The organism is Streptomyces sp. NPDC002309, assembly GCF_053593375.1.
Map to the genome: position 1 here is coordinate 113092 of NZ_JBSFCI010000008.1, position 56224 is coordinate 169315.

Genomic DNA, 56224 nt, shown 5'->3' on the forward strand with positions numbered 1-56224 from the left:
CGACACCGATACCTACGGAGTACCGCAGACGCGATCTCGCGCGGTATTGATCGCTCGGCGCGCAGGGCTCGGCGAACCCGCGCTCCCCTCCCCTACGCACCTTTCCTACGACGCGAAGGAATGGAATCGGAGGAACGGGACGAGCGCTCCTGACCAGGTCCGTCAGCCGACGCTCGACGAGGGCGACACCTCAGGGAAGGACGAGGACAGGCTCCCCTGGAGGTCGATGCGTGATGCCCTCTCGGAGCCCGTGGGCTCGCATCCCGGGCGGGCCACTCCCTTCCTGGTCCGCTCGAACTACGGGAGCTCCGGGGACCCGGGGAGGCGCGGAGTCCGCACGGACAGGCAGCCGGCCGCCACGGTCACCGGCCGCATCTCACGCTTCGTGGTCTTCGAGCACCTCAACGAGCGCGTCGTCCACGAGGGTCCCCGGTTCAGCATGAACGAGGCGGGGATGCTGCAGAGCTTCCCACCGGACTATCCGTGGTCCGGTACGGCTCAAGCCCAGCAAGTGGGCAACGCCGTACCTCCCCTCTTCGGTGCGCACCTGCTGAGCGCGGCTCTCGGACTCCCCAGGCCGACTCCGGAAACGCTGAGTAGGCCGTGGCAGCCGGCCACGGAGGAGCAGCGGGCGAAGCTGCGAAGCAATGGCTGCGGGGCAGCCGACAGATGCACCGACAGGTGCCCGCAGGCCAAGGATCAGGTGCCGCCGCCCTCGTCGATGCGCCCGCGCAAGGGCAGGAAGACATCAGCCGAGTAACCCGAACCCGACGCCAGGTCAATCCTCCGTCTTCCGCCCCCTGACCGGCGCGGTCTCGAAAAGCTCCGCGAAGTAGTTGGTGAGAGCAGCCACTGACTCCTCCGGGACAGGGTCCTCGTCGGGCCCCCTCGGGAGTTCGTACCGCTCGACCGGTGGTGCCGATTCCGCTGCCGCGATCCAGTCCCGCAGATGCGCGGGATCTCTGGGCTCGTCGGGTGCAAGGACGTCGTAGGTAAGGGTCGCTCCGGCCGTACTGATCGCGGCGACGAGACCGAAGGTCTCTCGCCCTGTGGTGACTGCCCCGCTCTGCAGCAGCCGGACCAGAGCCTGGGCGGTGGGACGGTGGTCAATCACATCCATCCGCAGAACGGTGTGGATGACGTCCTGATTCCCGCATGCGATCTCGACCGGCTGATAGTCCGATCCGTTCCGAAAGAGTTCAGCCGCCCACCACAGACGGGAGAAGCACTGTCGGTCCGCAGGGCCACGGAAGCGTTCAGCGGCGACGCGTCTTTCCGGCCTGTTCGCCGTCGGCTCCGACAAATGCCGCCACGCGACGTAGTCCGGGGCCACCGCTAGGGCCAGGTGGTTCCACAGGCGCTTGTCCGCGGCCTCTCGCCGCGTCAGACGCAGAGTGGCATGGAGCCGTGGCGCGAGCCACGCATCCGCTCGGGTGCGGTCCTCCCGGAACTCGAACATGGCGTCCTCCACCAGGCTTCGGATCGGCTCGGTCCACCACCTGGCGTCGTCCTCAGGAAGCGGCTCGACGACCTTGGCCAGATCGATGCCACCGTGGACCTGTTCGCCTTTGAGCAGTTCCTCGGTCAGGAAGGGGTCCACAGCCGAGGTGGCGAGCAGCGCCAGGCGCTCCGGTACATGGTTCGGTTGGGTGATCACGTCTCGCTCTCCCGGTTCATCTGTTCCAGACCACGGATGACATAGGCCAGCGCCTTCGTGGCATCGGCACGACGGATCGCCGCGTAGTGGATGCGGGTCTGGAGCTCGACCCAACCCGACTCGCCGGTACGCCGACGATGGACCTGTCGCAGAGCCTCCTCGACATGGACGCCGGGAACGACGTCCGGAAGCATCTCCCGGAGCACCTCGCCCTGCCAGTCGGTCGGGAAAACAGGGCCTCCGCCGGGTTCCACCTCCAGATCGCCGATGGCACCGTGGAACACCGCGGTCCACACATCGGTGGCCATCTGCGCGACCAGGAGGTCGCGCACCTTGCCGTCGACACCCGAGCTGTTGCTGTCCAACAGACCGACGACACCCTCGACATCGGTGTTGACGAACACGGTGGGCACCCTGGCCGCGGCGTCCACGATCCAGGGCGCGTCGGCGTATGCCTGCAGCCATTCCCGGCTGCTCTTCCGGAACGACGTCGTCTGGACATCCAGTTGGAGACCGCGGACCGGCTCGTCGGAGACTGTGTCGACGACCCAGCTCCGGTCGGTCTCGGCGATCGATCTGCCGCGTACTCCGTCCACGGACCCGACGGCGTACACGGCGAGCGAGGCTCGCCCCACGTGGTCGTCTCGGAGCACCTCCACCGAGCCCGACCAGTCCCGGCCGTCCGGAGTGTCACATGTGAGCGTGGTGGAGGTGCGGACATTCGTCTCACCGTCCGTCACGACAGCAAGGACGCTCAGATCGGACCACGGAGCGTCCGGCGCGTTCGCCCCGGGCGGCAGCGTCGCCGAGACGCCGATCGTCGCGCTTGCCCAGTCCGTGTGGCCCGCGATGCCGAGCGCGACGGCTTGCTGCTGGGTCGAGTAGGCGGTGGTCTCCAACTGATCCCGGGTACCGTCGGAGAGCCTGAGGGAGACCGAGGTCACCCTGAGCGTGATCGGCCGGTTGAGTCTTTTGTACGGGTAGATCTTCACGCGTCACTCCCCCTTGCCGGCACGGAGTTCGAGGACGAGCCGGGTGAGCGTGGTTCTGACCGGGTGACTGGTGACATCGGTGGACCCTCGGAACTTCGCGCGACGTACACCGGGGGTGAAGCGCAGCGTCCCGTCCTCCACCTCACAGCCCTCGACGGCCACGAGTTCCGCCCAGTCCAGCCTCGGGCGGCCTCCCGAGCGCACGTCCAACTGAGCGACCGGCACCATCGGGACGACCTCGTCACCACGCGGGATGCTCACCTCCGCGGTGATCTGCCACTCCCCGCCGTCACCGATCGTCGCTTCGAGTACGTCCAGCACCGGGACCACGCGCCCTGTGGGTGCCTTGGCCTTGGGCTTCGATTTCATCGTCAACGCCTTGCGCACGGCCTCCCCGCCCTCGCGGCTGCTGCGCTTCGGACGGGCGACGAGTTCCCTGACGGCATTGTTGACCTCGGCCGTCAGCGCGCGGATGCGCCGATACGCGGAAGGGGACCACCGCAGGGTCAGCTCCTCCGTCTGGCCCCAGCGGTCGTGCTCAGGCGGTTCCGCCGCTCGCAGGAACTCCTCCGCCTCCTTCGCGAAGGGGGCCGTCTCCCCGGCCGCCTCACCCACCAACAGAACGGCCTGGAAGGGGTTGGTCCCGATCGGCAACCTCTGCACCCCGCTTCTACGAACGGTCATTCGGTTGCCGCGCAGCGAGTGAACCTGGTTCTTCCCGTCGCGTCCGTCCCTGTCCTCCTCGGCCTCGGTGACCAAGAGGACCGCCTGATGCGTGCCGAGCGTTCCATGAGCACCGCCGGACAGCGGCAGTTTCAGTGGCACGCTCCGCGCCGCCACCTGCCCCGCCTCCGTGAGGCGATCCACCGTGGTGCCGTCGTAGTGCGCTTTGAGGGCACGGGTCCGGGACGGCTGCTCCACTGACGGGTCCACCTGCTTCTCCGGCACGACCTCCTTTCCGTTCCGCAGGGCACGGACAGAGACCTCCAGGAGGGGGAGCCTGTTTCCCCCGCCGGTCATCGCCGCCCAGAAGTCGCGCCCGAGCGCCTCGACCAGACGGCCGTGCATCTCGCTGATGTCGCGCGTGTCCTGGTCGTCGTCCTCGACACGGATCGACTCGTCCTCCGCGTCGGACGTGGTCCCCTCCAGACTGGCCACGTCGTGCGCGCCGACGATGAGGAAGGACGTACCGGGTTCGTCACTCTCCCTTGCCAGATGCAGGCTCGCCACAGTCTCCTCGTCCGCCCACCACGAACGCGCGACCATGGCACCAGGTGAATCGGGGTCGGGGCGCCCGAACCACGCGGGACCCGCGTACGGCTCTCCGCCCACCTCACGCCAAGGCAACTCCAGTCTGCCGATGACCCGTCGCTCGGTACGGCCCTCGTGCGGCACGGACAGGGTGGAGTTGATGAGAACGAGCCCGAGCGCGCTGGTGGCCCACAGTGTCGCCTTGCCCAGGCCGTACGAACCACCAGCGCTGGGACCGGACTTGAGACTCTCCAGCTGACGTCTGACCACGGCGGCGAACTTGCCGTCCGCGTAGTCGTCGCCGATGAGCCCGGAGGCGTTGTAGTCGTCGACCCGCAACAGGACCAGACGGCCCTTCTCGTACATGTCGCGCACCCCGGCGTCCACGACCCTGCCGACCTTCTGGTTGCCGGCGGCCTCCGAGACGGCGGAGTAGTGCGGGAAGAGGTCGTTCCAGAGGATCGCCTCACGGAAGGAGTCCAGCGCCTCACCGGTGAGCTCGTGCAGGGTGTAACGGACCCGGACCGGGCGACCGTTCTCCGTGAGGCGCTCGTCCAGACTGTTCTGGCAGGTCTCGCGGGCGAGGACCTGCACGTCGGCGTCAAAAGCGAAAGCCGCGGCGTTGCCCAGGTCACGACCACCGTCGTGGTAGCCCGGACGGTGGTACCAGGTCACCGGGAGGCCGGCCTGGGTGTCGGTGGTGCGGGTGTGAACCGTCCCCACGTCCGTGCCGAGCGCCTTGGCGATGTCCGTCATGACGGTAGGGCGAGGAGTCGACCGGCCCGTGATCCACGCGGACACGGCGGCCCGCGTCAGCTGGAGCTCGTCGGCCAGTTCGGCCTGTGTCTTCCCCGCGAGCTTGAGCTGTCGGGCCAGCCAAGGCCCGAACTCCTCGCCTGTCTCCACGCGTCACCCGCTCTTCCTCGGAGTCCTTGCAGATCGTGTGTTGTGGACCACGAGGCTAATTTGACACATCCGGAAGCGTCAACCAACAGTTGATCGACCCCACCCCGGGATCCCTTGAACTCGGTGTCCAAGTTGCTCCGAATTGTCAAACCTTGCCCCACGTGTGGCACTTCCACTACCGGAGACATCAAGTCCGGTTAATTACAACAGAGTTGGGGTTGCACCTTCGAGTGAACCTCGCTACCTTGATTGACGATGGAGATCCCATCTCGCTCACGAAACCCGAAATCGGGAAGGCTGGGCGGCCGGGGGAGAAGTGCACCCAAATTCAGCCCCGCGCCAGGAGGACGAGGCACACACCAAGTCGCCACTCCACCACCGCAGAAGCGTTTCGGCGAAAAGGCTGGCGACATCGGGCCGGTACCCGCTAGTGTCCTCAGCCAACAAGAATCCCAAAGCGGGATTATCCCATCGATGACATCCATTTTCACGGGGGGACGTGTACCGAATTCACCCCTGTGCAACCTGAATAGGGGTGCGCCATCCATGATTGAACAGGGATACAACGACTTCTTATTCTCATCTCGGGAAATGAGTTCGTTCGAACGGGGAATCGAAGCGGCCAAGACTACGGCCGAGGTGATGAAGATTCTCCAGGACCACGACCTGTCCGAGAAGGACTTCCCCGACGGCGGGATTCCCGGTCCGCCGCCGGACGGGTTCCCCACTACCTGAGAGCGAGGCAGCAAAAGAGCAGTTCACAGGCCCCACCGTTGCTCTTGGCAGGCCCCCCACCGCCTTCCGTCCACGAAGGCACTGCGACGCCGCTACACCGACCAGCACCACGTCAGGCACGCGCCGGCTTTCGACGAAGCCGGCGCGGCCGGCCCCATCGCTGAAAATTTCACTCGGACTTTCACGATTCAGGAGTGCAGAGCAGTGCCGTCTTCGTCATCTTCCGTAGTCCAAACCGTTCTCGAACAGTCCTCACGCGTTTTGCAGACTTACGCGGTGGACCCCGGCCTCGTGGCCGAGCACGCCAATGGCGAGCGTCGCATCACCCAGGGCGGATATGGCGACCGCCAGCTCTTCGAACTCGTCCAGAACGCGGCGGACGAAATGACCGACGAGTCGGGCGGGCGGATTTGTATCGTCCTCACGAACACCCATCTGTACTGCGCGAACGAGGGAAATCCTGTCACCCCGGAGGGTGCTGAGACGATTCTCCGTATGAGCATGTCGAAGAAGCGTGGAGGTCAGATCGGACGCTTCGGAGTAGGCGTTAAATCTGTCCTCGTAGTGACCGACGCACCTGAATTCTTCAGCAGCACCGGAAGTTTCGGGTTCGATCGCGCCTGGTCGTACGAGCAGATCAAGGCCATACCTGGGGTGACGGCGCGCTACGCCCCGGACTTCGACGCCCCCGTGCTGAGGATGGCCCGACCTCTCGACGCGCAGGCCGAGCGCGCCGCCGATCATGTGCTCCACGAGCTGCTGGACTGGGCAACCACCGTCGTTCGTCTTCCTCTGCTGCCCAGGGCCGGCGACCGGCTGGGCAGGGACATGCACGGCGGTCGCGCCAAGGAGCACGGCGAACCGCGTGAGGAATTCCCGGTGGGTTTCCAGCTGTTCTCCCCGCACGTCGCGAAGGTCGTGCTGGAGGACCGCCGGCCCCGACCCATGGCCCGTCGTACGCTGACCACCCGGCAGACCGGTGACCTGCGCACCGTGGTGGAGGAGCGGACCGGAAAGGCCGTCACCACCGACCGGTGGCGCGTGTTCAGCACCACCCACGAGCCCGGCCCGAATGCCCGGGCGGACGCCGGAGAGCTGCACGACCGGCTTCTGCTCGACCTCGCCTGGGGTGTCCCGGCACTGGACAAGGATCCGGAGAGCGGCCTGTACGTCAGCCCGCGGTCGCGCGGACGCGGTAGGTTCTGGTCCTTCTTCCCGACCAAGTACGAAATGTCGTTGAGCGGCATTCTCAACGGGGCCTGGAAGACCAACGAAGATCGGCAGAACCTGCTGGACTCCTCCCCCTTCAACCAAGAGATGATCAGGGTGTCGGCGAAGCTGGTGGTCGACTCCCTCCCGGCCCTGGCACCGACAGAGGACCCGGCCGCCTACCTGCCCCTGCTGCCCGGCCGCGTCAAGGAGGCGATCAGCTGGGCCGACGAGTACCTGACCAGAGAGGTCTGGGCCCGTACCGCGGACCGCCCTTCCCTGCCCGACCAGGACGGCGTACTGCGCGTCCCCACGCACCTGCGGATCCACCCGCGTCTCGACAGGGATCCCAGGAAACTGTCCGGTTGGCTGCGGATGTGGAACGAGTGTCCCGGACGCCCCTCGAACTGGCTGCACCCGAGCGCGGAGGCGGACGCCCTGCGTTCCGGCAAGGTCGAGCACATCATCGTCGCGGCCGGACACGAACGGACAGGTGTCCGTGAGTGGCTGGAAGCCCTGGTCGAAAGCGAGTCCCCCGAGGCATCCGCGGTCGCCGTGCGGATCCTCGCGGACATGATCGAGGCCCGTTCCCCCTATGCCGCGGAGGCCCGCAAGGCCCACATCGTGCTCACCGAGGAACACGGCCTGGTCGCCCCCGTGCACGGCAAGGTGTTCCGCCGGGCCGACCAGGGAGGACTGCGCGAGGCCCTGGTGTACGTGGTCGACGAGCTTGCCCAGGATCCGTCGCTCGCTCATGCCCTCAACACCCTGGGCATCCGGGAGGCCGACGTCGAAGGCAGGTTCGTCAGCGTCCTCGACCAGGGCTTCGGCCACTACAGTGACTCGGACTGGGAGCGATTCTGGGAACTGTTCCGCCAGGCGGGAGTCCGTCGGCTGGCCCACAAAGTCCTGGAGCGGGTGCCCACTCCGCGCTCGACGATCCGGGTACGGACCGCCGACGGCCGGTTCAGGGCGGTCGAGGACTGCATGCTGCCGGGCGTCGTCGTCGACGCGAAGCGCGACCCGAGCATCGCCGTCGACATGGCGTTCCACTCCGACGACACCTCGTTCTTCTTCCAAGTCGGCCTGCAGGAGCGCCCGTCCGGCGGGATTCAGCCCCAGGTGGGCGAGGCATGGTTCGAGGAGTACCGCGAGGCCGTCCACGCCGCCTACCTGCGGGGCCTCGACAGTCGTGCTCCCCGCCCCGGTCTCAACCGGATGAAGGTCGAGGGCGCCGCCATCGGTGGCCCGCTCCACCTCTTCCGAGCCCTCTCCGAGGAATCACGCGCCGCCTTCCTGAAGGTGTTGCCCGATGACGCCGTAGTGGACAACTGGACGCTTCAGATCGGCGCGCAGACCAGCACCCGTCAGGCGGCGGTCTCGCCGATCCGGTGGATGCTGACGAGGTTCGGCACGGTAGCTACCTCTCAGGGGATCAAGCCGTTGACGGAGGCCGTCGGCCCTCAGCTCGCCGGGTACCGGGACGTGCTGCCGGTCGCTGACATCTCTCCCGAGAAGGCTCGCAGGCTACGGCTTCCGACCACCGTCGACGAGGTTCCCGCGGACCGCTGGGACGCGCTTCTCGACGAGATCACTCGCAGCGAGGACGACTCCTTCGTCGGCGCCACCTACGTGATGCTGACCCGCTTCGGCGCGGACTTCCCCGAGGACTCCCTGACTCGTTGCCGGGTCGGCGGCGTCTGGAGCACCCGTCCCGACGACGAGATCACGATCGCGGTCGGACCCGCTCAGTACAAGGCGCTCCGGGCGGAGCAGCTCCCGGCGCTCCTCGTGCCGACCGCCGAGGACGCCGAGCTGATGATCGAGAGGTGGGGGATGCTCCGCTTCGCCGACGTGATCAGTCGAGAGACCCGTGAAGTGACGCAGGGTGACCCCGTCCCTCTGGTCGAGCTGTTCCCTGCCCTGCGCCAGCGCCTGAACAGCGGGCACCGGAACCACATGGTGCAACGGTGCAGCGAACTGGAGGAGGTCACTCGTACGCCCAACGGCACGCACGCCTCACCCCTGGACGCCGTGCGCCAGGACGGCACAGTCAAGGTTCGCGTGCCACTGGAGCCCGAGCCGATGCTGCGTCTCATCGACCGCGAACTCGGTCTCGGTCTCGGCGCCGCCGGTTGCCGCGCCGTCCTGGAGCATCAGGATCGTATGGCTCGCGACATCGAGCTGAAGGCGGCCCAGAAGGCGGTGCGAGAGGCCACGGACGTGGTGGCCAAGATCGAACTGCTGATCGGTGCCGACGCGCTCCGGGCCGGCCTTCCCGAGGGTTTGATGGAGGCCGAGTTGCAGGCGGCCGAGGGCGCGGAACCGTCCGGGCGCCGAATCGCCCAGATGGCCTTCAACGCGCACGGCGACGGAGTGCTCCAACAGCACGCCCGGGACATCCAGGCCCGATTCCCCAACGCGCCGGTCGGCTACGGAGGTTCGTCGGCAGCCATCGCGTTCGTATCGGAGCTGAAGCTGCCTGTGTCGTTCGCCGGATCGAGGACTCCGTCCCCGCCTCCGTTCGAAACCGTGGAGGGCCCTCGGGACTTCCCTCGCCTCCACGATTACCAGGAGGACCTGGTACGGAACATCTCCACGATGCTCGACCGGCTGGCACCGCAGCGCGGGATGCTGTCCCTGCCGACCGGCGCCGGCAAGACCCGGGTCACCGCCGAGGCCGTGATCCGATGGGTGAAGCGCGTGGGCGACCTCAGGGGTCCCCTGCTGTGGATAGCGCAGACCGAAGAGCTGTGCGAGCAGGCCGTCCAAAGCTGGAAGTTCGTCTGGAACAAGGTGGGCGCCGAGCGCCCGCTCACCATCAGTCGGCTCTGGAGCACCAACGAGGTCGGCGATGTAACCGACCACCCGCACCTGGTCGTCGCCACCGACGCCAAGCTGGAACGGTGCCTGGGCACGGATCAGTACGCCTGGCTGCGTCAGGCCGCACTGGTGATCGTGGACGAGGCGCACACCGCCATCTCCAAGAGGTACACCGAGATCCTGGGCCAGTTGGGACTCACCCAGTACGAGACCGGCCGGCATCTGCTCGGTCTGACCGCCACCCCGTTCCGGAACAAGAACGAGGAGGAGACCCGCCGCTTGGTCAGCCGCTTCGGCAACCGGCGACTCGACGAAGGAGTCTTCCCGTCGGGCGACCCGTACCGCGACCTCCAGGACTGGGGCATGCTCGCCCAAGTCGAGCACCGAACACTCGAGGGCGGCCGGATCGAACTCACCCGGGACGAGAAGACGCACGCCGACCGCATGGCCGTGCTCTCCCGCTCCGCCGAGCAGCGGCTCGCCGACGACCACGCCCGCAGTCGCCGCATCGTGGACTCAGTGGCCGAGCTGCCGGACGGCTGGCCGACGCTGCTCTTCGCCACCTCCGTCGATCACGCCAAGTACCTGGCGGCCTTGCTCAACGACCGGGGTGTCCTGTCCGCCGCGGTGGACTCGACGACCAGTACACAGGACCGGCGTGCTCGCATCGAGAACTTTCGAAGCGGACGTATCCGAGTCCTCACCAACTACGGTGTGCTCACCCAGGGCTTCGACGCGCCGGCGACGCGTGTCGTGGTCGTGGCCCGGCCGGTCTACAGCACCAACGTCTACCAGCAGATGATCGGTCGCGGACTGCGCGGACCGCTGAACGGCGGCAAGGACAGCTGCCTGATCCTCAACGTCAGCGACAACATCGCCAACTTCGACACCGACCTCGCCTTCACCGAGTTCGAGCACCTCTGGAGCCGGAAGTGACCGACGCCTACCTGGACAGCCCTCCGCTCACCGACGAGCAACGGACCGTGGTCGAGCAGCCCTGGGACGCCCGCGTCCTGGTCACCGCGGGCGCCGGAGCGGGAAAGACCCACACCCTGGTGCGCCGGCTCGACGCGTTGTGCGGTCACGAGGACCCGGACCAGGCCCTGGAAGCGGCCGAGATCCTGATGCTGACCTTCTCCCGGGCAGCCGCCCGGGAACTGCGCGAACGGATCTCCCGGCACGGGGAACAAGCCCACCGGGTTCGTGCCCGCACCTTCGACGCGTGGGCCTACGAGGTTCTCCTCCAGGCGCAACCGGACGGCGAATGGGGAACGGTCGGCTTCGACGAGCGGATCGCCGCCGCGACCCGCGCGATCGAGAAGGGCGCGCTGGAGGTCGGCGACGCGGTCCCGCCGACGCACGTCGTGATCGACGAGGTGCAGGACTTGTTGGGAAGCCGCCGCGAACTGGTCGAGACGCTTCTCGACCGGTACCAGGACAGTTGCGGCTTCACCGTCGTCGGAGACGCGGCCCAGTCCGTGTACGGCTTTCAGATCCACGACCTGAACGAGCGTGCCGACGAGACCGGCCGCTTCTTCGACTGGCTGCGCGGCTCCTACCCCGACGACCTGATGGAGCTACGCCTCACCCGGAACTTCCGCGCCACCACTGCCGAGGCCCGGGTCGCGCTGACGCACGGACCCCTTCTCCAGCAGGTCACCGATGCGGACGAGGCAGGCAGGCTCTACGACGAACTGCGCGACCTCCTGCTGGATCCGGCAAACGGCATGGGGGGCCTCGACGACGAGTTCACCCTGGAGGGCCTGCGGGACCTCTCGGACACCTGCGCCGTCCTCACCCGTGACAACCAGCAGGCCCTCGTCGTCTCCGGCCTGCTGCACGCGCACGGCATCGACCACCTGCTGCGGCGCCCGCTGGAGGAACGTCCGGTGCCGTACTGGGTGGCCGAGCTGCTGCGCCGCACGGAGGCGACCGGCCTCACCGAGGACCGGTTCCGCACCCTCCTCTCGGAGATCCCACTCCCGTACGAACCGAACGCGGCCGCCTTGTGGACGGTGCTGCGTCGGGTCGCGCGCGGAGCGGGCCGCGGGGTGCTCGATCTGGACCGACTACGTCGCGCGATCGCCGACGGCAGGTTTCCCGACGAGGCGGCTGACCCCGAGGCCAGCCGTGTCGTCCTCTCGACGGTGCACCGGGCCAAAGGCCTGGAGTTCGACCGGGTGATCGTCCTGGCGCCGCCGACCGTCGCCGAGCTCCACAAGCGGTACCGGGACGAGTTGGACCTTCCCGCCGAAGCTCGCGCCCTGTACGTGGCGATGACGCGTGCCCGCCAGGACCTGTACCACGTGGCGCCTCCCGAACTGCCGCACTTCAGACGGGCGGGGGGACGACGGAACGGACGTCGCTACCTCGGGTCGTGGCGGTCGTACGACAGGTACGGGATCGTCGCGGAGTCCGGCGACGTGTGCCGGGACAACCCGCCCAGTCATGAGACCGACGCCGTCACCACCCAGGCGTATCTGCTGGAACAGGTGCGTCCCGGTCAGGCGGTACTGCTGCGCAAGCGCCACGACGTGCCGATGAGCGAGGTCGAGAGCCCGCCGTACGCACTGATGCACGACGGCAGGGAGATCGGGGAGGCTTCGCGGCGTTTCCGCGAGGATCTCTTCCAGGTGCAGAAGGTGAACCGCACCTGGGTCCCTTGGTGGCCCGACGAGATCCATGACCTGCGGATCGACACCCTGGAGACCGTGACCGGCAGCACCGCCGCCGGCGCGAACGCCGGACTCGGTGAACGAGGCGTGTGGATCGCGCCGCGGATAACCGGCATCGGCCGGTTCAGGAGAGCCGACGATCACGAGGAGCAGCACGCATGACACAGGTGGCAGGCCCGCACGCCGAGCACTACCGGGTCCGGGACGAGGAACTCCTGGTGGGGCTCCGCCGTGAACTCCTGGGCCCCGCCGAGAACGCCGAGCCGGACGATCGAGGCGAGGTCCTCTCCCAGGACGCGCCCATCGACCGCTACCTGACGGGCGTCCTGTATCCCCGCGCCGCGGACAGCACGGCGCGGGAACGGAAGGACGAGGACGCCGCCGAGCAGGAAGGCCTCGACGCCGCCCCTGTGCTCGCCCGCGAGGACGTCGAGGAGTCCGGCACCGCGCAGGAGGTCGGCGCCGCGGGTGACAGACGACCTTCGTCGATGGGTCTGACCTTCGCGGTCCGCCCGACCATAAGCAGTTCGATCGTGGTCTCCGCCCGCGCGGCCGTCTACGAGCCCACCGACGCCGAGGGCAGGCCTGTCCCGGCCCGCCGCGCCGAGGCCCGTACCACCGCCGACCAGCGGGAGCAGTGGCGCCGCAAGGAACTCGCCCTCCCCGAGCAGCACATCGACATCACCCTTCCGGATCCGAGGAAGACGATCACGCTCACGCCGGAAGCCGCGTTGCACGTCAATGTCCGACGCCACGATCGGACCACCGACACGGTCACGGTCACGGTCACCCTGATCAATACCCAGAAGGTCGGTGAGCGGGATCTCCAGGACGCCTTCTCCCTGTTCCAGTGCGGTCTGACGGTCCGGGCCGTCGACGGCTCCACCGCGTTCGTCGAGCGTCCGGCCCCCGCCGCCGCTCACGACGGGGAGATCGCCACAAGTCGGTTGCTGCACCGCCATGCCCCGACCTTCGCGGTCGGCCACGGCTGCGCCGCCGAGTGGGACTGGACTCCGCAGCCGATCGGTATGACCGAAGCCGAGCAACCCGCCGTCCCCGAGGTGCGAAGCCAGTGCGTGCCCACGGTGGAGGTGCTGCTGACCGACTCCAACCCGGAGATCGACAGTTCGGCACTGTCGATGCTGGGCCTGGCCGAGCGGTCCGACCGCGAGGTCCTGGCCGCTCTGGAAGGGCTGGCCGCAGGGTACGAACAATGGATCGACCGCAAGTCGACCGAGGCGGACGCTCTGGCGGGTACCGTCCACGAGAAGCCCGCACGACAGCAGGTGAGCGCCTGCCGCGAGGCACTCGACCGTGTCCGTGAGGGCATCGAGCTGCTGCGGACCAAGCCCGATGTCATGCGTGCCTTCCGCCTGGCGAACCGGGCGATGGCGGACCAGCGCGCCCGCAGCAAGTGGGTCAAGGACGGACGCGTCGGCGCTCCCGCCCCGGCAGCCGGACGCTGGCGTCCCTTCCAGATCGCGTTCCTGCTGCTCTGTCTGGCCGGCATCGACGACCGAGCGCACCAGGATCGGCAGGTGTCCGACCTGCTGTGGTTCCCCACCGGTGGTGGCAAGACCGAGGCCTACCTCGGGCTGATCGCCTTGACGTCGTTCCTGCGTCGCATCCGCAGGGGTGCGGACGGTGGTGGGGTCACCGTCCTCATGCGTTACACGCTGAGGCTGCTCACCCTGCAGCAGTTCGAGCGGGCGGCGATCCTGCTCTGTGCCATGGAGAACATTCGACGCCGGACGCCCGATCTGGGCCAGGAGGAGTTCTCCGTGGGCATGTGGGTGGGGCGTTCTGCCACTCCCAACACGCTGGCCTCGGCCGGCCAGAGGCTCGAGGAACTGCGGAGGAACCTCGACAAGCGTCTCGCCACCGAGAATCCCGTCCAGTTGCACGCCTGCCCCTGGTGCGGAACACGTCTTGACGCCCGGAACTACGAGGTCGACGAGGACGTCAAGCGGATGCACGTCCGATGCACCGGCGCGGACTGCGACTTCACCGACGGTCTGCCCGTTCACCTGATCGACGAGGCGGTGTACGACGCCCGACCGACGCTCGTGATCGCCACCGTCGACAAGTTCGCCTCGATGCCATGGCGTCCCGCCACCTCCGCGCTCTTCAACCGCGACGACGATCCGGACGGCGGCACCCCACCCCCGGAGCTGATCGTCCAGGACGAGCTTCACCTCATCTCCGGCCCGTTGGGCACCCTCACCGGCCTGTACGAGACCGCCGTCGACGCCCTCTCCGACCGGCCGAAGGTGATCGCCTCGACTGCGACCATCCGTCGCGCCGCTGACCAGGGACTCCACCTTTTCGCCCGAGAGGTACGGCAGTTCCCGCCCGCCGGCCTGGACGCCCGCGACTCGTGGTTCGCCGTGGAGACTCCACGCGAGGAGAAGGCGAGCCGGCGCTACGTCGGCCTGCTGGCCCCCGGCACCAGCCAGTCCACCCTGCTGATCCGTACGTACGCCACTTTGCTGCACCGGGCCCAGCAGGCGAAGACCGACGACGACGTGCGTGACGCGTACTGGAGTCTCGTCGGCTACTTCAACAGCCTCAGGCTGCTGTCCGCGGCCGAACTCCAGGTCCATGACGACGTGGTGGCCTATCTGGAGCTGCTCGCCGAGCGCGAGGGGGTGAACGTCCGTTCCGTCGCCAACTACTCGGAGCTGACCAGCCGTATCGACGCCAGCGAGATCCCCACCCGCCTCAAGGGCATCGAGAAGCGACTGCCCGACGAGGACACCGTGGACGTCCTCCTGGCCACCAACATGATCGCCGTCGGTGTGGACGTGGACCGCCTCGGTCTCATGGCCGTGATGGGCCAGCCCCAGACAACCGCCGAGTACATCCAGGCGACCAGCCGCGTCGGTCGCGCGCACCCAGGTCTGGTCACGGTCCTGCTCAACTCGACCCGGTCCCGGGACCGCTCTCATTACGAGAGCTTCCAGCATTTCCACTCGGCCTTGTATCGCGAGGTCGAGTCCACCTCCGTCACCCCGTTCTCCGCCCGTGCCCGTGACCGGGGCCTCCACGCGGTGATCGTCGCCCTCGCCCGGATCATGATCCCAGCCGCCCGCCCCAACGAGGGCGCCGGCCAGGTCGAGTCCTATGAGGACGTGCTCCGGGGTCGTATCAAGTCGATCCTCCTCAAACGCGTGGAGGCGGTCACCCCTGAGGAGTCCGGCGCGGTTTCCCGGGCCTTCGACGAGTTCGTCGAGTGGTGGTGCGAGGAGGCGGACATCCACAGCGGACTGCTGTTCGAACCTCAGCGGGGCCGTCGTACCCCTTCGCTCCTGAAGGCGTACGACGACGAGTCGGAGGACGCGGACGCATGGTCCACGTTGTGGAGCCTGCGCGACGTCGACGCCGAATCCGCCCTGTTCCTGGAGGGAACCCGATGACCCCGCCTCCCGCTCGCCGTCGCCGGACCGGCGCGAACGGCGCCGCACCCGTCCACAACTTTCCGCGGCGTGGCGCGGTCCGTCGTGCCCAGGCGATCACCACGTACGGCGTCGGTTCCCTCATCGCCGTGGATCACGAGTCGTTCATCGTCTCGGGGCTCGACGAGGCCGAGCAGAGCTGGAGCGGTGACGAGTCCCCGCGGATCCACGAACGGCGCTTGGCCCGGCTGCTCGGCGTCGACTGCTTCCAGCTCCCTCCCGCGTCCGACGACTCCAGCAAGGACGGTCTCCGGGTCCGACGGTTCCCCTTGATGCACTCCTGCCCGGAGTGCAACGACCTGCAGCGGCACCGCGACTTCAACCCGCCGGCCGGCAGAAGCGTCTGTGGCACGTGTGAGGTCGACCTGGTCCCCTCGCGTTTCGTCGTCGCGTGCGAGGCCGGACACCTCGGCGAGTTTCCGTACTGGCAGTGGGTGCACCGCTCCAAGGAGCGTGGCGCCTCGCCGACCGCGCAGTGCGGGGGAAAGCTCAGGCTGCGCACGTCCGGGCGCACTTCCTCGCTCCGCTCCATCCTGGTCTCCTGTACCTGCGGGCAGGCTCCCGAGGTCTCGATGGAGGGCTCCTTCCGCAGGAACGCGCTCAAGGACCTGGGCCTCAAGTGCCGGGGCACCCGTCCATGGCTGGGTGCGTCCGCCCCCGCTCAGGAGTGCGGACTCCCTCTGCGCACGTTGCAACGCGGTTCCTCGGCGGTATGGCAGCCGGTACTGAAGTCGGCGCTCTCCATTCCGCCGTGGAGCGACGGCCGCTCGGATCCACTCGCCGAACACTGGGACGCGCTGCGTGAGTACGACGAGCGCGATCATGTCGAGATCTACCTCAAAGGTGTCTTCAAGGGAAAGTGTCCCGTACCTGTGGACGAGGTGATGGCACTGCTCGACGCGGAGCGCGAAGAAGATCCCGACGGCGAGTCGGCCCCCACCTTCGACCACCGCTACCGTGCCCTGCGCAACAAGGAGTACGAGCGTCTCCGCGCGGGCAACGACGAGAGCGAACACACGCGCGACGAGCAGTTCGTCTGCGAGACCCCGCTGGGCGACCAGGGTGTGCTCGATCCGCTCGGCGTCACCGGCCCGATGCTGGTCAAGAAGCTCCGCGAGGTTCGCGCCCTGAAGGCGTTCACCCGGCTCGTCGATGCCGAATCGACGACCGACTCCAAGGAGATGCCGCTGTCCGAGCACCCCCTGCGCTGGCTCCCGGCCATGGAGGTGCGGGGCGAGGGAGTCTTCCTGCGCCTGGACGAGAGCCGGCTGGACGCCTGGGAGAAGGCACCGGCGGTGACGGCCCGGATCGAACGGATGCGCAGCGCCCACCAGCGGCTGCTGGAGCAGCGAGCCGACGACCCGAACCACGTCGTCGCCTCCCCCGCCACGCCACGCATGGTGCTGCTGCACACCCTGGCCCATGTCCTGATCAACGAATGGAGCCTGGAAGCGGGCTACCCGGCTGCATCCCTGCGCGAGCGCCTCTACGCGGCCGACGACATGGCCGGGGTGCTCGTCTACACGGCGACGAGCGATTCCGCGGGCAGTCTGGGTGGTCTGGTCACTCAGGGTGAGCCGCAGACTCTTGCCCGTACGGCGCGTTCGGCCGTCCGCCGTGCCGAGTGGTGCTCCTCGGACCCGCTCTGCATGGAGACCGAGGCGTCCGGAGCCGGCGGAATCAACCTGGCGGCCTGCCACGCCTGCGTGATGCTCCCGGAGACGAGCTGCGAGCACAACAACATCCTGTTGGACCGCGCACTCCTCGTCGGGACCCCGGACGAACCCCACGTGGGTTTCTTCGCGAACATACTGAGTCGCTAGCGACTCGCCGTGTGTGTCGGACCGCCTCGCAGAGCGCGTCTCTGCGAAGCGGCCCGACTCGAACCCGGCGCGGCTAGGTGCCGATCTCCGCCTCGAAACGCGTCTGCGCCCGGTCCAGAAGCTCATCCGCGTCGTGGCCCTGTGCCCGGAGCCAGTGGAGCACGCCGGCGATGACGTCGACCGCTGCGTCCTCGACCAAGGCCGTACCGAGCGGACGCGAAGCACCGCTCACCGGACCGGCCGGCGCCTGCATGCCGTGGGACAGAGTGCGATCGGTCGGTTGGGTCGCCAACTCGCACCACGTCACTTTCCGATCAAAGTGAAGATCGACACCCCAACGATCGGCGGTCGCTGCGACCAGCGCCATACCGCGTCCATTTTCACAGTCGGTCCCGGCCTGCATCAGCGTCGGCAGGGCCCGGCAGCCGGGATCGTGGACCTCGATGCGCAAGTACGTGTCGTTCATCGAGACCGCCAGCGTGGCGGGAGTGCCACGGCCGACGTGGGTGATGACGTTCGCCACGAGCTCGCTGACGCAGAGTTGCGCTTCGTCCGCGACCTCGTGAAGCCCCCAGATCCCCATGTGCAGCTTCATGATGCGCCGCAGTGCCGCCACCTCCTCGGGCTCGGCCGTGAACGCCAGATCCCACGGCTTCCGCCGCAGACACGCAGTGTTGAGCACGAAAGGTCGACCCCTCTCATCACTTGCTTGCCACGCCGGTGACACGACGTAGCGTCACGGATGCCCACCGTGAGCGGCATCGACGGCCAGCATGCGGCCTGCCCATCCCGTCGTGCAATGTGCACGACGGGATTCCCGCGTACGAGTGATTGGCAAGCCCAGCCCTTGGCGCGAGACTGAACGTCCGCTACCAGAAGGGTGCTTGTGATGGCAGGCTCTCCGACGGCACGCCGTCGCCGTCTTTCGATCGAGCTGAAGAAGCTCCGCGAGACGAGTGCCCTCACCTGCGCTCAGGTCGGCCAGGCCCTGGACTGGAGCGGCTCCAAGGTCAATCGCATGGAGACGGGGAGCGGTCGCGTCCAACCATCGGACATCGATGCTCTGTGTCGGTTCTACGGAACCACCGACGAACTGCGCGACTTCCTCAAGTCACTCGCGCGTCAGGCCAAGACACGCGGCTGGTGGCAGGTGCACGGTGCCGGCGTTCCCGAGTGGTTCAACATCTACATCGGTCTGGAGCAGGACGCATCCACGATCCGCCAGTACCAGTGCGAGGTGGTTCCCGGTCTGATGCAGGTCGGACCGTACGCTCGCGAACTCCACGCGACCGGGGCGCACATGTCCTCTCAGGACATCGACAAGGCAGTACGTGTGCGCCTGGAACGCCAGGTCATGCTCACGCGACCGGACGCTCCCGAGGCGTGGTTCATCGTGAACGAGGCCGTCGTACGCAACGTCATCGGAGATCGTTCCCTGATGCGTGACCAGCTTGAACGGGTCCTGGACGCGGCGGAATTGCCGAAGGTCACTCTGCAGGTGCTTCCCTTCGATTCGGGCACCTACCCCACCACCGGTTCCTTCACCATGCTCGGCTTTCCGGCCCAGGAGGACCTCGACCTGGTGTATCGCGACGGAATCACCGACGCGGTCTACCTGGAGGGCGAGCATCATGTTCGGGAGTACGCCAGGGCGTTCGACGGCTTGCGTGCCGCAGCTCTGAGTCCTCAGCGTTCCGCCCGGCTGATCAAGTCCGTTCTGAAGGAATACGCCGAATGAGCAGGGAAGAGTCGCTCGACGAAGGCCGTCCGGTGTGGTTCCGGTCGTCGTACAGCAACGGCGCGGGCGGCGAGTGCGTGGAGTGCGCGCTGACCGATGAAGACACCCTTGTGCGCGATTCCAAGAAGGTTCAGGGTCCCGCCGTAAGGATGACAAGAGCAACCTGGATCGGGTTCGTGCAGGCGCTGAAGAGCGGGAGCATCCTGCCGGGGTGAACACCGCCGCCGGCGTTCACGATTGCCCTCGGCGGGGACAGGCAACCGGGTGTCAGGACGGACCGCCGCAGTTCGCGTCAGAGCCCCGGTGCGAGCACCGTCAGCCGCAGTAGCGCGGCGATGGCCAGCGTCACGGGGACGGCGTACCACCACTTACGCAGCCACTTGGCCTGGACGAAAGCCCACGTCAACAGGGCCAGGAATGCGGAGAAGGCGACGCCGACACCAGCCGCGACGCCGGAGTTGGTGACCGCCTGCCTGTCCCAAGGGCCGTCGGGTTCGACCATGTAGGCCGTGAGCACGACATAGCCTGTTACCAGGGTGCCCAGGGCGAGAACGCCTGCGCATACGGCGGCCCCGACCGGTCCGGAGGACTTCGGCTGCTGGTTCTCACGCACATCGGTCACGGACCTGGAGCTCACCTCAGCGCCTCCCTCGCGTCGTCCATGCGCCGGTCAAAGCCCCTTCCGTACGCCTGGGCATCGTCACCTTCGTAGTAGGGGCCGCCGTTGTAGCGGGCTGCCAGTTCATCTGCGCTCGCGTCATCCGCTCCGGCGGTACGTCGGCGAAGCCGCTCTCGGCCTTCGGCTGGGCGGCCTCGGACGGGGATGGGAAGCAGCGGTCTACGCCGTGATCACCGGTACGGTCAGGGCTACATCGAGGGCCGAGCCCAGGCCGTGCCGCCCGGCCCGCGCTGTCGGCGCCCGGCTCCTGTCCCGGCGCGGTCAGCGCCGGAGTGCCTCCGACGCGTGACCGACCTCGCGTGTGGCGGTTACTCCGGACATGCAGGCATCCCCTTCGCGTAGACCGGCTGCCGTAGGCGCCGTCATGTCGCTCCTCCTTCTCCTCGTCACGGTCCTCAACGGACCCCCAGCCACCGCCGGCGGTCACACGCCGCCCGCGGCGGACCCGGACGCGATCCGTGAATGGAACACGATCGCCACCGACACCATCAGCGCCCACCTCGGCGCCACCCGCCCCTCGGGCCAGGTGGTCATCTGGCACGGGTTCGTCTCGGCCGCCGTCTACAACGCGGTGGTGGGCATCCAGGGTGACTACGCCCCGTACAAGTGGCGGGTGCGCGGTCCCTCCACCGCTTCGCCCGAGGCGGCCGCCGTGGCCGCCGCCCACCGCGTGCTGGTCACCTACTTCCCCGCCTCCCAGGCGCCGCTCGACGCCGCCTACGCCGGATCCCTCGCCAGGATCCCCGAGGGCAGCGCGAAGACGCGGGGCGTGGCCTTCGGGGAGCGGGCTGCCGAGCACCTCATCGACCTGCGTGAAGGGGACGGCCGGGACGCACCGGTGCAGTTCACCGCCCCGCCCGCGCCCGGCGTCTGGCGACCCACCCCACCCGGTCACCAGCCCTTCATCGACCCCTGGCTGGGCGGAATGCGCCCGATGCTGCTCGACTCCCCGGCCCAGTTCCGTCCTGGAGGCCCGCCCGCGCTGTCCTCGGCCCGCTATGCCCGGGACGTGAACGAGGTGAAGGTCATGGGGGCGAGGACCGGGTCGTCCCGCACCGCCCTGCAGACCGAGACGGCCCTGTTCTTCGGGGGCAACCTGGCGGTGCAGGTCCAGGCGGCGCTCCGGGACCACACGGCCCGGCACCGTCTGGGCATCGCCGAGACGGCACGGCTGTTCGCCGCGGCGAACACCTCGGCCACCGACGCCGTCGTCGCCGCGTGGGACGCGAAACTCCACTACGGACTCTGGCGCCCGATCACCGCGATCCACCTGGCCGACACCGACGGCAACCCCGCGACCACGGCCGATCCGCAGTGGCAGCCGCTGCTGGTCACTCCACCTCACCCCGACTACGTCAGCGGCCATGCGGCGGTCGCCGGCGCCGTGACCCAGACCCTGAGCGGACTGCTCGGCACCACGCGCCTCGACCTCACCTTCTTCTCCGAGGCCACCGGCACCACACGGCACTACGCATACGCCGACCGGATCAACGAGGACATGATCGACGCCCGCGTCTGGGCCGGGATCCACTTCCGCTCCGCGGATGTGGCCGGGTGCCGGGCCGGCAGCCGCATCGGCGTCTGGGCGGTCACCCACTACTTCCGACCGTTGGGTTCTTCGGACGCCCAGGGGGCGCCGACGGCACGCTCCACCTGCCCGCAGGGCGATTCGCGCTGATGCACTGACACCTTCCGAGCCGAATCCGGCCCGGAACCGGGTCGGAACCGGGCCGGATCCCAGCCGGTTCCCGGCCCGGACCGTCGGCGGGTACGCGCCGAGGTGCGCACCCGCCGACGGGAGGTCGTCGACCGACGGCCGCACCGGTCGGGTACCGGTCCCGGACCCCCTGGGCGTCAGTCGAACCCCTCACGACGCCGATCTGAACGCCCGCCGGTACCCCTGCGGGCTGGTCCCGACGACCTTCCGGAAGCGTTCCCGGAACGCCGTGGGCGAGCCGAAGCCGGCCTGTGCCGCGATGCGTTCGACCGGGTAGGACGTCGTCTCCAGCAGGTACTGCGCCCGCCGTACCCGCGCCCGGTGCAGCCACTGCAACGGCGTCGTCCCCGACTGCTCCCGGAACCGCCGGTTGAGGGTGCGTGTGCTCATCCCGGCCCGCGCGGCGATGTCGTCCAGCGTCAGGTCGCGGTCGCAGTTGTCCTCCAGCCAGGCGAGCAGGGGTTCCAGCGTCGCGCCCGCCGGGGCGGGCGGCACGTCGTGCACGATGAACTGGGCCTGTCCGCCCTCCCGTTCCAGCGGCATCACCGACATCCGGGCGGTGTGCGCGGCGACGGCCGAGCCGTGGTCCTTGCGGACCATGTGCAGGCACATGTCCATCGCCGCGGCAGCGCCCGCCGACGTCAGGAACTGACCGTTGTCGACGTAGAGGACGTTCGGGTCGACCGTCACCTTCGGGTGGCGCCGCGCGAGTTCCTGGGCCGCGAACCAGTGCGTCGTGGCGCGCATGCCGTCCAGCAGGCCCGTCGCCGCGAAGAGGAACGCCCCGACGCACACCGAGGCGATCCGCGTGCCGTTCGCCGCCGCCGCGCACAGTGCCTCGGTGACCGCGGGCGGCAGCGTCTCCGGCGGGTCCTCGACCCCGGGCAGGATGATCGTGTCGGCCTCCGCCAGCGCCTCCAGGCCGTACGGCGCCCGCACGGTGAAGGCCCCCGCGTTCACCTCCTCCCGCTCGGCGCAGACCCGCACCCGGTAGGCCTCGCGGCCGTCCGGCAGCCGGGCCCAGCCGAAGGCGTCGATCGGGGCGGAGAGGTCGAAGGGGATGACGCCGTCCAGCGCCAGTACGGCCACGGTGTGCATGGCGGGATCGTAGGTGTACGACGGGCTTTCGCCAACCCGCACAAGCGCGGAGGAAGGACCGTCCCCCCTTATTAGAACGCTGGCGAGAATCCGTCGAAGCCTGGCACTCTCGCCACTTCTCCGTGATCCATCGGCCCCCTAGCGTCGACGCCCGTGACCAAGTTCCTTCTCGCCGTCCACGTCCTCGCCGCGATCGTCGCCATCGGGCCCGTCACGGTCGCCGCGAGCATGTTCCCGCCCGCCGCGCGCCTGGCCATGGCCGCGTCCGACGACCCGAAGGCCACCGAGACCGTTCACCTGCTGCACCGCATCTGCCGGGTGTACGCCGGCGTCGGTGTCGTCGTACCCGTGTTCGGGCTCGCCACGGCGAGTGCCATGGGGGTGCTCGGCGACGCCTGGCTGATCGTGTCGATCGTGCTGACCACCGTGGCCGCGGTCGTGCTCGTCGGCCTGGTGCTGCCCCGGCAGGGCGCGCTCGTGGAGGGCGGTGGGACGCGGCAGGCGACCGTACGACTGGCCATGTTCACCGGGATCTTCAACCTGCTGTGGGCGGTGGTGACGGTGCTGATGATCGTCCGGCCGGGGTCGACGACCGGCGCCTGAGCCCCGTCCCGGCCGGATGCGTGTCACATCGCGGCCTCGGACGCGGATCCGGCCGTCAGGCCGTCGCGCCGGGCGCCTTGGTCCCCGAGGGGCCCGGGGCGTCGGTCACCGACAGCGGCGTGGCGATGTCCTCCAGGGACCGCCGCTCCGCCCGTACCGCGAGGAAGACCGCCACCAGTCCCGCCGCGCACATCAGGCCCGCGCCGATCCGGAAGGCGAGCGCGGTGTCGGCGACGACGCCGGACTCGGTCAGGTCGGCGAAGATCAGCGGGCCGCTGATGCCGCCCGCCGCGGTGCCGAGGGCGTAGAAGAAGGCGATGGCCATGGCCCGGGTCTCCATGGGGAAGATCTCCGAGACGGTGAGGTAGGCGCTGGAAGCGCCCGCCGAGGCGAAGAACAGCACCACGCACCAGCAGGCCGTCATCGTCGTCGCCGTCAGGGAGCCCCGGTCGAAGAGCCAGGCCGTGACGAACAGCAGCAGGCCGGAGAGGATGTACGTCGAGGAGATCATCACCCGGCGGCCGACGGTGTCGAAGAGCTTGCCGAGCAGCAGCGGGCCGAGGAAGTTGCCCGCCGCGATGACGGCGAAGTAGTAGCCGGTGCTGCCGGTCGGCACGTCGAAGAACGTGCTGAGGATGGTGCCGAAGCCGAAGGTGATGGCGTTGTAGAGGAACGCCTGGCCGATGAAGAGGGAGAGTCCGAGCGTCGCGCGGCGCGGGTAGCGGCCGAAGACCGTCCTGGCGATCAGGCCGAAGCCGATGCTCTTGCGCACCTGGATGGTGATCGCGCCGGCGGGGGGCGGCAGCGGCTCGCCCTTCTCCCGCTCGATCTCCCGTTCGACGGACGCGACGAGTTCCTCCGCCGTCTCGCCCTGGCCGTGGATGTACTGCCATCGGGGCGACTCCGGGACATGGCGTCGTACCAGCAGGATGACGAGCCCCAGGACGACGCCCAGCGCGAAGCTCAGCCGCCAGCCCAGGTCCTTCGGGAAGATCGCGGTGTCGAGCATGACGATGGACAGCAGGGCGCCGCCGATCGCGCCGAGCCAGTAGCTGCCGTTGATGATCAGGTCGACCCGGCCCCGGTAGAGGGACGGGATCAGCTCGTCGATCGCGGAGTTGATGGCCGCGTACTCGCCGCCGATGCCGAAGCCGGTGAGGAAGCGGAAGAGGAAGAACCACCAGGACTCGAAGGACAGCGCCGTCATGGCCGTGGCCGCCAGGTACACCGCCAGCGTCACGATGAACAGCTTCTTGCGGCCGTAGCGGTCGGTCAGCCAGCCGAAGAACAGGGCGCCGGTACAGGCGCCCGCCACGTACAGCGCCGCCGCGACGCCGGTGACCTGGGCCACGCTGATGTCCAGGCCGCTGCCGTCCTCGGCCAGCCGGCCGGCGACGTTGCCGACGATGGTGACTTCGAGGCCGTCCAGGATCCAGACGGTGCCGAGGCCGATCACGATCATCCAGTGCCACCGGGACCACGGCAGCCGGTCCAGCCGGGCCGGGACGGACGTGGTGACGGTTCCCGTGGACGCGGGCACAGGGCCGGGCGACGACGCCGCTGCTGTCATGGCTCCCTCTCCGTCGGGCGAACCCCTGCCGTGTGCCCGGAAGGCGGGAGGTCACGCCCGCGCGGACCGGGGTCACGCCCCCAGCATGCGGGAGACCGTGTAGATCAGCAGCCCGGCGAGCGCGCCGACCACCGTGCCGTTGATCCGGATGAACTGCAGGTCACGGCCGATATGGGCCTCGATCTTCCGCGTGGTGTGCTCGGCGTCCCAGCCGGCCACGGTGTCGGTGATCAGCAGCGTGATCTCGCTGCGGTACGTCGTCACGACGTGCACCGCCGCGCCCTCGACCCAGCTGTCCACCTTGTCCTGGAGCTTGGGTTCGGTGGCCATCCGGGCGCCCAGGGAGAGCAGGGAGGCCCGCACGCGCAGCCGCAGCTCGCTGCGCTCGTCCTCCGCCGCGGAGACGATCATGGAGCGTACGGCCGTCCAGGCGGAGGCGATCAGGTCCTGGACCTCGCCCCGGCCCAGCACCTCGCCCTTGAGGCGCTCGACCTTCGCCCGCGTCTCGGTGTCGGACTGGAGGTCGGAGGCGAAGTCGGACAGGAAGCGGTCCAGGGCGCCGCGCGCCGGGTGGGACGGCATGTCCCGCATCTCGGCGCAGAAGCGCAGCAGCTCCTTGTAGACCCGCTCGCCGACCTTGCGGTCCACGAAACGGGGGGTCCAGCCGGGCGCGCCGCCCTGCACGGCGCCCATCACGGAGTCGCCGTGCAGCACCAGCCAGTCGTGCGCGCGGGAGACGACGAGGTCGACGACCCGCTTGTGGCCGCCGTCGGCGACGACCTTCTCCAGCATCTTGCCGAGGCCGGGCGCGACCTCCTGGACGCCCGCCCGCCGGGTGATCGCCTCGCCGACCACCGCCTGCACGTCGGAGTCGCGCAGCACGGTGAGCGCGCCGCGCAGGGCCGTCGCCAGCTCGGCGGTCACCCGGTCGGCGTTCTGCGGTTCGGCGAGCCAGGCGCCGAGGCGGCCGCCGATGCCGACGGCGCGCAGCCGCTGCCGTACGACGTCCTCGGAGAGGAAGTTCTCGCCGACGAACTCGCCCAGGGAGACGCCCAGCTGGTCCTTCTTGGTCGGGATGATCGCGGTGTGCGGGATGGGGATGCCGAGCGGGTGACGGAACAGGGCCGTGACGGCGAACCAGTCGGCCAGCGCGCCGACCATGCCCGCCTCGGCGGCGGCGGCCACATAGCCGGCCCAGGGGCCCGCGCCCGAGTTCTGCGCCCATTTGGCCAGCACGTACACCACGGCGACGAGGAGCAGCAGGCCGGTCGCGGTGAGTTTCATCCGGCGCACGCCGCGCCGCTTCTCCTCGTCGGCGGGGGTGAACGTCGTCATCGCCCGGACGGCGGAGCCGGGCCTGCGACGTTTACCGGCGGCGCGCTCGCCGGCGGACGTCGCGGGCCCGGCGTGCCGCTCCGGGGCAGCCTCACCCGATTCACGTACTTGATCCGATGTCGTGCGATCCATCCGCTCCACCCGTTCCCGAGCCTCCACTCCTCATTGTCCCTTCCTGACCGACTCCTGGAACGCGACAGGAGTTCCCGGCGTCTGTCGGTAGGGGCGGCGAGCGAGTGGACCGGCAGCGGGGCGCTCACGGCCGAACGGGTCTCCTTCCGAGGGCCCGGTCACCTTCCCCCGCCTCATGACGCATCATGAGGTGATCACAACGGAGCCTCGGGCTCCACTTCTGCCCGAGGAGATACGCACCGCATGGCCAGGCGTCATCACGGTTATGCCTTGCTCGCCGCCGTCGTCTCGCTGATCGTGGCCCTGTCGGTCGCCATATACGCCGGAGCCGCCTCCGACGACGGCACGGCACCCGGCGCGCTCGCGGGTCCCCGCTCCCCGCACGATCCCGCCGCCCCGGCGTCCACCGGCGCCTGGGTCGGTTCCTGGTCGACCTCCCCTGCGGCCGCCGAGCCCGGCACCGAGACCGCAGGCCTGCACGACCGGACGATCCGCAACGTCGTCCACACCAGCGTCGGCGGCACGGGTGCCCGGATCACGCTGTCCAATCTCTACGGCCGGCTGCCGCTGACCCTCACCCGGGCCACGATCGCCCTCGCCGCGGGCGACGACGGCGCGGCCGCGGCTCCGGGGACCATGCGGCGGCTGACGTTCGACGGCCTGCCCACAGTCGTGATCCCACCGGGCGAGCAGGTGACGAGCGACGGCGTGCGCCTCCCCGTCCCGCCCGACAGCGACGTCCTGGTCACGACGTACGCCCCGGCCGAGCCGGGCCCCGTCACGGTGCACACGCACGTGCGGCAGATCTCGTACGCCGCACGGGGCGACCGCACCGAGGACGTGACCGGCACGCCGTACACCGAACAGGTGGAGGCCTGGCGCTATCTGACCGCCCTGGACGTGCTCAGCGGGGAGGCCGACGGCACCCTCGTCGCCTTCGGCGACTCCCTCACCGAGGGCCACTCCTCGACCATGGGCGCCGACCGGCGCTGGCCCGACGTCCTGTCCGACCGGCTGCGCGAGGCGGCCGCCGCGGGCCGGGACGTGCCCCGGTACGGCGTCGTCAACCAGGGGATCGGCGGCAACCGCGTCCTGACCGGCGGTCTGGGCCGCCCCGCCGACAACCCCAGCGGCCTCAGCCGCTTCCCCCGGGACGTGCTCGGCCGGACGAACGTCAAGGTCGTCGTCATCGACCTCGGCGTCAACGACATCCTGCGCTCCCCCACCGTCATCGACCCCGACGCCGTCCTCGACGGCCTGCGCACGCTGGTCGGCCAGGCCCACGCCCGCGGCGTCCGGGTCGTCGGCGCGACGCTGATGCCCTTCGGCGGGCACCGCGGGTACAGCGCCGAGCGTGAGGCCGTACGGCAGGAGATCAACGCCGAGATCCGCTCGGGGCGCGTCTTCGACGCGGTCGTCGACTTCGACCGGGCGGTGCGCGATCCGTACGACCCGCGCAGGTTCCGCCCGGACCACGACTCCGGCGACCATCTGCACCCCAACGACCGGGGCTACGAGCGGATGGCGCGCGAGGTCGACCTGACGGCGCTGAAGGGATCGGCTCCGGCGCGGCTGTGAGCGTGGGCGGCGGGCGCGGGGCCCGGGACTCGGCTGCGCGGACCTGGATCCGGCGCGGCCGAGCTCGACACGGTTCCGCGGAACCGTGTCGAGCGCCGACGGATCGGGCTTTACTGCTTGATGCCGAAGGGGCCGAGCTCGCCGGCGTCTATGCGCAGCGACTCGTACATCGTGAAGGCGTTGTCGTACGTGAAGACGTCCGCGCCGCCGAGCAGGCCGAGGTACTTCTCGATGACGGGGCGGGCCGCCTCCTCGGTGACGGCGTCGAAGTAGGTCTTGGTAATGGCCCAGCCGTTGCCGGTCGGACCGTACTTCTCGAAGAAGGGCGTCGGGTCGACCGACGCCGAGGCGGCACGCGTGCTGGCCATGAGGTCGTTGACGTACTGCTTCTGCAGCTCGCCGTCGGCCCGGACGCCGAGACGGCCGAGGTGACCGCCGACGAGGGTCGTCCAGGGGTACTTCATGGCGATGTCGTGGGCCTTGATCCACGCGGGGATGTCGACCGAGACGGCGAGGTTCCTGAACGGCACCCAGCCGGGGTAGATGACGTCCACGACCATCAGGGTGGCGTAGGCGGGGGCGTAGACGAAGATGTTGTCGGGCGAGTGGTTCGGGCCGTGGTGCGCGAGCTCCAGGGTCTCTCCGCCGACACGCAGGGTGTAGCGGTCGGTGAAGGTGACCGACGGGGCCGGGCGGTTGACGTCGCCGTCGCGGCGCAGCAGGCGGCGGGTCTCCGCGTGTCCGACGATCGTCACCTTCTTGCCGAAGATGGAGGCGGCGCCGATGTGGTCGGCGTGGGAGTGCGAGTAGACCAGGTGCGTCACCTTGCTGGGGCGGCCGTTGGCCGCGGTGACCTTGTCGATCGCGCGCTTCAGGTTGTGCCCGATGGTGGGCGGCGCGTCGACGAGCACGACGCCGTCCCGCGTGGTCAGGAACATGGCCTGGTAGCTGCCGTCCGTGACCCAGTGGAGGTTGCCCTTGATCTGGCCGACGTAGTAGCCGTCCTCGTTGAGCTTGGGGCCGAAGGAGCCCGAGGGGACGGGTGCGAAGTCGGGCAGTTTGGTGTCCGGCTCGGCCGCGAAAGCGTTCCCGGGGAGCGTGCCGCCGAGCACGGCCGCGGCGGTGGGAACCGCGGCGGCGATGGACGCGCGCCTGAGGAACGTCCGGCGGTTGGTTCCGCTCATCTGTGCGGGCTCATCAGACATGGTGGGTCCTTGCAAGGAGGGGGCATAAGTCAGTGCACATTTGTGCGCGGCAGACGCCGCCTCCGAATGACCGACGGCACTGGCGGAATGTGACAACGCGCCGCCGACGTCGGCGGACGACTCGGGGACGGCCCGGTTTCCTGCCGTCCTTTTCCCTGCTCACCCCATACTCAGCCCATACTCAGCCTGTGCTCAACCTCTGCTCAGCCCCGTCCGACGGCCTGGGCACGCGGGGCGGTATGTCGGCGGACGCACCGACACGAGGGGCGTTATGTCGGCGGACGCACCGACACGAGGGGCGTTATGTCGGCGGACGCACCGACGTATCTTCCGCAGGGCGGTGCATGGCCCCGCCCGCCCCGCCGCTGCCGATCTCCCGCGAGCGGCGGCGCGACGACCGCGAAGGACCCGCGACGCGCTGCCCTAGTCCCTGTTCCGGCGCTCGTCGTGGCCCCAGCCGTGCGTCTGGTCCCCGTGGCCCAGCATCCGCCGGTCGCCGCCCTCGACGTCCCGGTCCTCACGGCCGCCGCGCACCCGCACCTGCTTGCGCTCGATGCCGACCCCGCCCCAGAAGGCGAACCCGGAGACGATCACCCGCGGGGCGCCCGGGTCGCCCTGCACCCCGTCCTCGCGGCTGTCGAAGCCGCCCATGATCCCGATGCCGCGGACGACGACCTCGACGCCCGGCGGCACGACGATGCTCACCCCGCCCATGATCGCCACGCAGTTGATCACGACCTCGCGCTCCGCGAAGAGCGCGTCGCGCAGATCGATCTCGCCGCCGCCCCAGAACGTGAAGCAGGTGAACCGCTTCGGCACGGTCCAGCGGCCCTTGCGCTGGAACCCGGACATCACCGCGATGCCCGCCGAGGAGGAACCCCCGCCCCCGGTGATCCGAGAGGCCCAACTCCCGCGTGCGGCCGGTTCCTTGACCATCGAGACCGCCGGTCCCGGCGTCCCGGCCCCGGCGGGCAGGTCCCGTGTGATGGGGGCGAGTTCCCCGTAGGTGCGCGCCTGGTACGTCGCGTCGAGGCGCTCCTCGAACTCCGTCATGTCCAGCCGCCCCTCCGCGACGGCGTCCCGCAGGACCTCGGCGACTCGCTCGCGATCGGCGTCGGAGGCTCGCAGCTCCGGGGCATCGTCGGTCATGGGCAGCAGCCTACGGTTTCCCACGGTCCCGGCACTACGCGGTCGCCCGCTCCGTCGGAGGTGGGGTGGTGTCGCCCAGGGAATGCAGCATGCGCGCGATCACAGCCTCGATGTCCGGCTCCCGCACCGAGAGGTCCACCAGCGGGTACTCCGCCGCGATCCGCGCCACCAGCGGCGCCGCCGACTGCGCCGCCGGGAAGGCCAGCCACTGCCGGGGCCCCTCCACCCGGACGACCCGCGCCGGTGCCGGCGCGTCGATCGGCGGCAGTTCCCGCTCCAGGTCGACGACGAGGGTGCGCTCGCTCTCCCCCGCCTCGTGCAGCCCGTCGAGCGGGCCGTCGTACATGAGGCGGCCGTGGTCGATGACCATCACGCGGGAGCAGAGCTGCTCGATGTCCTGGAGGTCGTGCGTGGTGAGCAGCACCGTCGTGCCGCGCTCGGCGTTGAGGTCGCGCAGGAACCGCCGTACCCGGGCCTTGGAGACGACGTCCAGGCCGATGGTCGGCTCGTCGAGATAGAGCACCTCGGGGTCGTGCAGCAGTGCCGCCGCGATGTCCCCGCGCATCCGCTGGCCCAGCGAGAGCTGCCGTACCGGCACGTCCAGCAGGTCGGACAGTTCCAGGAGTTCGACGCAGCGTTCGAGGTTGGCGTGGTAACGGGCGTCGGGGATGCGGTACATGCGGCGCATCAGCCGGTACGAGTCGATCAGCGGCAGGTCCCACCACAGCGTCGTGCGCTGCCCGAACACCACCCCTATGCGGTGCGCGAGCCGGGTGCGCTCCCGGGACGGGTCGATGCCCGCGACCCGCACGCGCCCGCCGCTCGGGGTGAGGATGCCGGTCAGCATCTTGATCGTGGTCGACTTCCCGGCGCCGTTCGGCCCGATGTAGCCGACCATCTCGCCGCGCGCCACCCGGAACGAGATCGAGTCGACCGCCCGCACCTGCCGCCGCTCCCGTTTCAGGAAGCCGGTCTTCCTGCGCACGTCGAAGACCTTCTCGACCCGGTCGACCTCGATGAAGCCCTCCACCCCGTCGACACCCTCGGCGCCCTTGCCGTCCGCCTCTGCCACCGCCATCCTCCTAACTCCCTGTGCTCCGGTACGACTTGAGTCCCGCCCGCCAGGCCAGCCCCGCGAGCGCGCAGCACGCCACCGCCACCAGGGGCGGGGCGAACGCCACCCACCCGGGCAGGTCCAGCGGGTACGGCCGCCCCAGGATGTGGCTCGCGGGCAGCCAGTTGACGAAGGCCAGCGGCAGCACGAAGGTCACGCCGCGCACCAGTTCCTTGCCGAACACGGTCGGCGGGTACTGAAGGAGCGTCGTACCGCCGTAGGTGAACGCGTTCTGCACCTCGGAGGCGTCCTGCGCCACGAACTGGAAGGCGGCACCCGCGACGAACACCGCGCAGAAGATCGCCGCCCCGCTGAGCAGCGCCATCGGCAGCAGCAGCACCTTGAGCGGCGTCCAGTCGACGTCGACGGTGGCCACCGCGTAGCCGAGGACCAGCGCGCCCTGCACGACCCGGCCGAGGCGGCGCAGCCCGAAGCGGTCGGCGCACACCTGCGCGAGCACCGGCACCGGGCGCACCAGAAGGGTGTCCAGCGTGCCGTCGCGCACCCGCGTCCCCAGACGGTCCATCGAGCCGATCGCCAGGTCCGCGAGACCGAAGGAGACGCTCGTCATGCCGTAGAGGAAGGCGATCTCGGGCAGTGTGTACCCGCCGAGCGCGTCCACCTGGGAGAACATCAGCAGGATCGCCGCGAAGTCCAGGAAGGTCAGCACGAAGTTGCCGAGTACGGTCAGCGCGAAGGAGGTGCGGTAGGCCAGCGTGGAACGGATCCACATCCCGGCGATCAGACCGTAGGCCCGCACCCCCGCGGTGACCCTGCCGGGCTCAGCCACCCTGCACCACCACCCTCCGTGTGGCCGCCGACTGCACCAGCCGCCCCACCGCGAGCAGCGCCACCGCCCACGCCGCCTGGAAGAGGAAGGTGCCCAGCGGATCGGCCCGGCCCAGCAGCACGTCCGCCGGGGCCTGGAGCAGCGACGACCACGGCAGCGCCCGTACGACGTCGCCCAGCACGCCCGGGAACAGGTTCAGCGGCAACAGCAGCCCCGAGCAGAAGGTGCCGGTGACCATCAGCATCTGCGTCATGCCCGTGCCGTCCAGCAGCCAGAACGCGCTCAGCGCCACCAGATACCGGATCCCGAAGCTGACCACCATCCCGAGCAGCACCGCGACCAGACAGGCACCCCAGGTCACCGGGTCGGAGGGCAGCGCGACGTCGAAGACCAGCGCCCCGAACGCGAAGGGCAGCACACCACGCCCCAGCAGCTGGAAGAAGGCCCTGCCCAAGTCTGCCGCGAGCCACCACAGTTGAAGGTCGGCCGGGCGGTAGAGATCGATGGCCACATCACCCGTACGGATGCGTTCCATCAGCTCGTTCTCGAAGCCGCCGCCCCCGATCGCCAGGGTCGACAGCAGCGCCTGCCCGAGCCACACGTAGGTGACGGCCTGCGCCTGGTCGTACCCGCCGAGCTGCGGTCTCTCGTCCCACAGGGCTAGGTAGGTGTAGACGAGGACGATCCCGAAGACCGTGTTGGTGAACACCCCGGCGGCCGTGGCCGCCCGATACGTCGCGTACCGTCGGAAATTCCCCACCGCGACGGCCGCGTACAACCGTCCCGCTCCCACACCGAACCACCGTCCCCGACCGTCCCGACACCGAAGCGCAGGAGCCTAGTACGCGGCCGGGAACGCCTGCCAGGCATTTTCCGGGCGGGACACGTGCCCGGATCCGGGAACGGAACGGCCGGTACGAGAGTCTTCAGATGGGGGCGCAGATGACGTACGAGGAAACACACAGGAGTCCGTGCACCACATGAGTGACGAGCCGCAGCCTCAGCAGCCGAACCCGGACGGGCCCGGGGAGGGGAGCAGCGGGCGGCCGAAGCGCACCGGCCTGCGCCGGCTCCTTCCCACCTGGCGCATGCTGCTGGGCACCTTCGTCATCGGCGTCCTGCTGCTGATCGGCCTGTTCTACGTCGGCTACTCGATGGTCAAGATCCCCTCCGCGAACGCGCTGGCGACCAAGCAGAGCAACGTCTACCTCTACGCGGACGGCTCCCAGCTCGCCCGGGACGGCGAGGTCAACCGCGAGAACGTCGACCTCGCCCAGATCTCCAAGGACGCGCAGCACGCCGTACTGGCCGCCGAGGACCGCGACTTCCACACCGAGTCCGCGATCGACCCCAAGGCGATGGTGCGCGCCGGCTGGAACACGGTGACGGGCAAGGGCAAGCAGTCGGGCTCCACGATCACCCAGCAGTACGTGAAGAACTACTACCTGGCGCAGGAGCAGACGGTCACCCGGAAGGCCAAGGAGTTCTTCATCTCGATCAAGCTCGACCAGGAGAAGAGCAAGAACGACATCCTGGAGGGCTACCTCAACACCAGCTACTTCGGCCGCAACGCCTACGGCATCCAGGCCGCCGCCCAGGCCTACTACGGCATCGACGCCACCGAGCTGGACGCGGCCCGCGGCGCCTACCTCGCCGCGCTGCTGAACGCGCCCAGCGAGTACGACGTCGTCGCACACCCCGAGAGCAGGCCCGCGGCCGAGGCCCGCTGGAGGTACGTCCTGGACGGCATGGTCAAGGAGGGCTGGCTCACCCGCTCCGAACGGGCCGGCCTGAGGTTCCCGATGCCGAAGCAGGCGACCGTCTCGACCGGGATGTCCGGGCAGCGCGGCTATGTCGTCGACGCGATCAAGCAGTACCTGGTCGAGCACGACGTCATCGACGCAGGGTCCCTGGAGGCGGGCGGCCACCGCATCACCACCACCCTGCAGAAGCCGCGGCAGGACGCCTTCGTGAAGGCCGTGAACGACAAGCTGATGTCCAAGCTGGACAAGGAGAACCGCGAGGTCGACAGCTATGTCCGCGCGGGCGGCGCCGCCGTCGACCCCAGGACGGGCAAGGTCGTCGCGATGTACGGCGGCATCGACTACGTGAAGCAGTACACCAACGGGGCCACCCGCCGGGACTTCCAGGTCGGCTCGATCTTCAAGCCGCTGGTGTTCGCCTCGGCCGTCGAGAACGGCTCGACCACCCAGCAGGGCGTGCGCATCACGCCCAACACGTACTACGACGGCACCAACAAGCGTCCGGTGCAGGGCTGGAACGGCGCCTACGCCCCGGAGAACGAGGACCAGGTGTCCTACGGCGCCCTCACGGTCCGCGAGGCCACCGACAAGTCCGTGAACGCGGTGTACGCGCAGATGGCCGTCGACGTCGGCCCCGACAAGGTCATGCGGACCGCCGTCGACCTCGGCCTGCCCTCCAGCACGCCGGAGCTGGGCCCGTACCCGTCGATCGCGCTCGGTGTCGCCCAGGCGAGCGTCCTCGACATGGCCGAGGCGTACGCGACCCTCGCCAACCACGGCGAGCACGGCACGTACACCCTGATCGAGAAGATCACCAAGGACGGCTCCGAGGTCGAGCTGCCCGAGCGGCGGACCACCCAGGCCGTCAGCCGCGAGGCCGCGGACACCACGACGTCGGTCCTGCGGAGCGTGGTCGACAACGGCACCGCCACCGCCGCGCAGGCCGCCGGACGCCCGGTGGCGGGCAAGACGGGCACCGCCGAGGAGGACCAGGCGGCCTGGTTCGCGGGCTACACCCCCGACCTGGCCACCGTCGTCGCCGTGATGGGCCAGGACCCGGAGACGGCCGCCCACAAGTCGCTGTACGGCGCGATGGGCCTGGAGCGCGTCAACGGGGGCGGAGCGCCCGCCGAGATCTGGGCCCAGTTCACCAAGGACGCCTTGGAAGGCACCCCCGTCAGCGACTTCGACCTGCGGCTCCAGGAGGGCGCCGACGTCGTGTTCGCGCCCCCGGCCCCGCCCACCCGCGACGAGGACACCGCCGACCCCGGCCAGGAGGCCACGCCCGGCGCCGGCGATCCGCAGGTCCCCGGCGCGGCGCAGGGCGGCGTGACCGACGGCACAACGGGCGACGGCGGTACGACGACCGGGGGCACGCCCACGGACGGCGGGACCACCGGCGGGGAGACCGACGGCGGTGCCACCACGGACGGAGGCACGACCGGCGACGGCGGCACGGCGGACGGCGGCGCCACCACCGGTGGCGACCCCACCACGAGCGGCCCGACCACGAGCGGCACCCAGGGGGGCACCCCCGGCGGCGGAACGACCACGGGCACGACGGTCTCGGGGACGCAGGGCCCGCGCAGGGACGCGAGCGATCAATGAACGGTCCTTGACCGGTCAGTGACCGGAGGTCGCCTTCAGGCCCACGACGGCGACCAGCAGCAGACACACGAAGAAGATCCGGGCGGCGGTGGCGGGCTCACCCAGCACCACCATGCCGAACACCGCCGCGCCGGCCGCCCCGATCCCGACCCACACGCCGTAGGCGGTACCGATGGGCAGGGACTTCGCGGCCTGCGACAGCAGCAGCATGCTGGCGACGATGCCGGCGCCGGTGAGCAGACTGGGGACGAGCCGGGTGAAGCCGTCGGTGTACTTCATCCCGACCGACCAGCCGACTTCGAGCAGGCCGGCGACGATCAGCAGAACCCAGGCCATGACAGGCACCTCCGGGAGACGGACTGACGGGGGTGCGTCGTCTTTGCCTTCTCCCCGGTACGGCGCGTCTCGTCGGGGTGGGTGCCTGTCCAAGGTAGCAAAGGGGCACCCGCCTCGGGGCAGAGGAAAAGGGCCGGTGACCACCGTCACCGGCCCTTTCGTACCCTCGTCCGAGGGTCTCGCCTACAGGTACCTACAGGTACAGGCCCGTGGAGTCCTCGGACCCCTCGAACCGGTCTGCGGCCACCGCGTGCAGGTCGCGCTCGCGCATCAGCACGTACGCCACACCGCGCACCTCCACCTCGGCCCGGTCCTCCGGGTCGTACAGGACCCGGTCGCCGGGCTCGACGGCCCGTACGTTCTGCCCGACCGCCACGACCTCCGCCCACGCCAGCCGACGGCCCACGGCCGCCGTGGCCGGGATCAGGATGCCGCCGCCGGATCGCCGCTCGCCCTCGCCGGCGTCCTGCCGCACGAGCACGCGGTCGTGCAGCATCCGGATGGGCAGCTTGTCGGGATGGGTGCTGTCGTTTCTGTTGCCGCTCACACCCTTGAACCTACCTGCATCCGCGGGATTCGTACGCTCGAGGGGTCAGCGCCTGCGGCGCCGGGTGCCGAGCGCCAGCAGCCCGACGACACCGACGGCGACGAGCGCGACGGGCAGCACACGGGCGATCCGGGGCGAGCCGTCCTCGTCCACGAACTGCCGTCTGATGTCGCTCACCGCCCGGTTGACCTGCACGTAGGCACGCCCGAGGGTGTGATCGACGTTCGACACGACCTTCGCCTTGGCGTCCCCGACGATCGTCTTCGGGTGCACCCGCACCCCGATCTCGTCGAGGGTCTCGGCCAGGACTTCGCGGCGGCGCCTGATGTCCGCCTCGATCTGCGCCGGGGTTCTGGTGTCCGACGATTCCGCCACCGTACGGCCTCCGAAGTCTGCTGATGCTGTTCCGGACAGTCTGTCAGCTCGCCGGGCGACCGCACGGTCAGGACCCCCGGTTACGCTGGATCGATGAGCGAACGACTCCAGCCCGGCGACGTGGCCCCCGCCTTCACCCTGCCCGACGCCGACGGCCACGAGGTGTCCCTCGCGGACCACAAGGGCCGCAAGGTCATCGTCTACTTCTACCCCGCGGCACTGACGCCCGGCTGCACCAAGCAGGCCTGCGACTTCACGGACAACCTCGACGTGCTGGCCGGCGCCGGCTACGACGTCATCGGCATCTCGCCGGACAAGCCGGAGAAGCTGGCGAAGTTCCGCGAGAAGGAGTCCCTGAAGGTCACCCTGCTCGCCGACCCCGACAAGCAGGTCCTGGAGTCCTACGGCGCCTTCGGCGAGAAGAAGCTCTACGGCAAGACGGTCGTCGGCGTCATCCGCTCCACGGTGATCGTCGACGAGGAGGGCAAGGTCGAGCGCGCCCTCTACAACGTCAAGGCCACGGGCCACGTAGCCAAGATCATCAAGGACCTGGGCGTCTGACCCCACCGTCCCGTCACTCGGCGGCCCGCACCGGGCACCCCGGTGCGGGCCGCTACGATGGCGGACAACCAGCGGCGGTGGTGCAATGGTTGACACAGCAGACTTAGGATCTGTGGCCCTTGATCGGGCTTGAGGGTTCGAATCCCTTCCGCCGCACGCGACGGCCTGCGAATCGAGGATCGATGCGCGGGCCGTTGGCATAGGGAGACTCAGCCCAGCAGTTCCCGCACCACCGGTACCAATCCCCGGAACGCCTTGCCGCGGTGGCTGATCGCGTTCTTCTCGTCGGGGGTCAGTTCCGCGCAGGTCCGTGTGTCGCCGGCGGGCTGGAGGATCGGGTCGTAGCCGAAGCCATGGGTGCCTGCCGGCTCCAGGCGCAGTACGCCCGTCAGCCTGCCCTCGACGACTCGTTCCGTGCCGTCCGGCAGGGCGAGCGCCGCCGCGCAGGCGAAGTGGGCGCCGCGGTGCTCCTCGGCGATGTCCGACAGCTGGGCCAGGAGCAGTTCGAGGTTGGCGCGGTCGTCGCCGTGCCGGCCGGACCAGCGGGCCGAGAAGATACCCGGCGCGCCGCCCAGGACGTCGACGCACAGGCCCGAGTCGTCGGCGACCGCGGGCAGACCGGTGGCCCGGGCGAGGGCGTGGGCCTTGAGCAGGGCGTTCTCGGCGAAGGTCACGCCCGTCTCGCGGACGTCGGGGATGTCGGGGTAGGCCTCCGCGCCGACGAGGTCGTGCGTCAGACCTGCGTCGGCGAGGATCGCCTTCAGCTCGGTGATCTTTCCGGAGTTGCGGGTGGCGAGGATCAAGCGGGTCATGCGCCCAGTATCCCGGCCACCCGGAGCGGGTTACGGCGTGCAGACCTTGGTCAGTTCGCCGGCCGCGTCCGTGATCGGGCCTATGTCGGGGGTCTGGTCGCCGTTCTCCACCGACGTGCGGACGTTGTCGACGGCGAGCTGGAGGTCGTCGACCGCCTTGTTGACGTCGGCGTTGTCGGTCTTGTCGCCGATCTCGCCGAGGTTCTGCTCGATGGAGTCGAGGGACTCGGCGAGCTGCGTCGGGTCGTTGGCGGCGCTCGCGACCGCCTGCTGGAGCTCCGTGACGCTGCCGGCGACGGCGTCGGCGGTCTGGACGCAGTCGAGTGCCTTGCTCACGGCGTCGCAGCCGGTGGTCAGCCCTGCGGTCAGCGCGACGGCCGCCACAGTGGCGGCGACGGCTGCGGTACGGCTTCGGCGGCGGCTCGCGGCCATGGAACGGTCCCTCCCTCTTGCCGGGCCCCCATCGGGCCCGGTTGCCGGCTGGACGCACGGGATGAGCCGTGTCGTCCGTACCTCATGAGACGCGGCGAAGGTCGGTACGGTTGCCCGCACCGACCACCGCTTTTTGTGCGCCCTTTACCTTACGGGGTGCCCGGCGCGGCTTCCGCGCCCGGTTCGCGGGGAGGTCTTCCGCCCCCTACTTCCCGGCCGTCGCCTCCAGCGCGGCCCGCTGCAGCGCGGAGAGTTCCGCGCAGCCGGCGACGGCCAGGTCGAGCAACGCGTTCAGTTCCTCGCGCGCGAACGGCTCGGCCTCCGCGGTGCCCTGGACCTCGACGAAACGTCCGTCGCCGGTGCAGACGACGTTCATGTCGGTCTCGGCGCGCACGTCCTCCTCGTAGCAGAGGTCGAGCAGCGGGACGCCGCCGACGATGCCGACGGAGACCGCGCTGACGGTGCCGGTGAGGGGCTGGCGGCCGGCGCGGATCAGCTTCTTGCCCTGGGCCCAGGTGACGGCGTCGGCCAGGGCGACATACGCGCCGGTGATGGCGGCGGTGCGGGTGCCGCCGTCGGCCTGGAGGACGTCGCAGTCGAGGACGATGGTGTTCTCGCCGAGCGCCTTGTAGTCGATGACGGCGCGCAGTGAGCGGCCGATGAGGCGGGAGATCTCGTGCGTGCGGCCGCCGATCCTGCCCTTGACCGACTCGCGGTCGCCCCGGGTGTTGGTGGAGCGGGGCAGCATGGCGTACTCGGCGGTGACCCAGCCCTCGCCGCTGCCCTTGCGCCAGCGCGGCACGCCCTCGGTGACGGAGGCGGTGCAGAAGACCTTGGTGTCGCCGAAGGAGACGAGGACGGAGCCCTCGGCGTGCTTGCTCCAGCCGCGTTCGATGGTGACCGGGCGGAGCTGTTCGGGAGTGCGGCCGTCGATTCGAGACATGGGTCGAGCCTAGTCCCCGGTCGCCCCTGCCCGGACCCGCACACGGAAGGGGCCCTTCCCGTCGCGGGAAGGGCCCCTTCCGGAGCTGGGCCGAGGCTCACATCATGTCTTCGATGTCCGCGGCGAGCGGGTCGGCGTCGGTGCCGACGACGACCTGGATGGCGCTGCCCATCTTCACGACGCCGTGGGCGCCGGCGCCCTTGAGGACGCTGTCGTCGACCAGGGCGGGGTCCGACACCTCGACCCGCAGCCGGGTGATGCAGCCCTCGATCTCTTCGATGTTGTCGATGCCGCCCAGCCCGGCGACGATCTTCTCAGCCTTGTTGGCCATGTCCTTCTCCCTGATCCGGCCTGGTCCGAAGCGTTTGCACGCAGTAATCCACAGTTGGCCCAGCTTCGCGAGCGGTCATGGCCTGCGTGCCGAATGATGGCGTCACGACAGCGGAACCTTCCGCGACTGGTCTACACCACCTGGCGGACGCTCGCCAAACCCAGTCCCCCCGGGAGGAGTCCGATGAGTGCCGACGGCGGTGCGCTCCCCGCTCGCGCCCGCTGGAACACCCTCTTCCAGGGCATGCAGAAGATGGGCCGCAGTCTGCAGCTCCCGATCGCCGTCCTCCCGGCCGCCGGCATCCTCAACCGGCTGGGCCAGCCGGATCTGTTCGGCGACGAGGGGCTCGGCTGGACCAATGTCTCCAAGGTGATGGCGGGGGCGGGCGGGGCACTGCTCGACAGCGCCCTGGGTCTTCCCCTTCTCTTCTGTGTCGGTGTCGCGATCGGCATGGCGAAGAAGTCGGACGGTTCGACGGCCCTCGCCGCGGTGGCGGGGTTCCTCGTCTACTTCGCCGTGCTGCGGCAGTTCCCGCTGGAGTGCCCGGCGGGGGCGCGGGTGGTCGTCGCGGGCTGCCGGGCCGAGGACGGGACGGTGTCGGTCTTCACGTACCAGAACCCCGGGGTCTTCGGCGGCATCGTGATGGGGCTGCTGTCCGCCTTCTTCTGGCAGCGCTACCACCGCACGAGACTGGTGGACTGGCTCGGCTTCTTCAACGGCCGCCGCCTCGTGCCGATCGTCATGGCGTTCGTGGCGATCGCGTTCGCCGTGCTGTGCCTGTGGGTCTGGCCGCCGATCGGCGCGGCGCTGGAGGGTTTCAGCGACTGGATGAGCGACCTCGGCGCGTGGGGCGCGGGCGTCTTCGGGATCGCGAACCGGGCGCTGCTCGTGGTCGGCCTGCACCAGTTCCTGAACGTGCCCATCTGGTTCCAGTTCGGGACGTACGTGGAACCGGACGGCACGGTGGTGCACGGCGACATCAACATGTTCCTGGCGGGCGACCCGGACGCGGGCCAGTTCACCACGGGGTTCTTCCCGATCATGATGTTCGCGCTGCCCGCCGCGGCCCTCGCGATCACGCACTGCGCGAGGCCGGAGCGCCGCAAGGAGGTCGGCGGCCTGATGCTGTCGGTGGCCCTGACGTCGTTCGTCACCGGGATCACCGAGCCGCTGGAGTACTCGTTCCTGTTCGTCGCCCCCGCGCTGTACGTCGTGCACGCCTTGCTGACCGGGGTGTCGATGGCGGTGTCCTGGGGCCTGGGCGCGAGGGACGGTTTCACCTTCTCGGCGGGCCTGATCGACTACGTCATCAACTGGAACCTGGCGACGAGACCGTGGCTGCTGGTACCGATCGGACTGGCCTTCGCGGCCGTCTACTACGCGGTCTTCCGGTTCGCCATCACCAGGTTCGACCTGAGGACTCCGGGCCGGGAACCGGACGACGAAGTGGAGGATGTAACGAAGGTTTAAGGCCTGCGGAGCGAGGGTTCCTTATGCGGCCTTCATCGTGCTACAAAAGGTCTACACCACTGAGTGGTGTAGACCACCACCCGATGGAGGACGTATGAGTACCGCCACCGCATCGGCGGCCCCCACAAAGAAGTGGGGATCGGGCCTGTTCCTGGGCCTGCAGAAGATCGGCCGCAGCCTTCAGCTTCCGATCGCCGTGTTGCCGGCGGCCGGCATCCTGCTCCGCCTGGGCCAGGCGGACGTCCAGGAGAAGCTGAACCTGCCCGACAAGGTCACGGCGGTCTTCGCCACGGCCGGTGGCGCGCTCTTCGACAACCTGCCGATGCTGTTCTGCATCGGTGTCGCGATCGGCTTCGCCAAGAAGGCCGACGGCTCCACCGCCCTTGCCGCCCTGGTCGGCTTCCTGGTCTACGCCAACGTCCTCAAGGCCTTCCCCGTCACCGAGGCCAAGGTCCAGGACGGCGCGGACATCGCGGCGACGTACAACAACCCCGGTGTCCTCGGCGGCATCCTGATGGGTCTGCTGGCCGCCGTGCTGTGGCAGCGCTACCACCGCACGAAGCTGGTGGACTGGCTCGGCTTCTTCAACGGCCGCCGGCTCGTGCCGATCATCATGGCCTTCGTCGGCACCCTCATGGGCGTCTTCTTCGGTCTGGTCTGGGAGCCGATCGGTAACGGCATCTCGAGCTTCGGCGAGTGGATCACCGGCCTCGGTGCCCTCGGTGCCGGTCTGTTCGGCCTGATCAACCGCGCGCTGATCCCGATCGGCATGCACCAGTTCGTGAACACCGTCTCCTGGTTCCAGATCGGTGACTTCACCAACGCCGCGGGCGAGGTCGTGCACGGTGACCTGAACCGCTTCTTCGCCGGTGACCCGGACGCCGGCCAGTTCATGTCGGGCTTCTTCCCGATCATGATGTTCGGTCTCCCCGCCGCCGCGATCGCCATAGCGCACGCCGCCCGTCCCGAGCGCCGCAAGGCCGTGATGGGCATGATGATCTCGCTGGCGCTGACCTCCTTCGTCACCGGTGTGACCGAGCCGATCGAGTTCGCCTTCATGTTCATCGCCCCGGCGCTGTACGTGATCCACGCGCTCCTGACCGCCCTGTCCATGGCGATCACCTGGGCGCTCGGAGTCCACGCGGGCTTCACCTTCTCCGCGGGCTTCATCGACTACGCGCTGAACTGGAACCTCTCCACCAAGCCCTGGTTGATCATCCCGATCGGTCTGGTGTTCGCGGTGATCTACTACGTGCTCTTCCGCTTCGCCATCACCAAGTGGAACCTCCCGACCCCGGGCCGCGAGCCCGAGGAGGAGGTCGAGGACCTCACCAAGGCGTGAGACCACGGCACCGACGCGAGGCCCCCGGAGCGATGGAGCTCCGGGGGCCTTCGTCATGTCGCGGGCGGGAGGGGCGTGGTGCGCCGTACGGATCAGACGTCGTACGACTTCCTGGGCAGCGCCAGTTCCACGGGACCGTCGTACATCGCGCGGGCGTCGGCGAGGTTGACCTGGGGGTCGGTCCACGGGGGGATGTGGGTGAGGAGCAGCCGGCGGGCGCCTGCCCGGGCCGCCGTCTCGCCCGCCTCGCGGCCGTTGAGGTGCAGGTCGGGGATGTGCTCCTTGCCGTGCGTGAAGGCGGCCTCGCACAGGAAGAGGTCGGCGTCCCGGGCCAGTTCGTCGAGCGCGCCGCTGACACCGCTGTCGCCGGAGTACGTCAGCGTCCGTCCGGCGTGCTCGATCCGGATGCCGTACGCCTCCACCGGGTGGGCCACCCGCTCGGTGTGCACCGTGAAGGGGCCGATCTCGAAGGTGGACGGCTTGACGGTGTGGAAGTCGAAGACCTCGCTCATCGAGGAGGCCGACGGGGTGTCGGCGTAGGCGGTGGTCAGACGGTGCTCGGTGCCCTCGGGTCCGTAGACCGGGAGGGGGGCGCAGCGGCCGCCGTCATGGCGGTAGTAGCGCGCGACGAAGTAGCCGAGCATGTCGATGCAGTGGTCGGCGTGCAGATGGCTGAGGAAGATCGCGTCGAGGTCGTAGAGACCGCAGTGACGCTGCAACTCGCCCAGGGCGCCGTTGCCCATGTCGAGGAGCAGCCGGAAGCCGTCGGCCTCGACGAGGTAGCTCGAGCAGGCCGATTCCGCGGACGGGAACGACCCGGAGCAGCCGACGACGGTGAGCTTCATGAAGCAGAAACCTCCGCGGGCGGATGGGAGACGGGGGGTCGTGCGGTCCGTCGAGCGTAAGGCGCAAAACCTCGGGTCGCTCCTCCGCCAGGGGCCGTTGTGGGGGAACTCACCTGTGCTGTCACCGGTTCGGCTGGACCGGTGGGGCGTACGGCGCGGCGGAGGGCGCGCGTGGGGGTGCGTACGCCGGTAACGTCATCGTATGGACACGTCCTGGTGGTTGGCACTCGCAGCGGTGGTGCTGCTCGCGCTGGTCGCCGCGCTCGTGGACGGCTGGGGACGGCGCCGGCCCGCGGGCCGGCGGACGCGGCCACCGGGTCGCGCGGAGGGACCGGCCACCCGGCCGCGCGCCGCGGAGATCTGGTGGGCCAACGTGCCCTACGAGGACGGGCCCGGGGCCAAGGACCGGCCCTGCCTGGTGCTGGCGGTGCACGGGCGGCGGGCGACGGTCGCGAAGATCACCAGTAAGTACCACGACGAGCGGGCCGGGGTGATCCCGCTGCCACCGGGTTCGGTCGGGGACACCCAGGGCCGGGCGAGTTTCCTGGAGACGGACGAGCTGCGCGAGCTCGCGCTGTGGGATTTCCGGCGCCGGGTCGGGGTGGTGGACCCGGTCCTGTGGGACCAGGTCCGCCACCTGGCGACCTAGGGGGCGTCTCCCGCGAAGGCGGGGCTCACGCCCAGAGCTGTCCCTGCAGGGTCTCGATCGCTTCCTCCGTGGTCGCCGCCGTGTAGACGCCCGTGGAGAGGTACTTCCAGCCGCCGTCGGCCACGACGAACACGATGTCCGCGCTCTCGCCGGCCTTCAGCGCCCTGTTGCCGACGCCGATCGCCGCGTGCAGGGCCGCGCCGGTGGAGACACCCGCGAAGATGCCCTCCTGCTGGAGCAGTTCACGCGTGCGGGTGACCGCGTCGGCCGAGCCCACCGAGAAGCGGGTGGTCAGCACGGAGGCGTCGTACAGCTCCGGTACGAAGCCCTCGTCGAGGTTGCGCAGTCCGTAGACCAGGTCGTCGTAGCGCGGCTCGGCGGCGACGATCTTCACGTCCGGCCGCTGCTCGCGCAGGAAGCGGCCGACTCCCATGAGCGTCCCCGTGGTGCCGAGGCCCGCGACGAAGTGGGTGATGGACGGCAGGTCGGCGAGGATCTCCGGGCCGGTGGTGGCGTAGTGCGCGCCGGCGTTGTCCGGGTTTCCGTACTGGTAGAGCATCACCCAGTCGGGGTGCTCGGCGGACAGCTCCTTGGCGACGCGTACGGCGGTGTTGGAGCCGCCCGCGGCCGGGGAGGAGATGATCTCCGCGCCCCACATGCCGAGCAGGTCCCGGCGTTCCTGCGAGGTGTTCTCCGGCATCACGCACACCATGCGGTAGCCCTTGAGCTTGGCCGCCATGGCGAGGGAGATGCCGGTGTTGCCCGAGGTGGGCTCCAGGACGGTGCAGCCCGGGGTGAGCCGGCCGTCCTTCTCGGCCTGCTCGATCATGTGCAGCGCGGGGCGGTCCTTGATCGAGCCGGTCGGGTTGCGGTCCTCCAGCTTGGCCCAGATCCGGACCTCGGGGGACGGCGAGAGACGCGGCAGGCGCACCAAGGGGGTGTTGCCCACCGCGGCCAGCGGGGAGTCGTAACGCATCGGGGGTCGGGGCCTCAGGCCATGCCGCCGGCCACGGCCGGCAGGATCGTGACGTTGTCGCCGTCGGTCAGCTTGGTGTTGATGCCCTCGAGGAAGCGGACGTCCTCGTCGTTGAGATAGACGTTGACGAAGCGGCGCAGCTGGTCGCCGTCCACGATGCGGGCCTGGATGCCCGCGTGCCGGGTGTCGAGGTCGGCGAACAGGTCGGCGAGGGTGGCCCCGGTGCCGTCGACGGCCTTCTGACCGTCGGTGTACTGGCGGAGGATGGTGGGGATGCGGACCTCGATGGCCATGGCTCAGGGCTCCTGTCGGGAGAAGTCAGGTTCGGTGGGCGCGCGGCGGCGCGGTGACGGCAGATCGTGCGTACGTCGCGCCGCGGCTCACGGCCGTGCGGCGGCAGGCGTCGGCGTCAACAGATGGCGCTGGCGAGCCTGCACAGGTCGACGTGCAGCCGCGCGACGAGCAGGGCGCCCGGCGTCTTGTCGCTCACGTCGAGGGAAACCATGGGCTCATCGTATCGATTCCTGGTCCGGGTCCTGGAAGGTGATCTCGGATGGTGGATGGATCCTGACCGAATCCCGGGATCAGTAGGACTCCACGACCCTGACCTCCTCCTCCGTGACCTCGCCCTCGACGATCCGGAAGGACCGGAACTGGAAGTCGCCGAGGCTGTCGGTGTCGGCGGTGGAGACGAGGACGTAGTGGGCGCCGGGTTCGCCCGCGTAGGAGATGTCCGTGCGGGAGGGGTACGCCTCGGTCGCCGTGTGCGAGTGGTAGATGATCACCGGCTCCTCGTCGCGGTCGTCCATCTCGCGGTAGAGCTTGAGGAGATCGCCGGAGTCGAACTCGTAGAACGTGGGCGAGCGGGCGGCGTTCAGCATCGGGATGAAGCGCTCGGGGCGGCCCTCGCCCACCGGGCCCGCGACCACGCCGCACGCCTCGTCGGGGTGGTCCTCACGGGCATGGGCGACGATCCGGTCGTGCAGGGCCTGGGTGATGGTCAGCATGCCCGTCAGGATAAGCAGCTAAGCGCAGGGGGCCGCGCGGAGCGCGTCAGGCAGGGCGGTGGCGGGCGACAGAAGGGCCGTCCCGTACCGAGGGGTGGTACGGGACGGCCCATATGCCGGACGCCCGGAGCGGCGGCGGCAGGGAGCACCAGGAGCGCTCGCTGCCGCCGGGCGTCCTCGGTGGGTCAGCCGACCTTCTCGAACTCCGGCGTGCGGCGCTCGGCGATCTGCGGGTTGCGCGCCTTGAGGACCCTCCAGCCGACCCAGAGGGCGGCGGCCCAGCCGGCCATCACATAGAGGCAGACGCGGGCGTCGGCGTCGTAGGCGATGATGCCGGTCACGAAGAGCAGGAACGCGATCGCGATGTACGAGCAGGTCGCACCGCCCGGTGCCGGGAACGAGGAGGCGGGAAGCCGCCCCGCGACGACCGCCCGGCGGTACAGGACGTGGCTGATCAGGATCATCAGCCAGGTCCAGATGCCGGCGGCGGTGGCGATGGAGGTGACGTAGCCGAAGGCCTTCTCGGGGACGACGTAGTTCAGCACCACGCCGATGCCCATGAAACAGACGGAGACCAGGATGCCCACGGCGGGGGTCTTGGTCGACGACAGCTTGGTGAAGACCCGCGGGGCCTCGCCGCTCTCGGCCAGGTTCCGCAGCATGCGGCCCGTCGAGTACATGCCGGAGTTGCAGGACGACAGCGCCGCGGTGAGCACCACGAAGTTGACGATGGCCGCGCCCGCCGGGATGCCGATCTGGGCGAACGCCTCGACGAACGGGCTCACGCCTGGCGCGAACTCGGTCCACTTCACGACGCAGAGGATGACCGTGAGGGCACCGACGTAGAACAGCGCGATGCGCCAGGGCAGGGTGTTGATCGCCTTGGGGAGGGTCTTCTCCGGGTTCTCGGACTCGCCGGCCGTGACACCGACCAGCTCGACGGCGAGGTAGGCGAACATGACGCCCTGGAGGGTCATCAGGGACGAGCCGACACCCGTGGGGAAGAAGCCGTCGAAGGCCCACAGGTTGGAGACGGCCGCCGTGTCACCGGCGCTGCTGAAGCCGAAGGTCAGCACGCCGAGGCCGATCACGATCATGCCGATCAGGGCGGTGACCTTGACCATCGAGAACCAGAACTCCAGCTCACCGAAGACCTTGACGGAGATCAGGTTGACCCCGAAGAGGACCACCAGGAAGACCAGGGCCGTGACCCACCGCGGGATGTCCGGGAACCAGTAGTGGACGTAGATCGCGGCGGCCGTCAGCTCGGCCATGCCGGTGACCACCCACATCAGCCAGTACGTCCAGCCGGTGAAGTAGCCGAAGAACGGGCCGAGGAACTCACGGGAGTACTCCGCGAAGGAACCCGACACCGGCCGGTACAGCAGGAGCTCGCCGAGCGCCCGCATGATGAAGAAGACGATCACGCCGGCAAGGGCGTACATCAGGATCAGGCTGGGGCCGGCCTTGGCGATGTTCGCCCCGGCACCCAGGAACAGGCCGACGCCGATGGCGCCGCCGATCGCGATCATCTGGACCTGACGGCTGCCGAGCCCGCGCTCGTATCCCTCTTCGGGAGTGTCCGCGACCTTCTCAGAGGCCATGTGCTGTGCGCCTTTCTCCATGCCGATCCGGACCTCTCGTCGGCCTCGGACCGGGTTTCTATCCCCCCGGATTGATGGAGCTGAGCAGCCCTCCCAAGGCCGCTCGTGCCTGGCCGACGGTCGCCGGCTCGGTGGCGCACCCGGCGCGACATAAGGGTGGTGTTCGCCAGGCGGTCGTGAAGATTTATCACGACGGCAACACTGATCGCCTGGGCACGTTGTGACGCACGACACAGGAAAAACCGGACATAAGGGGATGAAAATGGGCGAATGCGGCCACATTGGTAACAGGATCGTTATCCGGATTTGAGCGTCCGCTGAGCGAACACACCATCTCCACAATCAGGGCAAAAGGGTGGAGATCAATGTCTCCTGGAGCCCGCCCAGCCACAGATAGGCCATCACCATCGGCTTGCGCGGGTCCTCGTCCGGCAGCCCGTACAGCAGATCGGTGTCGTCCTCGTCGGAGATCTCCAGCCGGGAGCCGATCGCGAGGCGCAGGTCGTTGAGGGCGCCGAGCCACCGCTGGGACCGCTCGGGCGTCAGCTGCAGCACCGCCCCGCCGTCCCCGGCGGAGGCCAGCTCGTCCAGCGAACGGATCACCGCGAGGGCGTTCTCCCGCTTGCCGGCCCGCAGGTCGTTCTCGGTGTAGCGGCGGAACTCCGCGGAGTGCTCCCGCTGCTCCTCGTCCTCCTGCGCACGTCCGGGGTCGCCGTACGCGTCCGGGAACAGCCGGCGGAGCACCGGGTCGGTGGGCGGTTCGCTCGGACCCTCGGCGAACAGCTCGGCCAGCGGGTCGGCGGAGGCGTCCTCGCCGGGGCCGGGGCCGATCAGCTCCAGCAGCTGGACGGCCAGCGACCGGATGATGGAGATCTCGACGTCGTCGAGGGCGACGGCCGCGCCGCCGCCGGGGAGCGGTTCGAAGGTTCCTGGCATGGCGGCGATCGCTACTTCCGGTCCTGCTGGAGGGTGGCCCACAGACCGTAGCCGTGCATGGCCTGCACGTCGCGTTCCATCTCCTCGCGGCTACCGCTGGAGACGACCGCCCGGCCCTTGTGGTGGACGTCGAGCATGAGCTTGGTGGCCTTGTCCTTGGAGTACCCGAAGTACGACTGGAAGACGTACGTCACATAGCTCATGAGGTTGACCGGGTCGTTGTGCACGATCGTGACCCAGGGGACGTCCGGCTCTGGTACGGCAGAGACCTCCTGTGCCGACTCGGTGCGTTCGATCTCGATGGGAGCGGCTGACGTCACAGGTCCCATGCTGCCATGGGCGCCACAAATCGTCACACTGACGAAATGGGGTGTAGCATCGGTTGCCACGCCGCACATCAGGGGGCCGACCCCCAAAGCCCCGGCCGGACGGGGACACACGGCGCCGCATCGCGAGGAGAGCTTTGGTGAGCACAGCGGACCTTGGGCTGCCGGTGGACGTCCCCTCGACCGCCCTCTTCACGGACCAGTACGAGCTGACGATGCTCCAGGCCGCGCTGCGGGCCGGCACCGCCGGACGGCGCAGTGTCTTCGAGGTCTTCACCCGGCGCCTCCCGGAGGGGCGCCGCTACGGCGTGGTCGCTGGGACGGGCCGCGTCCTGGACGCCGTCGAGAACTTCCGCTTCGACGCGGACGTCCTGCGCTTCCTGCGGGAGCGCGGGATCCTCGGCGAGGAGACCCTGGACTGGCTCGCCGGCTACCGCTTCTCCGGGGACATCTGGGGCTACCCCGAGGGCGAGGTCTACTTCCCGGGCTCGCCGATCATGCGGGTCGAGGGCAGCTTCGCCGAGTGCGTGCTGCTGGAGACGGTGATCCTGTCCATCCTCAACCACGACTCGGCGATCGCCGCGGCGGCCTCCCGGATGTCCTCGGCCGCCGGAGGCCGCCCGCTGATCGAGATGGGCGCCCGGCGCACCCACGAGCTCGCCGCGGTCGCCGCCGCGCGCGCCGCGTACGTCGGCGGCTTCGCCTCCACGTCCGACCTGGCCGCCGGCTTCCGCTACGGGATTCCGACGGTGGGCACCTCGGCCCACGCCTTCACCCTGCTCCACGACCGCGAGCGCGACGCCTTCCAGGCCCAGGTGGAGTCCATGGGCCGGGGGACGACCCTGCTGGTGGACACGTACGACGTCGCGGAGGCCGTCCGTACGGCGGTGGAGGTCGCCGGGCCCGAGCTGGGCGCCGTGCGGATCGACTCGGGCGACCTGCTGCTCGTCGCGCACCGTGTGCGGCAGCAGCTGGACGAGCTGGGTGCCACCGGCACGAGGATCATCGTGACCTCGGACCTCGACGAGTACGCGATCGCCTCGCTGGCGGCGGCGCCCGTGGACGCCTACGGCGTGGGCACCCAGCTGGTCACCGGTTCCGGGCACCCGACGGCCTCGATGGTCTACAAGCTGGTCGCCCGCGCCGTGTCGGACGACCCGAAGGGGCCGCTGGTACCGGTGGCGAAGAAGTCGTCCAGCGGCAAGATCTCCATCGGGGGCCGCAAATGGGCCGCTCGGCGGCTGGACGGACAGGGCGTGGCGGAGGCCGAGGTCGTCGGCACCGGAGCGGTCCCCGCGGCGCTGGCCGACCGCGGGCTGCTGGTCGAGCTGGTCAAGGGCGGTGAGGTGGTCGCCCGCGAGCCGCTCGACGCCGCCCGCGAACGGCACATGGCCGCCCGCGCCAACCTGCCGCTGTCGGCCACCCAGCTGTCCCGGGGGGAGCCGGTCCTTCCCACGGAGTACGCCACCGAGGGCTAGACCTGTCGCCGCGACGGAGGGGCGCGGGCGCACGCGCCCCGTAGCGCCCCCTCCCGCCGCGTGCCCGGAGTCTCTAGGCTCGGAGGTTGAGCTCCACCCGCCGGACCGGGCTCCCGCCCCCTCGACACCAGTCTCCGCACCGCCTCGCACCGAACCGCCGGGACCACGGTCACCAGACCCCATAGCCGAAGGACACCGACCATGCGCCGCGCCTTGATCGTCGTAGACGTGCAGAACGATTTCTGCGAAGGGGGAAGTCTCGCGGTGGCCGGGGGCGCCGATGTGGCCGCCGCGATCACCGAGCTGATCGGGCAGGCTCCCGCCGGGTACCGCCACGTGGTGGCGACCCGTGACCATCACATCGCGCCCGGTGGCCATTTCGCGGACAATCCCGACTTCACGCGTACCTGGCCCGCGCACTGCGTGGCCGGTACGGAGGGGGTCGGCTTCCATCCGAACTTCGCACCGGCCGTCGCCTCGGGCTCGGTCGACGCGGTCTTCGACAAGGGCGCGTACGCCGCCGCGTACAGCGGGTTCGAGGGCGTGGACGAGAACGGGACCTCGCTGGCGCAGTGGCTGCGCGAGCGGCGGATCGACGAGGTGGACGTGGTCGGCATCGCGACCGACCACTGCGTGCGCGCCACGGCCCTCGACGCGGCCCGCGAGGGCTTCCGCACCCATGTCCTCCTGGACCTCACGGCCGGCGTCGCGGAGGCGACCACGGAGAAGGCCCTGGAGGAGCTGCGCGAGGCGGGCGTGGAACTCTCGGGGAAGCCGGTGGTCGCCTGAGCCCTCCCGGGCCACCCGGGCCACCCGGGCCGGGGCAGGGCGCCGGGCGACGTCCGCGGTGCCGGAAGGACGGCGAGCGGCGCCCGCCCTCCCCGTCCCGGTCACCTCTGGGCCTGTGGGTCCCGCCCCGTCCCGGTCACATCTGGGCCGTCGGACGGCGCAGAAGGGCCCGGATGGGGCGCCAGAGCTCCTGGGTGAGGTCGGGGCCGCCGGGGCTCGTGTCGGGGGCCGTGCGCCATATCAGGCCGTCCGGGTGGTGCAGGACCGCCGTGATCTCGTCCGGGCTGGGCGGCGCGGCGTTGCCGCGCAGGTAGACCGCCCGCAACCCCAGGTTGCGCAGCCTGGTCAGCGCGCGCGCCCGGTTCTGGGCATGGACGAGGACCCGTACCGCGGCGGAGCCGTCGGCGGCGGGGCTGGGCAGGTTCAGCGCCACCACCACCGTGCCGTTCGGCAGCTTGCAGAAACCTCCTGCGGCCATGTCGTCACACCCCCGTATCAGCCGGTGTCAATAAGAGAACCACAGGACGCACCTAAACACGGATCGGCGGTGACCCGCCAGAGGGTCACCGCCGATCACGTTCTGACCTGCGCAGATACCGACTACCTACCCGCGGGTCCGACCTCCAGCTCGATCGTCGAGCCGTTCCAGGCCTCCTTCAGGATCTTGATCTTCGTGTTGGTGTCAGTGATCTTGACGCCGCCGGTCGGGTTCGACTCGTCGTAGTAGTCACCGGTGCGGTCGTTGAAGAGCGGGACACCCTTCGACCCCGGGATGTACTTCGCCACGTCGGCCCTGTGCAGCGTCATGCCGTCGGTGCGGCCGAGGCTGAACGGCGAGTCGTAGGCCTGGATGCGGTTGCGCATCAGCGTGCCGTCGGCCCACTTGAGCGCGGTCGGGTGGGAGTCGACCGGCAGCACCAGACCGGTACCCGCGTGCTGGCTGGTGTTGTTGTCCGCCTGGGAGGTGTCCCACTTCCAGATCAACAGGCCGTTCTGGTAGGCGTAGTGCTCCACCCAGTCCGGACGCGCCGTGAAACCGAAGTTGTACGGCCCGACCTTGAGGGTCTTGTCGTACGACACGTACTGCCGGTTCTCGGCGATGTAGTACTGCGCGTAGTCCTTGGTGAAGGACGCGCCGACGCGGGAGAAGCCGGTGGCGGTCCAAGCGGCGTCCGCCGTCTCGGCATTGTCGGAGAAGACGGGCGCGCCGTCCGCGGTCACCTTGATCGCGTCGGTGGTGAAGCCCTTCTGGGCCACGCCGCCGTCGGTCTGGTAGCGGAACCGCAGGCCGATCTTCTGGCCGGCGTAGGCGTCGAGCGAGTACGCGAACTTCTTGTACCCGTCGAGGGTGCCGTGCAGGGCGGGCTTGTCGCTGCCGTCACGCGCGATCGGCTGCCCGTCCACCGTGCCGTCGAGGGCGGTCCAGTTGGCGCCGCCGTCGGTCGAGACCTCGGTGTAGAGGTAGTCGTAGTTGGCCTCGATGTCGTACCAGCCGTCGAAGGTCAGCTCGGCGGCCGACTTCCCGGTGAGGTCGACCGAACGCGTCAGGGTGTTCCTGAGGTTGTCACCGCTGCCGCTCCACCACTGGGTCTGCCCCTCGGAGGGGGCGATGATCTCGGTGGTGACGGCCTTCTTCGGAAGCGTGACGACCAGCGCCTGCTTGTGCTTCGTGTTGTACTCGGCGACGCCCAGCTTGTGCCAGGAGTTGACCCCGGCCTTGGCGGTGTCGTAGTTCAGCCAGCCGAGCTGGAGCTTGTCCCAGGCGGTCATGTCGCCGGGGAGGTCGCCGATCTCGTTCTTGCCGGTGCCGAGCCACGAGCCGGACGACATCAGCGTCCAGAAGCCGGTGGAGTTCTCGCCGCCCGCGGTGTCGTAGTGGTCCGGCAGACCGAGGTCGTGACCGTACTCGTGGGCGTAGACGCCGAGTCCGCCGTTCTCCGGCTGGACCGTGTAGTCGCCGACCCAGATGCCGGTGGAGCCGATCTGCGCGCCGCCGAGCTTGTTCTGCTCGGGGCCGGTGGCGCCGGCGTCGGTGCCGAAGGCGTACCAGCGGTGGGCCCAGATCGCGTCGGTGCCCTGCGCGCCGCCGCCCGCGGACTCGTCCTCGCCGGCGTGCACGACCTGGAAGTGGTCGATGTAGCCGTCGGGCTCGTTGAAGTCGCCGTCGCCGTCGAAGTCGTAGCGGTCCCACTCGTCGAAGCGCGCGGCGTCCGCCTTGATCTGCGCGTCGGTGCGGCCGGCCGCCTTCTGCTGGGCGACCCAGGCGTTCAGACCGTCACTGACGACGTTCCACACGCTCGGGCAGTTGGTGTCGCCGCAGGCGTTGTTGCCGTAGCGGGCCTCGTTGTAGGGGACCTTGACCCAGTCGGAGACCTCGCCCTCGACCGAGTAGCGACCCGAGGACTGCTTCTCGTAGTACGTCTTGACCGAGTCGACGCCCTTGCCGGACCCGAAGTACAGGTCCTCGAAGTGCTGCTGGTCGTAGTCGGCCTTCCAGGCCGTGGAGTTGTCCTTCTTGCGGTCCGGCTTGGCTATCCGGTTGTGCAGCGGGCCCGCGGTGCCGCCGTAGCGGGGGTCGGTCCGGTCGCCGAACTCGACCAGGATGGTGAAGATCTTGTCGGTCTTCTCCCGGCCCAGCTCGACGTACTTGGCGTCGCCCTTCTTGCTCTTGAGCTGCACGACCTTCGAGCCGTGGCGCTGCTTGACCGAGGCCTGGCCGGATATGACCTGCCTCAGCGCCTCCTCGCGCTGGGCCTCGACCGTCTTGCTCAGCGGGCCGTCGAGGTTGTGCTCGTGGCCCTTGTGGTTCTCCGGCGACGCGGGGTCATGCCGGTCGACGGCGGGCGCCTTGGCGGCCGGACCGGCCGAGTCCGCCTGGGCCACGGTGAGGCCGGAGAGCGTGGCGGTGGCGGCGGCGAGCGCGACCGCGGTCGCGGCGGCTCTCGACGTCCAGGGTCTACTGGTCACTTGAGATCCTCCCCAGCGTCCGGGGCGCGCGGAAAGGAAAGGGGGGTGGTGGAGATGGTGCGTCCGCGCGCGCCTGATCGACGCGTGTAGTCAAGTGCCGACATTTGACTAAAGGTTGCGGAGAAAAGACAGACCTTGACTTGAGCAGAACAAGTGCACTATGCGGAGATGACATCTCGCTCACCGAACAAGTCGGGATTCGTTCTCCGGGCGCGCGGGACGGCCGATCCGGTGGCCCGCATGACTCGGTGCGCCCCCCGTGCATCGGCACTGTTGGTCAGGTCACGCTTACCGTTCGTCCCGGTCGGGCATGCACGCGAAGAGATTCTGTCCGCACCCTCCCCCGCAGCGTGAGGCACGGGGGGAGTCCACCCCCTTCATCGAGGACACGATTGCCATGCCTCGTCCGACCGCCGCACAGATCGCCTACGGTTCCTGCACCGTGATCTTCTCGACCCTCGCCATGCTGCTGCTGTCACAGACGAGTTCGGGTGCGGGGATCGCCGTCATCGCCGTCGCGGCACTCCTGCTCGGGCTGCTGGTCGCCATGACGGTGCCCATGCCGAAGCGCACCCCGACACCCGCGCCACGGCCCGCCACCGACGTGGCGCCGCCGATGCCGGCGACCGTTCGCCGCGAGCCCGTGCGGGAGCCGACGGCCCACTGAGGAGTTCACCCACGGCACACGCAACGGCGGGCCCGTCACCTACCGGGTGACGGGCCCGCCGGTATACCGACCCGGGTCGAGAGGTGCCGGGTCAAGAGGTGCTGACCACCACGGTCTTCGCCGCCTTGTCGTGCAGACCCTGCTTGTAGGGCCTGTCGAAGAAGCTCCAGCCGCCGCAGATCGCGGTCCAGACGCAGGCGCAGCAGAACGCGAACGGGATCCACAGCACCGACGCACGGAGCAGCGAGGCCTGAACGGAAGGCGTGGCTCCGTTGTCCAGATGCGCCACGCGCATGTTCAGCCATTTCTTGCCGAGCGTCTGCCCCGACTTGGCAATCATGATCGTGTCGTACGCGATGTAGAGCACGGCCGCGATGACGGACTGCGCGATGGAGTCGCCCACGTTGACCCGTTCGGCGTCCACCTGGTACTCGTCCACGTTGAAGCCCCAGGTGATCAGCCAGACCACGATGCCGACCAGCACCATGTCGATGATCCGGGCCACCGTGCGCTTGCCGCTGTCGGCGAGCGGGGGCATACCGGCGAGCGGGTCCTCAGGGTGCTCACCGCCGCCGTAGGCGCCGCCGTCATAGGGACCGCCGCCGTAGGGTCCACCACCCTGGGAACCACCGCCATAGGGCCCGCCGCCGTACGCGCCGCCGCCGTCGGGCGGGGGCTGGCCGCCACCGTAGGGCGGCGGCTGCTCGCCGCCCGGGGGCCTGTCGTACGGCGAGCCGGCCCCCTCGCCGGGCGGGGGCTGCTTCTTGAAGGGGTCGTCCTCCGGCGGCTGCCCGCCGGGACCAGGGGGCGGTTCGGTGCTCATGGCCCGAGTCGAACCCGAACCTCGCGGCTCCGCATCCGGCGAGGGGCCGTCCGGAGTACCGGCCCCCGACGGCTGCTCCCGACGCCCCTCCCGTCAGCCCGCGACGAACGTGTGCGCCGCCTTGTCGTGCCAGCACTGGCGCCACGGCCGGTCGAACACGCACCACAGGACACCGACGAGGCCGAAGCAGAGCAGACCGGGGACGCTGTAGACGAGCCAGCGGCGCAGTGCCGCGCCGAAGGACGGGGCGTCGTGGCCCTCGATGTCCCGCACCTGGAGGCCGAGCAGCTTCTTGCCCAGCGTGCGCCCCCACTTGGCGGTGGGCAGCGCTTCGTAGAGGACGCCGAAGACGAGCAGCACGGCGAGAACGATGCCCAGATACACGGCCGTCGTGCCGTCCAGC

Annotated in this window: 51 protein-coding genes, 1 tRNA gene and 1 riboswitch (2 of these 53 running past the window's edge); of the genes, 20 read left to right on the forward strand and 32 right to left on the reverse strand. The window is 69.5% G+C overall.

Going from position 1 to position 56224, the window contains the following annotated elements; all coding sequences use genetic code 11:
• Nucleotides 1-760 carry the 3' portion of a DNA cytosine methyltransferase gene (locus ACWCPM_RS09565; RefSeq protein WP_450975559.1) on the forward strand. The gene continues 587 nt to the left of window position 1, outside the view, so the window shows 760 of its 1347 coding nt (coding positions 588-1347); its start codon lies off the left edge, out of view; it ends in the stop codon at nt 758-760.
• Nucleotides 761-778: 18 nt separating this feature from the next.
• Here the strand turns inward: ACWCPM_RS09565 and ACWCPM_RS09570 are convergent, their stop codons facing one another.
• The 3 genes from ACWCPM_RS09570 to ACWCPM_RS09580 are packed head-to-tail and all read right to left on the reverse strand — an operon-like array spanning nt 779 to nt 4806.
• Nucleotides 779-1657, reverse strand: coding sequence for a DUF6339 family protein (locus ACWCPM_RS09570; RefSeq protein WP_450975560.1), 879 nt, complete (start codon nt 1655-1657; stop codon nt 779-781).
• On the reverse strand, nt 1654-2649 hold the full coding sequence (locus ACWCPM_RS09575) for a hypothetical protein (protein WP_450975561.1): 996 nt from the start codon (nt 2647-2649) through the stop codon (nt 1654-1656). The genes ACWCPM_RS09570 and ACWCPM_RS09575 overlap by 4 nt, the downstream gene beginning before the upstream one ends.
• Before the next feature lie 3 nt (nt 2650-2652).
• Complete coding sequence (locus ACWCPM_RS09580) at nt 2653-4806, reverse strand: helix-turn-helix transcriptional regulator (RefSeq protein ID WP_450975562.1); 2154 nt, start codon at nt 4804-4806, stop codon at nt 2653-2655.
• 591 nt (nt 4807-5397) lie between these two features.
• On the opposite strand from ACWCPM_RS09580, the gene ACWCPM_RS09585 reads away from it, so the two are divergent.
• The 5 genes from ACWCPM_RS09585 (at nt 5398) to drmB (ending at nt 17526) form a co-directional block, all read left to right on the forward strand.
• Nucleotides 5398-5541 carry a hypothetical protein gene (locus ACWCPM_RS09585; RefSeq protein ID WP_450975563.1) on the forward strand — a complete coding sequence of 48 codons (144 nt, stop codon included), beginning with the start codon at nt 5398-5400 and terminating at the stop codon, nt 5539-5541.
• 204 nt (nt 5542-5745) lie between these two features.
• Nucleotides 5746-10509: a DEAD/DEAH box helicase gene (locus ACWCPM_RS09590; RefSeq protein WP_450975564.1), complete on the forward strand. Its 4764-nt coding sequence runs from the start codon at nt 5746-5748 to the stop codon at nt 10507-10509.
• Nucleotides 10506-12410: a UvrD-helicase domain-containing protein gene (locus ACWCPM_RS09595; protein WP_450975565.1), complete on the forward strand. Its 1905-nt coding sequence runs from the start codon at nt 10506-10508 to the stop codon at nt 12408-12410. The genes ACWCPM_RS09590 and ACWCPM_RS09595 overlap by 4 nt, the downstream gene beginning before the upstream one ends.
• On the forward strand, nt 12407-15664 hold the full coding sequence (locus ACWCPM_RS09600) for a helicase-related protein (protein WP_450975566.1): 3258 nt from the start codon (nt 12407-12409) through the stop codon (nt 15662-15664). The genes ACWCPM_RS09595 and ACWCPM_RS09600 overlap by 4 nt, the downstream gene beginning before the upstream one ends.
• Nucleotides 15661-17526 carry a DrmB family protein gene (gene drmB / locus ACWCPM_RS09605; RefSeq protein ID WP_450975567.1) on the forward strand — a complete coding sequence of 622 codons (1866 nt, stop codon included), beginning with the start codon at nt 15661-15663 and terminating at the stop codon, nt 17524-17526. The genes ACWCPM_RS09600 and drmB overlap by 4 nt, the downstream gene beginning before the upstream one ends.
• A gap of 73 nt (nt 17527-17599) precedes the next feature.
• Here drmB and ACWCPM_RS09610 read toward each other — a convergent pair whose 3' ends face one another.
• Entirely contained in the window at nt 17600-18190 is a 591-nt protein-coding gene (locus ACWCPM_RS09610; RefSeq protein ID WP_450975640.1) for an ATP-binding protein, read from the reverse strand.
• 225 nt (nt 18191-18415) lie between these two features.
• Here ACWCPM_RS09610 and ACWCPM_RS09615 point away from each other — a divergent pair, with 225 nt between their 5' ends.
• Both ACWCPM_RS09615 and ACWCPM_RS09620 read left to right on the forward strand, forming a co-directional pair.
• A complete protein-coding gene (locus ACWCPM_RS09615; protein WP_450975641.1) occupies nt 18416-19264 on the forward strand; it encodes a helix-turn-helix domain-containing protein in 849 nt (282 codons plus the stop codon).
• Nucleotides 19261-19479 carry a DUF397 domain-containing protein gene (locus ACWCPM_RS09620; protein ID WP_450975568.1) on the forward strand — a complete coding sequence of 73 codons (219 nt, stop codon included), beginning with the start codon at nt 19261-19263 and terminating at the stop codon, nt 19477-19479. The genes ACWCPM_RS09615 and ACWCPM_RS09620 overlap by 4 nt, the downstream gene beginning before the upstream one ends.
• A 77-nt stretch (nt 19480-19556) precedes the next feature.
• Here ACWCPM_RS09620 and ACWCPM_RS09625 read toward each other — a convergent pair whose 3' ends face one another.
• Complete coding sequence (locus tag ACWCPM_RS09625; RefSeq protein ID WP_450975569.1) at nt 19557-19901, reverse strand: hypothetical protein; 345 nt, start codon at nt 19899-19901, stop codon at nt 19557-19559.
• A 406-nt stretch (nt 19902-20307) separates the two neighbouring features.
• On the opposite strand from ACWCPM_RS09625, the gene ACWCPM_RS09630 reads away from it, so the two are divergent.
• The gene (locus tag ACWCPM_RS09630; protein ID WP_450975570.1) at nt 20308-21621 is read left to right on the forward strand and encodes a vanadium-dependent haloperoxidase; all 1314 of its coding nucleotides are present in this window, start codon (nt 20308-20310) and stop codon (nt 21619-21621) included.
• Between the two features lie 189 nt (nt 21622-21810).
• Here ACWCPM_RS09630 and ACWCPM_RS09635 read toward each other — a convergent pair whose 3' ends face one another.
• Nucleotides 21811-22758, reverse strand: coding sequence for a GlxA family transcriptional regulator (locus ACWCPM_RS09635; protein WP_450975571.1), 948 nt, complete (start codon nt 22756-22758; stop codon nt 21811-21813).
• 153 nt (nt 22759-22911) lie between these two features.
• Between ACWCPM_RS09635 and ACWCPM_RS09640 the strand changes: the two genes are divergently transcribed.
• Entirely contained in the window at nt 22912-23361 is a 450-nt protein-coding gene (locus ACWCPM_RS09640; protein ID WP_450975572.1) for a hypothetical protein, read from the forward strand.
• A 55-nt stretch (nt 23362-23416) separates the two neighbouring features.
• Here ACWCPM_RS09640 and ACWCPM_RS09645 read toward each other — a convergent pair whose 3' ends face one another.
• Together ACWCPM_RS09645 and ACWCPM_RS09650 are read right to left on the reverse strand one after the other, a co-directional pair.
• A complete protein-coding gene (locus ACWCPM_RS09645) occupies nt 23417-24931 on the reverse strand; it encodes an MFS transporter (RefSeq protein WP_450975573.1) in 1515 nt (504 codons plus the stop codon).
• 72 nt (nt 24932-25003) lie between these two features.
• Nucleotides 25004-26266, reverse strand: a complete 1263-nt coding sequence (locus tag ACWCPM_RS09650) for a DUF445 domain-containing protein (RefSeq protein ID WP_450975574.1) — start codon at nt 26264-26266, stop codon at nt 25004-25006.
• A 375-nt stretch (nt 26267-26641) separates the two neighbouring features.
• On the opposite strand from ACWCPM_RS09650, the gene ACWCPM_RS09655 reads away from it, so the two are divergent.
• Entirely contained in the window at nt 26642-27976 is a 1335-nt protein-coding gene (locus tag ACWCPM_RS09655; protein ID WP_450975575.1) for an SGNH/GDSL hydrolase family protein, read from the forward strand.
• Nucleotides 27977-28086: 110 nt separating this feature from the next.
• Here the strand turns inward: ACWCPM_RS09655 and ACWCPM_RS09660 are convergent, their stop codons facing one another.
• The 5 genes from ACWCPM_RS09660 to ACWCPM_RS09680 form a co-directional block, all read right to left on the reverse strand.
• The gene (locus ACWCPM_RS09660; protein ID WP_450975576.1) at nt 28087-29181 is read right to left on the reverse strand and encodes an MBL fold metallo-hydrolase; all 1095 of its coding nucleotides are present in this window, start codon (nt 29179-29181) and stop codon (nt 28087-28089) included.
• Between the two features lie 423 nt (nt 29182-29604).
• A complete protein-coding gene (locus ACWCPM_RS09665; protein ID WP_450975577.1) occupies nt 29605-30330 on the reverse strand; it encodes a DUF1707 SHOCT-like domain-containing protein in 726 nt (241 codons plus the stop codon).
• A gap of 34 nt (nt 30331-30364) precedes the next feature.
• Entirely contained in the window at nt 30365-31408 is a 1044-nt protein-coding gene (locus tag ACWCPM_RS09670; protein ID WP_450975578.1) for an ABC transporter ATP-binding protein, read from the reverse strand.
• Nucleotides 31409-31412: 4 nt separating this feature from the next.
• Nucleotides 31413-32177 carry an ABC transporter permease gene (locus ACWCPM_RS09675; RefSeq protein ID WP_450975642.1) on the reverse strand — a complete coding sequence of 255 codons (765 nt, stop codon included), beginning with the start codon at nt 32175-32177 and terminating at the stop codon, nt 31413-31415.
• A 49-nt stretch (nt 32178-32226) separates the two neighbouring features.
• Nucleotides 32227-33027 (reverse strand): ABC transporter permease, encoded by an 801-nt coding sequence (locus ACWCPM_RS09680; RefSeq protein ID WP_450975579.1) that lies wholly within the window; start codon nt 33025-33027, stop codon nt 32227-32229.
• A 187-nt stretch (nt 33028-33214) separates the two neighbouring features.
• Between ACWCPM_RS09680 and ACWCPM_RS09685 the strand changes: the two genes are divergently transcribed.
• The gene (locus ACWCPM_RS09685; RefSeq protein WP_450975580.1) at nt 33215-35605 is read left to right on the forward strand and encodes a transglycosylase domain-containing protein; all 2391 of its coding nucleotides are present in this window, start codon (nt 33215-33217) and stop codon (nt 35603-35605) included.
• Nucleotides 35606-35620: 15 nt separating this feature from the next.
• Here the strand turns inward: ACWCPM_RS09685 and ACWCPM_RS09690 are convergent, their stop codons facing one another.
• The 3 genes from ACWCPM_RS09690 to ACWCPM_RS09700 form a co-directional block, all read right to left on the reverse strand.
• The gene (locus ACWCPM_RS09690) at nt 35621-35941 is read right to left on the reverse strand and encodes a DMT family transporter (protein WP_450975581.1); all 321 of its coding nucleotides are present in this window, start codon (nt 35939-35941) and stop codon (nt 35621-35623) included.
• A 31-nt stretch (nt 35942-35972) separates the two neighbouring features.
• A riboswitch (guanidine-III (ykkC-III) riboswitch) is annotated at nt 35973-36043 on the reverse strand.
• A gap of 91 nt (nt 36044-36134) precedes the next feature.
• Nucleotides 36135-36437, reverse strand: a complete 303-nt coding sequence (locus tag ACWCPM_RS09695) for a GroES family chaperonin (protein ID WP_450975643.1) — start codon at nt 36435-36437, stop codon at nt 36135-36137.
• A 96-nt stretch (nt 36438-36533) separates the two neighbouring features.
• Nucleotides 36534-36863, reverse strand: a complete 330-nt coding sequence (locus ACWCPM_RS09700) for a DUF3618 domain-containing protein (protein ID WP_450975582.1) — start codon at nt 36861-36863, stop codon at nt 36534-36536.
• 93 nt (nt 36864-36956) lie between these two features.
• On the opposite strand from ACWCPM_RS09700, the gene bcp reads away from it, so the two are divergent.
• Nucleotides 36957-37424, forward strand: a complete 468-nt coding sequence (gene bcp / locus ACWCPM_RS09705; RefSeq protein WP_450975583.1) for a thioredoxin-dependent thiol peroxidase — start codon at nt 36957-36959, stop codon at nt 37422-37424.
• Nucleotides 37425-37495: 71 nt separating this feature from the next.
• Nucleotides 37496-37580 (forward strand) — tRNA-Leu (locus ACWCPM_RS09710).
• A gap of 53 nt (nt 37581-37633) precedes the next feature.
• On the opposite strand, the gene rdgB is transcribed toward ACWCPM_RS09710, so the two are convergent.
• From rdgB to ACWCPM_RS09730, 4 genes are all read right to left on the reverse strand, one after another.
• Nucleotides 37634-38236, reverse strand: coding sequence for an RdgB/HAM1 family non-canonical purine NTP pyrophosphatase (rdgB, locus tag ACWCPM_RS09715; RefSeq protein ID WP_450975584.1), 603 nt, complete (start codon nt 38234-38236; stop codon nt 37634-37636).
• 30 nt (nt 38237-38266) lie between these two features.
• A complete protein-coding gene (locus ACWCPM_RS09720) occupies nt 38267-38668 on the reverse strand; it encodes a hypothetical protein (protein ID WP_450975585.1) in 402 nt (133 codons plus the stop codon).
• Nucleotides 38669-38873: 205 nt separating this feature from the next.
• A complete protein-coding gene (rph, locus tag ACWCPM_RS09725) occupies nt 38874-39611 on the reverse strand; it encodes a ribonuclease PH (RefSeq protein WP_450975586.1) in 738 nt (245 codons plus the stop codon).
• 97 nt (nt 39612-39708) lie between these two features.
• Complete coding sequence (locus tag ACWCPM_RS09730; RefSeq protein ID WP_450975587.1) at nt 39709-39942, reverse strand: glucose PTS transporter subunit EIIB; 234 nt, start codon at nt 39940-39942, stop codon at nt 39709-39711.
• Nucleotides 39943-40125: 183 nt separating this feature from the next.
• Here ACWCPM_RS09730 and ACWCPM_RS09735 point away from each other — a divergent pair, with 183 nt between their 5' ends.
• Together ACWCPM_RS09735 and ACWCPM_RS09740 are read left to right on the forward strand one after the other, a co-directional pair.
• Nucleotides 40126-41412, forward strand: a complete 1287-nt coding sequence (locus ACWCPM_RS09735) for a PTS transporter subunit EIIC (RefSeq protein ID WP_450975588.1) — start codon at nt 40126-40128, stop codon at nt 41410-41412.
• A gap of 94 nt (nt 41413-41506) precedes the next feature.
• The gene (locus ACWCPM_RS09740) at nt 41507-42754 is read left to right on the forward strand and encodes a PTS transporter subunit EIIC (RefSeq protein WP_450975589.1); all 1248 of its coding nucleotides are present in this window, start codon (nt 41507-41509) and stop codon (nt 42752-42754) included.
• A gap of 92 nt (nt 42755-42846) precedes the next feature.
• Here ACWCPM_RS09740 and ACWCPM_RS09745 read toward each other — a convergent pair whose 3' ends face one another.
• Nucleotides 42847-43599 carry an MBL fold metallo-hydrolase gene (locus tag ACWCPM_RS09745; RefSeq protein WP_450975590.1) on the reverse strand — a complete coding sequence of 251 codons (753 nt, stop codon included), beginning with the start codon at nt 43597-43599 and terminating at the stop codon, nt 42847-42849.
• Nucleotides 43600-43801: 202 nt separating this feature from the next.
• On the opposite strand from ACWCPM_RS09745, the gene ACWCPM_RS09750 reads away from it, so the two are divergent.
• The gene (locus tag ACWCPM_RS09750; RefSeq protein ID WP_450975591.1) at nt 43802-44248 is read left to right on the forward strand and encodes a type II toxin-antitoxin system PemK/MazF family toxin; all 447 of its coding nucleotides are present in this window, start codon (nt 43802-43804) and stop codon (nt 44246-44248) included.
• 25 nt (nt 44249-44273) lie between these two features.
• Here ACWCPM_RS09750 and ACWCPM_RS09755 read toward each other — a convergent pair whose 3' ends face one another.
• From ACWCPM_RS09755 to clpS, 7 genes are all read right to left on the reverse strand, one after another.
• On the reverse strand, nt 44274-45224 hold the full coding sequence (locus ACWCPM_RS09755; RefSeq protein ID WP_450975592.1) for a PLP-dependent cysteine synthase family protein: 951 nt from the start codon (nt 45222-45224) through the stop codon (nt 44274-44276).
• A gap of 14 nt (nt 45225-45238) precedes the next feature.
• Nucleotides 45239-45517: a MoaD/ThiS family protein gene (locus tag ACWCPM_RS09760; RefSeq protein ID WP_450975593.1), complete on the reverse strand. Its 279-nt coding sequence runs from the start codon at nt 45515-45517 to the stop codon at nt 45239-45241.
• 116 nt (nt 45518-45633) lie between these two features.
• Complete coding sequence (locus tag ACWCPM_RS09765) at nt 45634-45729, reverse strand: putative leader peptide (protein WP_450975594.1); 96 nt, start codon at nt 45727-45729, stop codon at nt 45634-45636.
• Between the two features lie 79 nt (nt 45730-45808).
• The gene (locus tag ACWCPM_RS09770) at nt 45809-46231 is read right to left on the reverse strand and encodes a Mov34/MPN/PAD-1 family protein (RefSeq protein ID WP_450975595.1); all 423 of its coding nucleotides are present in this window, start codon (nt 46229-46231) and stop codon (nt 45809-45811) included.
• Between the two features lie 185 nt (nt 46232-46416).
• Nucleotides 46417-47835 carry an amino acid permease gene (locus ACWCPM_RS09775; protein ID WP_450975596.1) on the reverse strand — a complete coding sequence of 473 codons (1419 nt, stop codon included), beginning with the start codon at nt 47833-47835 and terminating at the stop codon, nt 46417-46419.
• A 342-nt stretch (nt 47836-48177) separates the two neighbouring features.
• On the reverse strand, nt 48178-48771 hold the full coding sequence (locus tag ACWCPM_RS09780) for a DUF2017 domain-containing protein (RefSeq protein ID WP_450975597.1): 594 nt from the start codon (nt 48769-48771) through the stop codon (nt 48178-48180).
• Between the two features lie 11 nt (nt 48772-48782).
• Entirely contained in the window at nt 48783-49100 is a 318-nt protein-coding gene (gene clpS, locus ACWCPM_RS09785; RefSeq protein WP_450975598.1) for an ATP-dependent Clp protease adapter ClpS, read from the reverse strand.
• Nucleotides 49101-49237: 137 nt separating this feature from the next.
• Between clpS and ACWCPM_RS09790 the strand changes: the two genes are divergently transcribed.
• On the forward strand, nt 49238-50575 hold the full coding sequence (locus ACWCPM_RS09790) for a nicotinate phosphoribosyltransferase (protein ID WP_450975599.1): 1338 nt from the start codon (nt 49238-49240) through the stop codon (nt 50573-50575).
• Nucleotides 50576-50776: 201 nt separating this feature from the next.
• Nucleotides 50777-51364, forward strand: coding sequence for an isochorismatase family protein (locus ACWCPM_RS09795; protein ID WP_450975600.1), 588 nt, complete (start codon nt 50777-50779; stop codon nt 51362-51364).
• Nucleotides 51365-51500: 136 nt separating this feature from the next.
• On the opposite strand, the gene ACWCPM_RS09800 is transcribed toward ACWCPM_RS09795, so the two are convergent.
• On the reverse strand, nt 51501-51842 hold the full coding sequence (locus ACWCPM_RS09800; protein ID WP_450975601.1) for a hypothetical protein: 342 nt from the start codon (nt 51840-51842) through the stop codon (nt 51501-51503).
• A 122-nt stretch (nt 51843-51964) separates the two neighbouring features.
• A complete protein-coding gene (locus tag ACWCPM_RS09805; RefSeq protein ID WP_450975602.1) occupies nt 51965-54331 on the reverse strand; it encodes an immune inhibitor A domain-containing protein in 2367 nt (788 codons plus the stop codon).
• 397 nt (nt 54332-54728) lie between these two features.
• Here ACWCPM_RS09805 and ACWCPM_RS09810 point away from each other — a divergent pair, with 397 nt between their 5' ends.
• Nucleotides 54729-54998, forward strand: coding sequence for a hypothetical protein (locus ACWCPM_RS09810; protein ID WP_450975603.1), 270 nt, complete (start codon nt 54729-54731; stop codon nt 54996-54998).
• 91 nt (nt 54999-55089) lie between these two features.
• Here ACWCPM_RS09810 and ACWCPM_RS09815 read toward each other — a convergent pair whose 3' ends face one another.
• Together ACWCPM_RS09815 and ACWCPM_RS09820 are read right to left on the reverse strand one after the other, a co-directional pair.
• The gene (locus tag ACWCPM_RS09815) at nt 55090-55821 is read right to left on the reverse strand and encodes an RDD family protein (protein ID WP_450975604.1); all 732 of its coding nucleotides are present in this window, start codon (nt 55819-55821) and stop codon (nt 55090-55092) included.
• 93 nt (nt 55822-55914) lie between these two features.
• Nucleotides 55915-56224 carry the 3' portion of an RDD family protein gene (locus ACWCPM_RS09820; protein ID WP_450975605.1) on the reverse strand. The gene runs 1148 nt beyond the window's last position, so only the last 310 of its 1458 coding nucleotides appear in the window; its start codon lies off the right edge, out of view; the stop codon is at nt 55915-55917.

What these genes read in the sequence shown, in the direction of transcription:
- ACWCPM_RS09655 (WP_450975575.1), top strand. Translation starts at nt 26,642, where the DNA reads ATGGCCAGGCGTCATCACGGTTATGCCTTGCTCGCCGCCGTCGTCTCG.
- ACWCPM_RS09660 (WP_450975576.1), bottom strand. Translation starts at nt 29,181, where the DNA reads ATGTCTGATGAGCCCGCACAGATGAGCGGAACCAACCGCCGGACGTTC.
- clpS (WP_450975598.1), bottom strand. Translation starts at nt 49,100, where the DNA reads ATGGGACCTGTGACGTCAGCCGCTCCCATCGAGATCGAACGCACCGAG.
- ACWCPM_RS09670 (WP_450975578.1), bottom strand. Translation starts at nt 31,408, where the DNA reads ATGGCGGTGGCAGAGGCGGACGGCAAGGGCGCCGAGGGTGTCGACGGG.
- ACWCPM_RS09760 (WP_450975593.1), bottom strand. Translation starts at nt 45,517, where the DNA reads ATGGCCATCGAGGTCCGCATCCCCACCATCCTCCGCCAGTACACCGAC.
- ACWCPM_RS09740 (WP_450975589.1), top strand. Translation starts at nt 41,507, where the DNA reads ATGAGTACCGCCACCGCATCGGCGGCCCCCACAAAGAAGTGGGGATCG.
- ACWCPM_RS09690 (WP_450975581.1), bottom strand. Translation starts at nt 35,941, where the DNA reads ATGGCCTGGGTTCTGCTGATCGTCGCCGGCCTGCTCGAAGTCGGCTGG.
- ACWCPM_RS09745 (WP_450975590.1), bottom strand. Translation starts at nt 43,599, where the DNA reads ATGAAGCTCACCGTCGTCGGCTGCTCCGGGTCGTTCCCGTCCGCGGAA.
- drmB (WP_450975567.1), top strand. Translation starts at nt 15,661, where the DNA reads ATGACCCCGCCTCCCGCTCGCCGTCGCCGGACCGGCGCGAACGGCGCC.
- bcp (WP_450975583.1), top strand. Translation starts at nt 36,957, where the DNA reads ATGAGCGAACGACTCCAGCCCGGCGACGTGGCCCCCGCCTTCACCCTG.
- ACWCPM_RS09720 (WP_450975585.1), bottom strand. Translation starts at nt 38,668, where the DNA reads ATGGCCGCGAGCCGCCGCCGAAGCCGTACCGCAGCCGTCGCCGCCACT.
- ACWCPM_RS09675 (WP_450975642.1), bottom strand. Translation starts at nt 32,177, where the DNA reads ATGTGGATCCGTTCCACGCTGGCCTACCGCACCTCCTTCGCGCTGACC.
- ACWCPM_RS09755 (WP_450975592.1), bottom strand. Translation starts at nt 45,224, where the DNA reads ATGCGTTACGACTCCCCGCTGGCCGCGGTGGGCAACACCCCCTTGGTG.
- ACWCPM_RS09650 (WP_450975574.1), bottom strand. Translation starts at nt 26,266, where the DNA reads ATGACGACGTTCACCCCCGCCGACGAGGAGAAGCGGCGCGGCGTGCGC.
- ACWCPM_RS09615 (WP_450975641.1), top strand. Translation starts at nt 18,416, where the DNA reads ATGGCAGGCTCTCCGACGGCACGCCGTCGCCGTCTTTCGATCGAGCTG.
- ACWCPM_RS09795 (WP_450975600.1), top strand. Translation starts at nt 50,777, where the DNA reads ATGCGCCGCGCCTTGATCGTCGTAGACGTGCAGAACGATTTCTGCGAA.
- ACWCPM_RS09800 (WP_450975601.1), bottom strand. Translation starts at nt 51,842, where the DNA reads ATGGCCGCAGGAGGTTTCTGCAAGCTGCCGAACGGCACGGTGGTGGTG.
- ACWCPM_RS09630 (WP_450975570.1), top strand. Translation starts at nt 20,308, where the DNA reads ATGTCGCTCCTCCTTCTCCTCGTCACGGTCCTCAACGGACCCCCAGCC.
- ACWCPM_RS09810 (WP_450975603.1), top strand. Translation starts at nt 54,729, where the DNA reads ATGCCTCGTCCGACCGCCGCACAGATCGCCTACGGTTCCTGCACCGTG.
- ACWCPM_RS09730 (WP_450975587.1), bottom strand. Translation starts at nt 39,942, where the DNA reads ATGGCCAACAAGGCTGAGAAGATCGTCGCCGGGCTGGGCGGCATCGAC.
- ACWCPM_RS09585 (WP_450975563.1), top strand. Translation starts at nt 5,398, where the DNA reads ATGAGTTCGTTCGAACGGGGAATCGAAGCGGCCAAGACTACGGCCGAG.
- ACWCPM_RS09735 (WP_450975588.1), top strand. Translation starts at nt 40,126, where the DNA reads ATGAGTGCCGACGGCGGTGCGCTCCCCGCTCGCGCCCGCTGGAACACC.
- ACWCPM_RS09635 (WP_450975571.1), bottom strand. Translation starts at nt 22,758, where the DNA reads ATGCACACCGTGGCCGTACTGGCGCTGGACGGCGTCATCCCCTTCGAC.
- ACWCPM_RS09765 (WP_450975594.1), bottom strand. Translation starts at nt 45,729, where the DNA reads ATGGTTTCCCTCGACGTGAGCGACAAGACGCCGGGCGCCCTGCTCGTC.
- ACWCPM_RS09815 (WP_450975604.1), bottom strand. Translation starts at nt 55,821, where the DNA reads ATGAGCACCGAACCGCCCCCTGGTCCCGGCGGGCAGCCGCCGGAGGAC.
- rdgB (WP_450975584.1), bottom strand. Translation starts at nt 38,236, where the DNA reads ATGACCCGCTTGATCCTCGCCACCCGCAACTCCGGAAAGATCACCGAG.
- ACWCPM_RS09620 (WP_450975568.1), top strand. Translation starts at nt 19,261, where the DNA reads ATGAGCAGGGAAGAGTCGCTCGACGAAGGCCGTCCGGTGTGGTTCCGG.
- ACWCPM_RS09665 (WP_450975577.1), bottom strand. Translation starts at nt 30,330, where the DNA reads ATGACCGACGATGCCCCGGAGCTGCGAGCCTCCGACGCCGATCGCGAG.
- ACWCPM_RS09645 (WP_450975573.1), bottom strand. Translation starts at nt 24,931, where the DNA reads ATGACAGCAGCGGCGTCGTCGCCCGGCCCTGTGCCCGCGTCCACGGGA.
- ACWCPM_RS09775 (WP_450975596.1), bottom strand. Translation starts at nt 47,835, where the DNA reads ATGGCCTCTGAGAAGGTCGCGGACACTCCCGAAGAGGGATACGAGCGC.
- ACWCPM_RS09695 (WP_450975643.1), bottom strand. Translation starts at nt 36,437, where the DNA reads ATGCTGCACGACCGCGTGCTCGTGCGGCAGGACGCCGGCGAGGGCGAG.
- ACWCPM_RS09600 (WP_450975566.1), top strand. Translation starts at nt 12,407, where the DNA reads ATGACACAGGTGGCAGGCCCGCACGCCGAGCACTACCGGGTCCGGGAC.
- ACWCPM_RS09780 (WP_450975597.1), bottom strand. Translation starts at nt 48,771, where the DNA reads ATGCCAGGAACCTTCGAACCGCTCCCCGGCGGCGGCGCGGCCGTCGCC.
- rph (WP_450975586.1), bottom strand. Translation starts at nt 39,611, where the DNA reads ATGTCTCGAATCGACGGCCGCACTCCCGAACAGCTCCGCCCGGTCACC.
- ACWCPM_RS09685 (WP_450975580.1), top strand. Translation starts at nt 33,215, where the DNA reads ATGAGTGACGAGCCGCAGCCTCAGCAGCCGAACCCGGACGGGCCCGGG.
- ACWCPM_RS09750 (WP_450975591.1), top strand. Translation starts at nt 43,802, where the DNA reads ATGGACACGTCCTGGTGGTTGGCACTCGCAGCGGTGGTGCTGCTCGCG.
- ACWCPM_RS09770 (WP_450975595.1), bottom strand. Translation starts at nt 46,231, where the DNA reads ATGCTGACCATCACCCAGGCCCTGCACGACCGGATCGTCGCCCATGCC.